We start from the raw sequence: 57,671 nt of genomic DNA, 5'->3' as shown, positions 1-57,671 counted from the left end.
GGCGCAACCGCGAGCTGGAGCAGACGGTGATCATTCGCATCAGGCACTCAATCAGCGTGGATAGTGCTCACCGTTGGAGGGCGTTCATCCACTCCTGGACCGCCGTGAGGTTCGGGCGATGCCGACTACCTGGTACGCGAAGTCGTCCTGATCCTCAAGGACTTGGCTCGTCGGCTGGAGGCCTTCGGCCTGCCGTGTGCTGGCTGGTGCTTGATCGCCCAGCCTCTGACTGCCAGTCGGTCCGTCGGCAGTTGGGAGGGCCTCATACAGAGCCCGTAGCTGTCTCCGGCCTCGATTCCGGCTGTGGATGGGAGTACGCGAGGGCGTCAGGCAACGGGACCCGTTGACGCCAGTGTGTGCACAGGGTGTCGTTGAGGGCCCGTTCTTCGTGCGGGGTCTTCGGGCGAGGCAGGCAGAGCTTGTCGTACAGGGCGAAGCGGTAGGTGTCGATAGCCGCGTCGATGGAGGCCCCGTAAGCCATGGCCGCTTGGACGGCGCCACGGTATGAGAGCCGGGACAGAGCTGCCGGGATCAAGGGCAGCAGGAGCCACCATCCTGATTGCCACAGCAGGCCGACGGCTGTCATGGCGGTGACAGCGGCCGTGACCGAGAAGCGGCACGCAGCGTCCAAGGCGTCGCGGTGCGTGTCCACGGCCTCCTTGGAAGCCCCCTCGATCAGTGGGTAGAGCCGCGGCCAGGTGACCACCACATCCAGCCCGTGGCTGAACCCGGCGTAGTACTCCATGGCGGCGAGGGAGTTGCCGAGGGCGGTGGGGGAAGCCGTGAGCTCTGCCGGCGGGTAAAGAGTGCTCCACCGGGCGTATGCGGCTCCCACGCGGTTCACCTCGGCTGGCGACGGCGGATCACCGATCGCGACCATGCGGTCCCCAAGCCTCCGACGCAGGGATTCCTGGTGGTGGACCGCGAGTCTGCGCAGCGGACTGAGTAGTGTTGGCCATTCGCCTTCCAGGAGGCGGACCAAGCGCAGTTGCAGCGGGTGGGTGACGACAGCGACCAAAGTGACCACCAGCCAGAGCCCCAGGATCTCGCCAACGCCGAGGGTCGCGGCCGTCTGCCAGGTCCGGTCGAAGTCCAGTGCTGCTCCAGGCACGCCGGCCCATAGGAGTACCAGGAGGAACAGGGCGCATCCCATCGTCGGCAGGTACGAAACGAGCAGGAATCGTTTGCCAAGTACACCGCCAGCGGCGCCCACCAGGGCCGAGAGCTTCATGAGTCCTCGCTCGTGGGGTTGCCGCAGCTCGGGCAGGCGGGCGGGGCGGGAGCTGGACTGTAGACCGTGCGGGGGCAGTGAGCACAGGAGTAGCGGAAAGCCCTGTAGTGACGTGAGGCTCCCGGCAAGATCGACCGGTCGCCGTCGCTGCGGGACCAAGAACCGTCATGTTCCTGGCCGACGTCCTGGGAGTCCTCCGGCGGATAGTCACCGCGGGTGGCTACGCCGATGCGGGAGTCCTGGACATACACAGTGAGCGAGGTGAGCGCGGGAAATGCGTCAAAGATGGCCTGAAGTTGCCCTGCGGCATGCTGGGCGCGCTCAGTTGCCGTACGCAAGCTGGGATCCTCGCTGAGGGCCGCTACGGGAGCACCGACAGGTTGAGAATCCATGGTGTCGACGAGATGGCGGTAAGTCTGCTGAGGCCTGCTCACGTCTGGCACGCTTGCTCCATCCAAGGGAGGAATGGATCGATGTCGGATGTGATGGTAGCCGCGCTTTCGGACCGGTTAGAGGTGTACGGGCAGAGCCAGGACCGTACGCTGATCGACACCCCCGAAGCGCTCGTTGAGTCTTTGGGCGTGATGCGCACGGTGGCCGCCTGCCTCAGGCAAGGATCGTTCGACGCCAGGGCGCTGCTGAACGTCTGCTGGCTCTACTACCACCGGGGCACGACGGGCCTGATCAACCTCTCAAGCAGTGACCTGCCCGTCGCAGGCCTTCTGTCCATCCTCCTGGAGGATCACCGGCCAGACCAAGCCGCAGAGCTTCCCCCAATGGGCAAGAACACGTTGTCCTTTACGGCGGAAAATTGGTGCGCACTTCTCTTGATCAACGCGCACCATTTGGCCCAGGACCCCATCTTTTCAGCAGTCGTCCACGAAGTACTGACGTTGATCAGCCGGACAACTGGCGATCATTCCCTACGGCGTCGCGTGCATGCGACGGCTGGACAGCTGCTCTTTGACCGGTACAAGTTCAGTGATGACATCAGCTATCTGATGGACGCCGTCGAGTGCCTTCGGGAAGCGGCCGATCCCGTTGTTGCGGACGATTCGGATCCTGGCCCAGATCCGACAAACGTTGACGGGCTTGGCACCACGACCTACTTCCTGTACGAGGCCACGCACGACGTGAACCTGCTGGTGGAGTCGGTGAACAACCATGCACGCGCCCTTGCTGCGGGGCCCGAGAGTGGATCTCGGCGCCTGACGTTCCTGGACAATCTGGGCGCCTCCCTGCATGACCTGGCGCTAGTTCGCCGCGACCCGGCGCTGCTCTGGCGTGCCGTGGACTGCTTCATGGAGGCAGCTGAGCTGCGCAGCACGGATGCCGCCCGGTGGCAAGCCACCGAGAAAGTATGGCGCACGCTGGCTATCACATGCCTCGTCTGCCGCACCGCTGCTGACCTCGACGTGGCAATCGCCAAGGGGTACGCCCTGCTCGAACGGCACGGCGACGACCCTGAATACGGGTACTACCTGGGGACTCAGGCTTTCCTGTTGTATGACCGCCTCGTGATCGAAGCGGTCCCTGAATTACTTGACCAGTATGTGGATATTTCCCGCCGTGCAAGGGAGGCGTTCCCGGAGGGGCACCCGGACCGGGCGCGCGCGAACGCCGGTTTAGGCGTCGCACTTGCCACACGGTTCGAGCACTGTGGAGATCCGTCAGACCGAGTTGAAGGACTCGAACTGCTGCGCGCCGCCGCAACAGATTTGCCCGATGACCTAGGCATCCAGGACAACCTTCAGAAACTCGAAGCAGCCGTCATCCGCCGGGCTAAGTTCCACGCCAAAGTCGGGTCCCAAGACCAGTTCAGGACGGCTGCAACGGATGCTGCCCATCTCGGAGACGCGTACGTCAGTTCCGGAAACCCAATGTTCTTAGCCGAGGGCATCCGCCTGGCAGAGGATGCGGTGAAGGAAATCACGCCGAAACATGACCTGTACTGCGAAATGAACGCGGTACTGGCTTACCTGTGGGAGCACGAAGCTCAGCGAACGGATGAGGCCGCGCTTTTGGATCGTGCCACAGCGTACGCCCGAGCCGGTGCCGCGGCGGCCCAAGCCGGCACGCCCGAACGTGTACACATTGATTCAAGGCTCTCGCAACTGCTGCGGTTGCGTTTCGAGCAGCGTGGTGTCTTGGCTGACATCCAGGAAGCTGTCCGACGTGGTGCCGCCGCCGCACGGGACGCACGGGAACGTCACGACCGAGCCATTGCACTTAATAGGCTCGGGCTGTCGCTCGGGCGTCGGTACGAGCACAACCGGGATCTAACGGATATACGGGCATCCTTGGACGCACATACCGAAGCGGCAGAACTGTCGACAAATTACCGCCAGCTACACGCGGCAGTGCTCAACAATCTGGGCGGCACCTACTGGAAGCTGTTCAGTCGCCACCGTGAGAGCGCCGATCTGGAACGGGCAGTCGAATGCCTGCGTGAGTGTGTCCGGTTGACCATTCCTGATGAGGTGGGTGCGGCAACGCGTTGGGACAACCTGGCGAGTTATCTGCATGACCTGTACGAACTGAGTGGTGAGCTGGCCCATTTGACGGAAGCGCTGACGCACACAGATAGGGCTGTCAAGGCGACTCCCTTCCGGCATGTCGAGCGGGCCCGCCGACTGGGCACCCTCAGCTCGTTGCTAATTGAGCGCCACCGTATTGCTGGCGATCCCGCGGATCTCACCCGCGCTGTCGCACAGGCCAGGGCGGCTGTCCGCACTTGCTCAGCGGATCAGCCTTATCGGGCCCAGTACCTCAACAGCCTGGGCAATGTACTGCTGGCCGCGCACGCGAAACGGCCGAGCGAGTACACCCTCGACGAGGTGCTTTCCGCGTTCGATGAGGCGCGACGTCACCAACCCTCCCTTGTCCACACACGCGGCCTAGCGGCCCAAAACTGGGCGACGGTCCATGCGGCGGCGGGCGATACACACAGTGCGATCGCCGGCGCCGAGTTCGCCTTCGATTTGCTGCAGCAGATCGACTGGCACGGCATGACTCTGGCCGACCGAGTGGACGTGGCACGCGACTGGGACGGATTCTCCTGCAGAGCTGCAGAGTGGACTCTCCGGCTGGACGACCCCGCTCGCGGAGTGGAGCTGTTGGAACGGGGGCGCGGACTTCTATGGGGACAGCTCACAAGCCACGTTAGTGATCTCGAACGACTGAAAGCTGTCGATCCCGGGCTTGCCGAAGAACTACTTACCGTTCGGAATAAGGCACATGAACTGATCGGTGCCATTCTTCCCGGCACGGCACGGGGCGAGCAACTCGCTCGCGTCAACGCGGAACACCGGCAGCTCATCTCGCGAATCCGCGCCCTGGACGGCTTCGACGCCTTCCTGGGCCCGCCGTCTCCTGACCGGCTCGCTGCAGTCATCGGAGAGGGCGCTGTCGTCGTGCTCAACGTGACCAGTGAAAAATGCCATGCCATCGTTCTCCGCGGATCCGCAATACAGGCTGTGCCCCTCGCCGTCCGAGGAGACGAAGTGACTGAGCAGGTTCGACGCTGGACCACGGTCGTAAGGGCTGCCCAGGCGGCCCGCAGCGAGCTGATCCGGACAGCCCGCTGCGGCCAGCAGGCACCCAGGAGGGTAGTCGTTGCGTTTCGCACGGCCATCGATGAGATGGGCGAGCTCCTCGCATGGGGCTGGGACGCCCTGACAGGACCAGTGCTCGATGTCGTGGGCCATGAGTGGCGGCGCGTGTGGTGGTACCCCACAGGCCCGCTCACCGCATTCCCGCTCGCGGCTACTGGGCATCACGACGGTTCAGGCCGGGCTGTCATCGATAGGGTCGCCTCCTCGGAGGCCCCGACCCTTCGCAGTCTTGCCGAGGCCCACGAGCGGGGAACAGCCCGTAGCGGACATCGGCTCCTAGCCGTTGCCGTGCCGACCCCGTACAACCGCAGCGACACTCTGCACGGTGTGCAGGGGGAGCATGCGGCTGTACTGGGGTCCACCCCCATCGAGGTCACCGACCTGTACGGTCCCTCTGCAACACGAGAGACGCTGCTGCAAGAACTCCCCACCCACTCCCGCTTCCACTTCGCAGGACATGGCGTCAACGGCGTCACGGACCCGACGGACGCGGCACTGAGCGCCTTCGACGCACCCTTGCACATGGCCGACCTAGTGGGGCTGCCGCTAGACGGAGCCGAACTGGCCTACCTCTCAACCTGCCACGGAGTCACGGGCAGTGCCACCCATCCAGATGAAAGCCTGCATCTCGCAGCAGCAATTCACGTGGTTGGGTTCCGGCATGTGATCGCAGCCCGACAGGAGATCGACGACCGCATTGCAGCAGACGCGGCAGCCGCCTTCTACCGACACCTGGCTAACACCCCCGATCCGGGCATCGCGCTGCACGAAACGCTACGGGAAATGCGGGAACGACTGGCGGCCAGGACAGACACGGACTGCGGCGACCCGGTCAACCCATGGGCTTGGGCAGGCTTCGTCCACCTTGGGCCGGCAGGTGCAGGCATCGTAGGAGATGGAGCTGGGGCAGACGGCCGCTAAGAAGCCGTTGTCGTACCGATCATGGAACGTGCAGGTCGAACAAGGTTCCTGGTCGGGTGATCGTGTGGTGGTGCGGGCATGAAGGCGGGGCCTCTTGGTAGCTCGGGGGTGCGAACCTAACCGAGCGGCCCAAGGAGGCCCCGTTGTCACATGTGTACGCGCCTGCGCCCGTGGACTTCAACTCGCCCGGCGTGTCGTGCGATTGCCTCGCGCACGTGTACGGCAATGCGGCCGATCACCCGGACCGGGTGCGCCGGTATCCCTCGGACATGAGCGACGAGGAATGGACGGCGGTACGGCCGTTGTTGCCCACCCCTGCCTGGCTGGAGGGCCGCGGCGGGCAGCCCGAAGGGTACTGCCACCGTCAGATGCTGGATGCGATCCGCTACCTGGTCGCGGGCGGGATCTCCTGGCGGTCGATGCCCGCGGACTTCCCCGACTGGGACCGCGTCTACGCCTTCTTCCGCCGCTGGCGGCAGCACGGACTGATCACCGAGTTCCACGACCGGCTACGCGGGCGGATTCGCGAGCGCGAGGGCCGCGCGGTGGAACCGACGGCCGGGATCATCGACGCGCAGTCGGTGAAGGCCGCCGCGACGGTGCCCGCCGACTCACGCGGCTACGACGGCGGCAAGCAGATCAACGGCCGCAAGCGGCACATCATCACAGACTGCCTCGGCCTGCTCCTGGTCGTCGCGGTCACCGCCGCGAACGTGGGCGACCGCGAAGCGGCCGTGCCCCTGCTGCAGCGGCTACGCCGGCTGCACCGGGACATGTGCCTGGTCTGGGCCGATGGCGGCTACACCGGCGGTCTCGTCGACTGGTGCCGGCAGAAACTCGCCTTCGCCCTTGAAGTCGTCAAGCGCACCGACGACATGGAGGGGTTCGTGGTACTGCCGAGACGGTGGGTGGTGGAGCGCACTCTGAGCTGGCTGATGCAGTCGCGGCGTCTGTGCCGGGACTACGAGACACTGACCGCGACCAGCGAGGCGATGATCCTGTTCTCGATGATCACGCGGATGAGCCGCCGACTGGCCCGGCCACGAGCCGACGGCCGGCACTGAACGCCCCCGACGCCTCCTGGAGCAACCACCCGCGCTCGGCCAGGCGCTTGGCCTTCGACCGCACCCCTTCGACCTTCGCCGCGACCGTGTTGTCGATACCCAGTGCCGCCGCGATGTCCTTGGCCCGCACCGGCTCGTGACCCGGCCGGTCCTGAAGCACGTTCAGGATCCGCTGGTTGTCCAGCGAAAGCACCGACACCGACAACCCCTCCCGCCAGGGCGGCACGACCGCTCTCGGCACTGACGCGGACCCCGGCACAGGAGCGGACACTTCCTCGCCCTCGACCTCCGTCACGACGGTGGCCTCTTCGGCAGATGCGGCCAGAGCGTCGACGAGCTCCTCGCGCGCGATCACCCGCCGGTCCAACTCGATCTCGGCGGCCTCCAGCGCCGCGGCCGCACGGGCCGCCTCCTCCCGCAGGTCCTCCACCCGCTCGCGGGCAGCCGTTTCCCGCGCCTCCAACAACCCCAGCATCGACGCCACTGCGCACCCCTCGACGATCAAGCGGAAACAGAACGTCGAGACCATCCCTCACCCCGACCAAAACCATGCCTGCCCAGCAGGAACTCAACGCTCACATCCGGTTCAACAACGGCTTCTAACGGTGGGGTTGGGGCCAGCCGATGACTGTCATGGTTGCGCGGGCGGCTTCGACCCGGTGGCACACGGCTACGTTCTCACCCTCAGGGACGGGGCTCAAGTCCTAACTGATCAGCTGAACGCGCGCTGTTCTATGCAGGGGGCGAGAGCCTGCTGGCACTGCGTCTGCCTCGCGGGCTCAAGGCAACTCGCGGCGTCAGGGTACCGGCTGGTGACCCGGCACCGACGTCCACACTCCCCTGCGCCGTTATTCGCCCGATCCAGCGATAGCACCACACGTGTTGCACGCGATATCCTCCTCTGCACGGCCGCTGAGCTGCACCGTTCCTCCGCGGACCGCGTCGCACCACAGTCTTCCCCCAGAGAAGGCTGATAGCTGGCATTGTGGGGCATGAGCCAGACCCGGCCATTCTCACGCCGCAGGCGCTTTACGGTGGCCTCCCTGTCCAGGAGTGCGGCCACGATGTCGCCGTGGTCGGCGGAGTCTTGGCGGCGCACGGTGACGACGTCGCCTTAGCAGATGGCCGCCTCGATCATGCTGTCACCCACCACCTGAAACCGACAGGTCCCCACAATCCTGGCGCACTGCAGCGACAAACCCGAGGGGCTTTGTGCCGATTCGCGGTGAGGATACAGCGGGTTCACTCATACGTCTAAGGGTTCTGGCCCCGGCTGGTGAGGCCGCATGCCATCCCGCCAGGGAGGTCGTGGAGCACTACGTCGCGTAGGTAGACGTGCTGCCACACCAGCGCGGTGCTCCACATGCGGACAGGAGACCTGCGCGCCGCCCGCAGGGACCGCCCTTGTACAGCACTGCGCCGTCGCCAACGCCGATTGCCCATGGGGCGACCGTACCGGGACCGCCAGCGGTAGTACGCCCCGCGGCGGCGTCACAGGGCAGCGGCGAGCTTGTCGGCGGTGCGCAGCGTCAGGGCGGCCAGGGTGAGGGTCGGGTTGGCGGTACCGCTGGTGGGGAAGACGGGGAAGCCGACGACCCACACGCCTGGTTGCGCGTGCGCGGTGCAACATGGGCGCGACGCTCGCCGGGCGTGCTGGCCACCGGCAACACTGAGGCGGGGACCAGCACCGCAGGAGGAGACTGCCTCACGAGGTAGCGACCGAAGCCATAAAGAGCCGCCCCGTACCACCGGGGGTTTTGCCCATACGCATGAGCATCACACGGGTACCGCCTGCGGTGAGAAGACATACCTCGGACCCATCAGCAGCCTTCGCGGTGACCGCATAGTCACTGCGGCCCGTGGGACACCGCTTCGCGTCCAGATCCTCCGTCGCGTTAGGCAGCATGCGAAGGCCGGCGTAGTTGAGGGCTTTCAGCCCGTAGGAGAACGGAGCCTCTTTCGGGTTCGCGATCAGATCCACATCGTCCGCAGCACCGATACCCCATCGGTCGGCGTCGAAGGCGGCTGCCTGGTTCAGGCTAAACAAATGACATGATCCGTCACAGCCGACGCCGAACTCCTTCTTTGCCCACGCCAGCGCCTTCTTCTCTCCATCGCTGACAGGCATGTTGTCTGGCATGAAAGTGCTGGCATTCGGGTCGTTCGGTGTGCGTCCACCCGAGTAGTCCGGCGCGAGCAAGAAGGTCATCAAACCCAGCAACGACACCGCCAGGGCCACCCCTGAAGCGGTGAGGAGCACAGTCCTCTTCTTTCCGGCCTCCGCGGGCGTCGGTGAAGGTGCTGAGGCTGTCGTCGTTAGGGATTCCAGTGACGAGGGCTCGGGGAAGCGGACGCGTTCCGTCTCCGCGAGCTGGTGTAGTTCCAGAGCCCGGTCGAGTTCCGCGTCGTCGCTCGGTGGTGTTCCGGTCGCCTGCGTACGGATCCGCCAGAGCGCCTGGATCGTCTCGACGGCGGGGAGTATCGCCCCCGATTCCCATCGTGAGACCGTCGGTTGCCCGGCCCCCAGCTTCCTGGCGACGAAGGCCTGGCTCCCGTTGCTCTCCTCGCGCCAGCGTCTGAGCGTCTGCCGCAGCTCGATTCCTGCGGAAGTCGGCGGCTCCCGGGTTCCCCGTGAGAGGCGGGGCGCTGAGGACGTGGCCCCTGCACTGACCTGCGTTGCTGCTTCGGGAACGGACTGCTTACTGGAAGTGGCGCTCTCCTTCTGGAGTCGTCGTACCTGTCTGCGGAGAACGTCAACCTCGCGTTGCAGGTCCTTGGCCTTGGCCTCGCTACCGGCCAGCTCGCTGTCCGCCTGACGAATGTAGGCGCGTGCGTGGCCGAGCTGGCGTTTCTGTTCAATTACGCGTTCACTCAGCTCATCGCGCTGCCGCTCAGCAGCCTTGGCCTGGGTCAGAGCGCGGGAGAGTTCTTCGTCGAGTGTCTGCAACCGGGCCTCGAAGCCAGCCAGCCTAGCCTCCGTGGCTTGGTGCAGGCGGGAGCTTTCGGTGAGCTCGCTCTTGAGAAGGTGGACCTCCTCTTCCCACGCCCGCAGTCGAGTATCCGGCTTCGGGCTGTTCTTCTCCGCGTCTTGGCGCAGGGCGTTCAGCTCCGATACGTCCTGCGGGGAGAGGGCATGGCCCAGGGTGTTCAAGTGCTCAGCGAGGAACGCCAGAAAGCTGGCTGGCGCGACGTTCTCGCCCTGCAGGTAGCGGGTGATGGACGACTTGGAGAGGTGAGATGCCTGGGCAAGATCAGTCCGAGTGAGCCCCTTCTGGACGGCCGACTGCAGCACCTTCTCCATTTTCGCCGCGTAAGCCGCTGCCTGAGGCGTTTGAGCCCTCGGGAACGGCGTGTCGTCGTCCATCCTGCTCCTCTCGGACGGCTGCCACCGATGAGACCGAGCAGCACGGGAAGGGCATTTTCCCGCATGGAACGTCGGTGAAGTGCCCTGACTGGGCCACCTGTTCCCGATTCAACAGGAACCTTGTTCCCCATTCCGCAACCTCCGCCGCCCCATGACTCTCGGGTTCAGGACCGCATTGGGCGGCCGACTGACGAGAAGGAGGGGAGCGTACGTGGCGGTCACACAGAACGTGGTGCCGGCCGCAGTCTTCAGTGTGGGCGGTCTGGGCGCAGCCATGGCGGGAGCGCCGTGGTGGGCCGTGGCCGTCTGCCTTGGACTCATTCTGGCGGTCACGGCACTGCAACTGATCTTCCCCCAGGAGTCGGAGCACCGGCTCCTGTGGTGGAGAGACCGGAGGGCCTACCGGCACCGTCGGCGTCAACTGCAGCACACCCGCCGAGAGCGCGGTGTCCCAGAAGGCCGCAGTCCGGCTAGGCCCCCGAACGACCGTGAAGCCAGATGAGGGGCAGAGCCGATGTAAGGAGCGGAGAAGGAGGCCGCCCGTACGAACCTCCGACAACGCGCAGCCGCTCGCCGGTCGTGCGACACCAACCTCGCGTCGTACTGCTCTCCCCCGTCTGCCATCACACCCCCCCCCAAAGCCAGACCGGTCCCGCGATCATTCCAGGGGGCAGCGTGGGAACCGGAGTCCGACCGGGAGCCCTTCGCACGGTCGGCGACGCCGAAGGCGCTTCCACGCGGTCGAGCCCGAACCCCGACGGACGCCGGATCGCCTTCGCGTTCCTCCTTCGCCTGACCACCACCGGCCAGCGCATCGCCTGGTCATGACCCGTCACCCCAGCTTGGGAGCAACCCCGAGCCACCCCTCACCCACGAGGCCATCAAGACCGCCGAACCGCGCCCGGGTGAAGGTGGCCCGGTTGCGCGGCTACGGCGCCGAGGTCCGCCTGGCGGGCGAGGAGTACGCCGAGGCCTTGAGCGCCTGCGAGGAGTTCGCCACCCTCGTCGTTGACCACATGCCCGAAGGTTGACGACGGATCGGGGTCACCACTGGGTGGTGGCCGGCACCTACGTGGGTGCCGACCACCGTCACGTTAGGCGACGAAGGAAAGCCAGTTCGTCGCCGGGGGCCAGCGGCGCGGCTTCATGCTCTGCCGGATGCCGAGCAGGTCCGCGCACCGCCCCTCGATGGCATCCAGGGCCTCGGTGGGCGTCAGGTCGTCCAGGTGCAGGACTCGTACACAGGCGAAGACGGCCCTTTTGGCCGGATCGCGGTCGTGCCCGTCGAGGCGCCCGGTCAGACCGTCGAGGCGGCTTGCCTGACCGAGCCAGCGCAGCCGTCCGGCGATGTCGGTGACCAGGTAGATGCCGGTGAGGACACCCAGGTCGTTGAAGTGCCCGCGGCCCGCCCAAGGCAGCGGCCGCAGGTAGGTCGCGTGCAGGTAGCGGCCGCCGACGAGCGCCAGGCCGGCCAGGAGCGGTGCGGTCAGCACCGGCCCAGCCGGCAGCACGGAGCGGCTCACCGCTCGCCCTCGGCGTTGGCGAACTGCTCGGTGACCGAGTCGATGGTGACTTCAGTCTCGCCCTTCATGTCGGCCAAGCAGGCCTGCATCGAACCCAGGTCCCGCTTGAGCCGGGTCAGGGCCTGCTCCATCACCTCCACGCTGTAGGAGGGCGGATCGGCCAGCGCGGGCCTGTCGGCCGCCGCGCCGGCGGCGATAGCCTCGCGAGCCACGGCCAGCGCGGCAAGGAAGGCCTGCGGCAACTCATTGGACAGGCTCGTCACCAGGCGCAGCTGGGCATCGAGGAGGACCTGCTCCGGGCTCTTTTCCGGCTGCTGGGGCGGGGCGTTGTCCGACGCGCCGGGGCGGTCGTCCACCTTCTTCTTGGCACGCCCGGTCTTCGGGAAGGTCACGCTGAACCAGATTCGGTCGGCGACGGTGCCGTCAACCGGAGCGCCGGTCTCATCGATCTGCCGGGGCCGGGTGCCGGCGTCGTTGGCGCGGGCGATCTCGCGCATCAGGGCGATGGTCTGCACGGGCTTCAGCAGCATGGCGTTGCGGGCGCTGACGCCGCCGCGCCGGCCCGGTCCCCGCTGGCCGTCGGCCGATCCGCGGTCGGCCTCGACCATGCCGTGTTCGGCGAGCCAGTGCAGGCCCCGCGTCACGAGGAAGTCGGACAGCTGCATCTTGTCGGCCTCGGCTTGGTCCAGCGCGGTCCGCCAGTCCGGCCGGTCCGCGAGGGTGCCGCGCTTGGCGATGAAGCTGGAGTAGAGCGTGCCGTCCAGCAGGCGCGGGTTCCACCGGGTCCGGTAACCCTCGGCGATGGCGGCGGAGAGCATGCGCAGCCGGAGGGTGACGTTCTCCTCCCGGCTGTCGTAGTACCGCTCGGGCTCACCGAGGACCCGGGCCACCTCGCGGTCGTGCCCCGGCTCCTTGGGGAAGGCCATGCCGAGCAGCGCCCGGTCGCGGCGGTCGCGGGCGTCGGTGACCGAGCCGGGGAGGGCGTCCGGCTCGCTGTCCTCGCCGGCGAGCCAGGCCCGGACGGGCTCGGTGATGCGGCCCGAGGCCTTCGCCTCGCGCAGGACCGCGCGCATGTCGGAGGTCGATTTCTCCGCGAGCGGATAGTCGAGCTGCGGGCGGCGGTGGTCGGCACGGTTGGGGTCGAAGACCGTGTTGTGGAACTCGGCGGGGTTGTCCGTCCCGACGATGATCTGCATCTGGACGGTAGCGACCTCAGCGGCGGCCTGGGCGGTGTCGTGCAGGCGGTGCCTGGTGGAGGCGAACGCGTCGCGCAGCGTGTCCGCGAAGGCGGGGACCCAGATGACGGGGTCGGCGATGTACTCCGGCGGCGTGGGCTGACCGGGCTTTGGATCCGGCAGGTCGAGCATGCCGGTCGGGACGCCGAAGGCGATGTTGCGGGCGGTCAGACCGTGGAGCTTGAGCCGGGCCCGGGAACGGTTGCTGCCCTTGATCGCCACCAGGTCGACGACCCTGCGGATGACGGGGGCGCCCTGGTGGTTCTCGGTGATCGTCCGCACGAAGGGCACGTGCATGGTGCGGTTGGTCTGGCCGAAGACCGTCATGTCCTCGGCGAGGTCGTAGCCGCGCTTGCTGTCGGCATCGGTGAGGGCACCGTTCATGATGCCCAGCAGGTTGTTAAGGACGGTGGGCTCCACCGGCTCGGCGGTCGTCACGAACGGCAGCGTGGTGCCGTTCGGGCCGGACCCGGCGGTCAGCCTCGGGAGCACCCGGGCAGGGGCGGCGTCGAGCCAGGCCGGGCTGTGGAAGGCGCTGCGCACACGTTCGTTGTATTCGGTCGGGGTGCCGGCGAAGCCGTGCGTGGTCACCGACAGGACGTGCAGGCCCGTCCGCTCGTCCTTCACGATCACCCCGGGGCGAAGGCGGTGGATCGTCTCGGTCCGCGCCTTGGTGAGGTAGCGCTTCGGGCGGATCACGTAGGCCGCGATGACGTCGGTCACCAGCGGGGGCAGGCTAGTGGCGAGGGCCAGCGCCTCGGAGAAGGCCCGGGTCCAGCTGTACGTGTCGGCACCCGGGAACGGGTTGGTCCGGGTGGAAGGCTCCGCCTCGGAGACGGTCGCCAGGTTGATGGTCGTCATGATCAGACTTCCAGGAGTGGGCGAGTCGGCCCGGGCCGGTCGGTCCGGGCAGAGCAAGGGCCCGGACCCCGGTGGAGAATCTCCGGAGTCGCTGTATCAGTCACCGCACGCCGAAAACGATCTGAGTGGCTGTCACACGCGTCCGCCTCCCCGACCGCGTGGTGCGCGACCTACCGAGACCGCTCGACGAAGAGAACCGGGGAGCTGAGCTGGGTGACCATTGCGCTTCCTCTGCCCGTACGGGCCATGAGGGGTGGTGGAGAGCCGGCACAAGCCGAATGCTGGCGCGATCCTATGGCACCAAATGGGCTTCTGGGGCGAGAATCTGACGGATCGTCGAAGCTTCTCGACCACCCCACCTCCCACACCGCTCAAGCCCTCCGAGACGACCTCGCCAACGCCACCCCTAGCGCGTAAGGGGTCGCGCCCCGGGTACCGCCGTTCCGGTGGGGCCGCCGCCGAGCTCGCCGATGGCGGTGTCCGTCAAGCTCATGGAGGCCGTGAGTTCGGCTTGGGAGAGCATCACGACGGACAAGATCGGCTCCCTGAACAACGAGCTGACTGCCACGTACTCCGAGTTCGTGACGGCTCTGTCGGCGTTCTACGACGAGTTGTGCGGCATGTTTTCTGTGGATGGGTCTGGCGGAGCGCTGGCCTATTTCGAGGTACCCCCGGAGTGGCGACACGACGCTCCTGACCGCTATTCGGTGATGCTGCGAGCTCTCTCGAAGGCCCGGAACGACTTCCTGGAGAAGGACACGGAGCCACTCAATGCCATGAACCGGCAAGGGCTCCTCGTCTTAAGAGCCCCGGCGGGGTCTGGTCATCCGACCGGATGACCAGACCCCGCCGGGCATACTGCCAGGTCACGGGAGACGAACCGGAGAAGTTGTGCGTCTGATAGCCCTTGCCGCCGTTCCCGGACTCAATCCGGAGCGGCTTCGCTGAACGGGCTGCCCGCTATGGAACGAGGCGAGGTTGCCCGGGGCGCCTCAACGTGTCACGGAGGCGTCGGGCAGGACGCCAGAACCCCAATTGCACGCAGCTCGTCACGCCTTCCGGAGTGGCAGCACGTGATGATCACGCGGTCTGAATGCGGCTCCTGATGACGGCGGGTGGCATGTGGGCGGGCAGCCGCTTCCGTCGTTTTGGCGCCCCTCACCTGGCCCGGGTGACGGTGCGAGGGAGCAGGTTGCGGAGGAGTTCAGCGGTCTGCGCTTCCATGTCGACACCGCCACCCAGCTGCTCGTTGATGCGTGCGAGCCGGGCGGCGGCTGCGCGCAGGGCGTCGATGTCGCCGGCAGCGTGGTGGGCGAGGAAGACCTGCCGGTGCAGCATTTCGCTCTCCTCGGCTGCAAGCAGGCCCTGGCGGGCTGACCACAGTGCGCCGGTGTAGTCGCCGGCCTCGCAGCGGCGGCTGGAAAGTTCGTGCGCGACATCCACGATCGCCGAGACCATCTCCTGGATCGCCGGTTCCGCCCACGCGTAGCGCTGGGGGTCGATGCCGGTGAACGGGCGGCCGCGGACGAGAGCGAGCGCCCGGCGCAGGGCAAGGTCGCCGTCTTCGTCGTGGCGGATCAGGCCGGTGCGGGCGAAGCGCTGGAATCGGGTCCAGTCGCACGTGACGGCAGCCCCGAGGCGGTACCGGTTGTCACCTGTGTCCTGGACACGCGGGAAGTAGGCGTTGGCATCGGGGTCCTTGCCGAGCCAGGAGCGGGCGCGGCTGATGACGGCGTTACGCATGGTCTTGTTGACGATCTGTCCGGGCCAGAGGGCGTCGTCGATGGCGTGGTGGTCGACGCCGGGGTTGAGTGCGAGGTAGGTGATGAGCTCGGTGGCGGTGCGTACGCGGTTGGAGTCGATGCGCCCGGTGGCGCCTTCAATGCTGATGGGGCCGAGAACGAGGACGGCCGGGCCGTCTGTCGCGGCCGGTTCGCTGACTGGGGTTGCGGGCGGCTCAGGCTCAGTGGTTGGTGCGGGGATTGTGACGTGGACGGCCGGCGGAGCGGGAGCTGCGCAGGGAGTGGCCGGGGCGAGCACGATGTCGGCTAGGCCACTTGCCGGAGAGGGAACGGTCGGGATGTGTGGTTCGGGGCCGTCGTCTTCGGCGGCGAGCACTTCGGCGAGCGAGGGCCCGGTGACGGGCGCTGCGTCGTCGGTCTGAGTGTTCTCGTCCGTGTCCGTCTTGATCAGGTCGATCGTCGGAGCCGGAGCGGGTGCCTCGTTCCGGTGCTGCGGATCTCCGGTTTCTGCGGATTCGCCGGGGGCGTCGCCGTCTTCGCTCCGGGCTTCCGCTTCGAGCTCGGCATACTCCGCAGGTAGGCCGTCCTCTTCCTCGCGGGGAGCGTCTTCTTCGGCGTTGTCGTCGTCCGGGTCTGTGCGGGTCCAGTCGGGGGCGGGGACGTCGCTGTCGCTGGCGGCGAGGGTCAGCATTTCGATGGCGTCGGCGAAGTGGGGGTCGCTCAGGCCCTGCAGTTTGATGGGCAGGTTGGAGCCGGGCAGCAGGATCGTGGCGTCGGGGTTCTGGCACTCCAGCGTCCACGCCTCGGCCGGTGCCTCGGTGTGGGTGCTGGACGTGATGACGGCGCCGGCGGCCTGGGGCTTCTCGGTGAGCGCGTCAAAGAGCGCCCTGACGTGGTCGTCGTCGGGCAGTGCCTCGGCCAGGAGGATGTGCGGGGTCCAGGCGCCGCCGGCGTCGTCGCTGAGCCGCGCGGCCCGCAGACTGCTCGCTCCGACGGAGGCCAGGGCGCGGCGCTGATCGGCGGTGTGGCTGGCGATGTCGGTGGTGGCCGCGGCAATGCCGGCGATGCGGGCGACTCGTTCGGGTGCCGCGTCGTCCAGGCCAGGTGTTGTGTCGCCGAGGGCGGTGACTTCCAGGTGTCCCGGCAGTGGGGTGCTGGCTAGCTCCACGGCGATGGCCTGCAGGACGTGGCGGGCGAAGTCGGCGTCGCCGGCCAGGTGAAGGACGCCGACGTGCTCGAGGTCGACCAGGACGAGTCGGCCGGCCGCGTCCCAGCCGATCGAGACCAGCGCCGGGTAGGGGGCGTCCGCTTCCTTCAGCGCTTCCGCGTCGGCCAGGCCCGGGCTGCTCGCCGTGCAGGTCCACAGATCCTTACGGCCGGCCGCGGCGGTGAATGGCTTCATCGGCGCGGTGTCCTCGGCCAGGTGCAGCTCGACCTTCGACTCGTGCAGGACGACCGCCTCGATGACCGGCAGCTCCCGTTCAGTGGAGGCGAGGTTCAGGGCGAGGGAGCGTAGCGCGGTGCCGAGCAGGTCGAATCCGGTGGGGTGTTGTGCGGCGCGCAAGCCCTGCTCGGTGGCAGCGGCGCGGCCCTGGGGCATGGGGATGCGTCGGCCTGGTCGGCGGCGGCGCTGCTGCAGGATCCGGCGGGTGGCCAGGGTGCCGACCAGTGCAGCCGCGAGCGCGCCGGCCCCCATCCACAGGGCGGCCGGTGCGAGTGTCTGTTCGCTGGTCTCTTGCTGCTGCGCGGCAGGCGCCTGCTCACGGCCGGCATCGCTCCGCGTCGGCGTGGGGGCGGGGGTGCTGGTGCCGTCGGCGGACGGCTCGGCCGCACGCGAGGGCGCCGGCGTCGCGGCAGGCGGCGCCTGCTGCTCGTCTGGATGCTGATCCGTCTGATCCGGAGTCTGGCCTGTGTGGTCAGGGGCCTTCTGGTCGTCGTTCTCCTTGTCGGAGGGGGCGTGTTTGTCCGGGGCCTCGCCGACTTGCGGCAGGTTCAGTTCCTGGCCCGGGTAGATGAGGCTCGGGTTGTCGAAGCGGCCGCCGCCCGGCGTTTCTTCGCCCTTGTTGGCCTCGTAGATGTCTGGCCACTGGGTGGGGTCGCCGTAGGTGTCGGCGATCGACCAAAGGCTGTCGCCCACCTTGACCGTGACGCTCTTGGGCCGAGCCTCGCCGGCGTCACTCGTTGCGGAGTCGTCGTCCTGGTCGGCCTCCTCCTTCGCGTCGGCCTGGTTCTGCTTGGGGGCCGGGGTGGTAGCCGGGTCAGCGTCCGCGACCGGGGTCTTTGCGCCTTGCGGGGTGGGACTGCTGGCGGCGACGGGTCGAGCATCGGCGGGCAGCTTGATGACCGCACCCTTGGGCAGGTACTGGTCGCCGGCGGCGAGCTGGGGGATCTCCGGGTTGAGGGCGGCGATGTCTTTCCACCGCTTCCCGTCACCGAGGTACTCCTCGGCCAGGTCCCACGGCAACTCTGAGGCGGATGAGACGGTGTGGCGCGGCCAGTCGGCTTCTTCAGCGGCCGCGGAGGCCTGCCCACTCGGCGTCGCACTCGTACCGGTCTCGCCCACGGTGTGTACGGCTGTCGCCGCGACCGCGGGCGTCATGGTGGCTGCCGATGCCGCGGTGGGGGCGAGCAGCACGATCGCGCCGACGAGGAAGCCGGCGAAGGACTGCAGACCGCCCAGGCCCTTGATGCGAGGTGCGGAGCGGCGGCGCAGCACGGCCACGATCTCGACCAGGACGGAGAAGGTGAACGCGGCCCAGGCCGCCCAGCCGATGCAGGTGAGGACGATCAGGAACAGGGATCCGTCGTCCTGTTGCATCAGGTCGAAGCCGCCGGCGAGTTCGGTCGGCTGGTGGCCCACCTTGAGCAGCAGGTACGGGACGCCGCCGACCAGAGCCACCAGGAGGGCCAGGCCGAGCAGGGCCCGCAGCAGGACGCCGATGGCGCGCAGCGGGGCGGGGGTGCGGTGGGCCATGGTGCGGCTCAGCCTCCAGCTTGGGTCTGCAGATGTGCTTGTGCGGTGCCGGTCACGTTGATCGTTGACATGCCGACGAAGGTGGCGAAGTGGGTGGTGTAGGTGTCGTGCACGGTGACGGTCAGGGTCTGTCCGCCGTTGGTGATCTGCACGTCTCCTTGGACGTTCGCGGCTGCGAGGTAGTCCTGGGCGGCGCCGACGGCGGCGTCCGGGTCGATGGTGATAGCAGTGCCCTCGATGGCCTGCGCGGGGTCGAGCTGCTGGCCTGCCGTGCGGGCTGCTTCCTGGGCGAGTGAGGTGGCCCGGTTGCCGGCGTTGAGAGCTCCTCCCCCGTCGACGAGCAGTCCCATCACCATGAGGATGGCGAGGGCGGAGAGGGCGAAGAAGATGGACATCGAGCCCCGGTCTCGCTCTTGGTCTGGGGTGCGTCGAAGGATGAGCCGCCTGCACAGTTCGGGGATCACTGGCGCCCCCTGAAGGTGTCGATGGGGCTGGTCCACGAAGCCCGGAGCGTCTTGCTGCCGGGTAGCCCCGGCAGCCCGATGTCGGACAGGTCCGCCGTGCAGGCGATGCTTGCCGTCACGCTGGCGTCGACCCCGATATCGAGCGAGTAGCCCGCGGTGTCCACCGTCACGCTGGAGGTACGGCACGTGATGCCCTCGCCCTCCAGACTGCGCGCGGCCGCGGCCTGCGCCTTGTTCTGCGCGCTGCCGGCGTCGCGTTCCAGGGACGCGGCCCGGGCGGCGGCGCGGGCCGCGGAGTCCACGGCACCGTCGGCGTCGATCACCCGGCCGAACGCCACCATCAGGAGCAGCAGCGCGATCATCGCTGGGGCGAGGACCGCGGTCTCCACGGCGTAGCTGCCCCGGTCTCGTCGCAGAACGCGCGCCGCTCGCTGGCGTCGGGTGGGGGCGGTCAAGGGTTCGTCCAACGTTCGATGGGGGCGTCCGCGTACTGGGTGACGTGCAAGTTCAGGCCGGGAACGAGGGTGGCGACGCTGCCGCGCACGGTGATCCGGATCTCCTCGGGGGTGCTGCCTGCTGAGGACACGCTCGCTCCGCGGACACTGCCGCCGAAACGGGAGAGGAAGGCCTGCGCCTGGGCGACGCCGTCACCCTCGCTGGAGCCGAAGGCCCGCCCCGCCTCGGCTCCTTGGCGTGCGGCTGACTGGGCGACCTTGCGGGCATGGAAGTACAAGCCGACCTGGATGCAGGTGAAGACCAGGCCCAGCACCACCAACGCCAGGACCGCGAACTCGACGCTGGCGAAGCCACGGTCCTCTCGCCCCCTGGCGAATACTCGCCAACGGCTGCTCCGTCCCCGGGTTCTCACACCACTGCCCTCCCCTCCCTCGTTCTGGTCCTGTTTCAGCCGCCGCTGATGATGCCGACCTTCTCGGCAACCTTCGTCTTGATGGCCAGAGCAACGCCGGCGGCCACCACGATGACGACGGCGGTGATCACAGCGACTTCGGTGGTGCCCTGGCCTTCGTCTCTGGCCGTCTTCAGGCGTCCCCAGTGGGCCTTGAGCAGCAGGGTGAGCGCTTCGATGTTCATCGGTCTGTTCCTCCGGGTCAGCTGACGAGAATGGTGAAAGTGAGGGGGATCATGACGAAGACGAGCATGAGGACGACGCCGAACGTGACGGGCAGCACCATCGCCGCTGACGCCTCGTTCGCCTGCGCCTTGGCGTCCGACAGCATCGCGATCCGCAGCTGGCGGGCCTGCGCCTGCAACGTGGCGTAGACGGCGGCGCCGTCCCCGGCCAGGGCCAGGGTGTCCGCGGGGCGGGTCAGTTCAGGAATGTCGAGCTCGTCGCCGAGCTGCTTGAGGGCGTCCCACACGGTGACGCCGGCAAGGTCAGCCTGATGGAAGACCTGCCGCATCCTGACGAAGATCCAGCCGTCGCCGACTTCCGCGGTCTGAGTCAGGGACTGGGCCGCACCGGAATTCGCGATCCTCGCCAGAGCGACGCGCTCCAAATAGGACGCTGCGGCATGGCGGACGATCAGCCGGGCGGCGGCCGCGGACCGGGCGACTTCCCGGCCAGGCAGGAACCAGAACAATGCCGCCAGCGCGAGCGAAATCAGCGCGGGCACCGTGTAGGGGAACCCTGCGCCGGCCAGGGCGAGCAGGGCCTGCATCAGCTGCGGAAGCAGCAGCCCGTACAGCGCGAACAGCACCCGCTTGCCCAGGTGCGCGGCCGGGCTGATGCGCAGCAGCTCGAGGTCTTTGACCGGCAGTGTCAGATGTCCGCCGAACTCGGCGAGCAGCCGGTTGCCGACCCGCTCGGGGAGCGCTCCGGTGGCCGTGGGTGCAGCGGACGGCAGGAAGGTGCTGGCCTTGGAGATGTCGAGGCGGTCCAGGGCGGAGGCGAGGTCGCGCCTAGCGGGCAGCGCTGCGCGTACGGCCAGGCCGATCAGGGCGCCGGCGGCGGCCGCGGGAAGGACGGCTTGCATGGGGATCATGCGGCCCCTCCGGTGATGAGGTGGGTCGGGGGCAGCGGGTCCAGGAGTCGCGGGTCGGGCTTGGTGCGGGCGATGCGGCGCAGCCAGGAAAGGGTCCAGGCGAACATGATGCCGAGCACGGCCAGGACGATCTGTCCGGCCGGTGACTGGTACCAGCCGGACCAGCCTTCGTTGAGCATGCAGCCGACCACGACGATGGAGATGACCACCGACACCATGCGGGAGCTTTTGCGGACCTTGGCGCGGTCGGCTTCGATGTCGCGGGCGTCGGCGGCCTGCTGGTGGATCGTGACCGCGAGCGCTTCCAGGGCGTCGGAGAGGCCGGGTCCCTTGTAGACGGCGTGGCTCTGGAAGAGCAGCACAACGTGGTCGGAGACCCCGTCGGCGAGCTCGTCCGCGAACAGGGCGAATGCGTCGTGGGACTCCATCCCGGAGCGCAGCCGCTCGGACAGGGCCTGCACGTTCGCGGCGATCGGGCCTGGGGCGTTCTTCGCCGAGGCCCGGATGGTCTGGGGCAGGCTGATCCCGGCCGTGTGGACACCGGCGAGGTGGTTGAGCCACTGGCCCAGTGCCTCGAGGCGTTCGATGCGGTGTACCGCGGCGGTGCCGGGGTTGAGGATGAACGGCAACCCGAGCACAGCGGCGCCGGCGAGCAGGCCGTGAACGGGCCACCCGGTCCAGGCCCACACCACCAAGGTGACGACGACGGCCGTGATGACCAGGTGCCGCCAGCGGTTCTGCCACTTCTCCGGCAGATCGGACCTGGCGCGCTGAATCCGGTCGGCCATGCGGGAGTTGGGTTTGACGGGGTCGGGTACGCGGCCGCGGAGTTCGCGGACGGCAGCGACGACTGCCAGCAGGGTAAGGACGGCGCAGCAGGCCGCGACCAGGGCCAGCTGGGATGTGGTCATGCTGGCCTCCCGATAGCAGTGGCGGTAGTGGCCCGGATGGCGGTGATCAGCGAGTGCTGGGTCAGCGTTCGCAGTGCGGGCGTCGTCATTGCGCGCCCACTGTCTGCAGGGACGGTCCCCACCAGCCGTACGGGTTCTCAGTGAGCCACTGCCGGGCGAACTTGCCGGTGCGCTCGAGCTCGTCGATGAAGGTCGGCATGTTCTTGTACACCGCGCGGACTTCGCCGCCGTGCGGGGCGAACAGCTCGGTCGTGGTGGGACGGCCGCCCTCGCCGACGACGTCGTGGATCTCGTAGATGTTCGAGACGAAGCGGTGCTTCTTGCCGCCGATCGCTGTCTCGTCCAGGTAGGTGAGGTAGACGACGACGTCGATGGATGAGGCGATGAGGTGGTGGGCGGCTTCGGTCGCCATGCCGGCCTCGGTGCACAGCTGGACCAGGCGCGAGACGATCGCGTGCGGCCGGCGGACGTGGAGGGTGCACATGGATCCGGAACCGCCGGCGGACATCGCTTGCAGCATCGGCACGATCTCCGTGGACCGGACTTCGCCGACGATGACGCGGGTCGCGTTGTACCGCAGCGCGGTGGCGAACATGTCGGAGATGGTGACCTCGCCGGCCAGCTTGTCGCCGTGGCGTTCGCCGTTGGACTGCCGTGCTTCGAAGGCGTAGGTGATGGGGCCGGGCTTGGGACCTGGTTCGTCCAGGTAGAGCTCGCGGTCCGTTTCCAGCGTGACCAGTCGTTCGGCGGGCGGGATCTCCCGGCCCAGCGCACGCAGCAGGGACGTCTTCCCTGCGCCCATGTCGCCGACGACCAGGATGTTCATCTTGGCGTGGACGCAGGCGGTGAGGAACGCTTCCAGGAGGGGGTTGAGGGAGCCCCACTGGACGAGCTCGGCGATGCCGTGCTGGCGGATGCGGTGCTTTCGGATGACGACCGACGGGCGGGTGGTGAGCAGGGAGGCGGTGACGCGGGAGCCGTCGGGCATGCGGAAGCCGACCATGGGGGTGGCCTGGGTCAGGGCCCGCTCGCCGTGGCCGGACAGCCTTGCCATCCGGTTGACCCAGGTGATCAGCTCTTCGTGGCTGTCGGAGACGCGATCGATCGTCTGCCGTGGCTTGTCGTGGTACTCGACATGGGCGCGCAGACCGTCGACCATGACATCTTCCACACCGTCCTGGTCCAGGAGACTTTGCAGCCGGCCTCCGCGGTACATGGAGTCGAAGACCGCGGTGCCGATCGCCGTCTCCTGCTGAGCGGTCAGCGGGGTGTTGCCCTGGGCGTACTTGGTCGACCAGTCGGCCACAGCGTTGCGAACCAAGGCCTTGGCCAGGGCCCGGCGGTCGGGTTCCTCCAGCAGTTTGTCGGGGTCCTCCACGCTGAGCTGCTTGGACACCAGGGCCTGCAGGTCCTCGATGACGTCCCACCCGACCGGGATTTCCCCGGGCAGGCCGGCCAGCCGCGGCACGGCTGCCGGGCTGGCTGTCACGGGCGCCGTGGCCGGCACGGGAGCTGCCGGTGCCGGCTCGTCGGGGCGGCGGTGGCCGATTTTCCCGGCGAGCAGGCCGGCGATGTCTTCGCGGCCCATTGGCGGCGGGGTGCCGTTGACTCCGGGGCGCTGCTGGGTGTCAGCCACGCGGTCCGCCCCTTTCCGTCAGCCGTTGCAGGACACCGGCGAGTTGGGGGTTGGCGGGGCGCGGTGGGTACTGCTGCTGGATCCGGCGCCGGGTTGCGGTCGCTTCGAGGTGCTCGGTGGCCGTGCGGGCATGGCGCAGGAGCGTGCTGCGCCCATAGCCGCGGGGCGGGCGCCCCCCGTGGGCGAAGTATTGGGCGGTGTCCGGATCCCAGGGCAGTGCGGCCAGCACGGGAGTCTTGAGCGCTTCGGTGACCTGGTGGGCGCGGTACGGGCCGTCCTCGATGAGGAGGAGACCCAGTGCGTCGGGGCCGGAGCCGCGCTCGGCCAGCTCGGTGCGCAGCGGGTCGATCAGGTGTCGGGCCAGGGTGAGGGAGTGCTCTGCGCCGCGTACGACCATGAGGACCAGGTCGGCCTGGTGGAGGAGCGGGGCCGGGGTCAGGGAGGTGTGCAGGCGCCCGGATTCCAGGGCCAGGCGGCCTGCGTCGACGAAGACGTCGTACCCGGCGTCGTCGGCCAGAACGTGCATGACTTCGGATAGCGCCGGCCAGGTCCGGCCGAGCGCAGCGGCCTGGCCCGGGTCGGTCAAGCCGGGAAGGAGCTTGCGATGGCCTGCCTCGTCCAGGCCCCACAGGTGACTGGCGAAGGCGTTGGCGAGCGCGACGGAGCCGGTGCGCTCGGCGGCAGCGAGGTGGTACAGCCCGAAACCGGCGCCGACGTGGCCTTGCAGGAAGCCGGCCCGGATCGTGCCGCCGGCGGGGTCGCATTCGGCGAGCAGTGAGGGGCGCTTCGAGGCGAGAGTGAGGGCGAGGGCGGTGGTGGTCACGCCGGACGACTTGGCGGAGACCAGGGCGGTGACGGGCATGGTCACTTACCTCGCGGTTCACGGACCAGGGCGATGCGGCCCTGGGCGGCACGGGTGGCGAGCAGGGGTCCGTCCATGGGAGCGACAGCAAGGTTGACGACGACGGTCCCCGAGGCGTCCGGCCGGGAGACTCCGACAACGACGGCGTCGATACTCGACGGCGGGGCATCCTCGTCGCTTTGCTGCTCGCCCTGGGAGGGAGTGGTGACGGCGAGCACCTTGTCGCCCGGGGTAAGGGTGCCGGCCGGGGCCTGACCGCGCTTGACCTGCACGCCGACCTGCTGCTTGTCGTCACCTAGGCCGGTACCTGCGGCAAGCTGCGACGTGGTGAGCAGACCGCCCTTGCGGAGGTCAACTGCAGGGCGCTTTCCCACCACGGACGACTTGTCAGCTGCGAGCACCGGGGAGAGAGCGGAGTCGGCGGAGACTTCGGCCACGGTGAGGTCAGCGTCCGTGAGGGCCTGGCCGGCGGGTACATCGCGGGCGATGGCCAGGACCGGAGTCCGGTTACTCGCAGAGGTCACTGCCGCGGCCGCGCCCAGCCCAGCGAGGACGGCAAGAACGGTGCACAGCGCAGCAACCGACCAGCGGCGTTCCCGTTTGACGGGGGCGGTGGTGGTGATGGGAACCTCGGGGCGGGCCGGGGCGGCAGGGCGCGGCAACGTCGGGGCGGCAGGGGGCTTCATGATGGGGTGAAGTGCCTCTCGGGGATTCTCGGGCGATGGTGCCTAGTTGAGGACCTGGACCTCGGCCACGGTGATATCAACGGTGCTGTTGCGGATCTCCGTGAGCTGGCCAGTCTGACCGCCGCCCTGCCAGTCGATCGTCCAGGTCGATGTGGCGGTGACGTGCCACTTCCCGGACGGCTGGGTGGAGGAGGGCTGGGCGTAGCGGTGGCCGCAGTCCGGTGACGGCTTCTTTCCGAACTCTGCCTTGTACGGGGTGCCGGCGGTGGTGCAGGTGACGATGGTGCCGTCGCCCATCGTCCACACAATCTTGCTGACCTTCGCCGTGGCGGTCACGGTCACCGCCCCGGCCGTGGCCGAGGCGCTGTTCGGTCCGTACGTCTCAGCACCCTTCGCCGTCCACATGTAGACCGGCATGCCAACCACGCCCTTACCGCCAGGCTTGGGCGTGATCCCGATCTGCGGCCCGCGCAGCAGCATCTTGTCGACGGCCTCCTGGGCCAGCACAGCCGGGTCGACGGCCGGGGCCGCTGGTCCGCCCGGGCCGCCGTAGACGGTCTCGGTGATCAGCGTGGATGCGCCGTCGGCCATGAAGTACCGGCACGTACGTACGTAGATGGCGCCCTCTCCTTTGGCATCGTGCCCCTTCCACAGCTCGCTGTTTGGCGGCGGCTGGGGATCCAGCTTCTGGGCTGGTGTGCACTCGGGCTTCCGGACCTTCGTCTTCCCGCCCTTGCCGCCGGCCCCTTGGTGGCCGGCCTGGTGCGTCCCACCGCCGCTCCCGGTTTTGCCTGGGTCCTTGGCGCCGACGCAAACCAATCGATTCGTGCAGCCGTGGACATCGGTGCTCGGCCCGTCAGCAGCGTGTGCCGTTCCTGCGGCAATGAGCGGTAGCAGGGCCAAAGCCAACGGCGCGTGGCGTCGGGTCAGCATGGCTTGCCCTCCTGAGGCTCATCCTTGATGACCTTCCAGCCGTCGGGCCACCTCTCGATCGTGCCAACGATGACGTACTTGGTCAGGCGGCCGCTGGGCATGACCGCCTTCTTCTTCGTCTTCCGGTCGACGACGTCCCATCGCGAGATATCTAGGCAGCTAGAGATTTTGGCGTTCGGAACTTCGCGGTCTGCGTCAAGACGGGTGACAGTCGGGCTGCCCACCCTCACGCTTCCGGTCATGACCTGGCCGACCTTCTGCATCTCCTTGGCGTCCTGTTCGGCCTGCACGAGAGCTACGCCGGCCGCGTACTTCTTGATATCAGTTCCCTCTGTGCTGGCCTTGGCGTAGGAGAGTTGCAGCTCGTCCCAGTAGCGCGCATAGGCGTCGAGGGCTTCGCGTTTGGCTGTCTCCGCCGGGTTCACTGGCTTGCTTGGCTGACTCACCGAAGGGGTGGGAGAGGCTTTCGGAGCACTGCTCGTCGATTCATCCGAGCTGCACGCGGTCAGAACCGTGAGCGTGCCGGTGACGACAAGGAGAGCCGCCGCACCCAGGCGATTTCGCTTGCGAAGTTCTGGGACGCTCGCTCCTGCTGACCGTGCCACTACGCCCTCCCGATGCATATGCCACAACGCCTTCTGGTCTGCGCAAGTCTGCTGGGCGGGCAGCCGATGGGCCGGCCTCACACCGAAACAAACTTGGCGGTCTGGTGCATAGAGTACGCAAAGAGCCGACAACAACCCACCCCGATACGGGGGTTCAGAGCCACTACCTCCGGCGTAAATCAGCGCAATTCGGAAACCCCTTGTTCGTGAGCCGACTTAGAGAACAGTGGCAGTACTTGCGCACAGGTGATGAGGAATTCAGGATGTCGACTCATCGGCATGATGGTGCGCATGCCCACAGCTCCGTCGGCTCTGAGAGCAGAATGCCCTCTCCAGTGAACGTACCGAGCGACCGGTCTTTGGTGAGCCGTGCACCGCACAGAGCGCAATTGAACCCCTGGATCTGATCCATCGTGAGTTTCTCCAGGTTCGGCTGGGCCGTGCCTCGTTGCTCGAGAACGGTCTGCAGCGCGTTGCGCAGCGCACCAGTGTCGGTGTGCAGCCGGCCGCGGCGCGGTGGGACGAGCCAGAACGGCCCTGGTGGGATCTCCTTGTCGTCTGCGGGCAGCACGACGTAGTTGGTCTCGCCCAGGGCGGTGGACTGCGAGAGGTTCCAGCCGGCGGTTGTGCCGGGTGGGACGAGGAAGTACATCGCGCGGTCTCTTGGGTCCATGACGATCGCGCCCTCTTGACCCTGGATGACGTTGAGGGCTTGCAGGCCGATGAAGCGTGGGACGCGCACGGCGTCCCACGTCTTGCCGGCTGCAGCGATGCGTGTGTGGTTGAAGCCGGGGATCTCGTCAGCGGCACTGGTGGTAGTCATGGGGTGCTTCCCGTAGCCGAATCCTTGGTGTGCAGGGACCGTACGTACGGGCGGCCGGTTCAACCCGAGCTGAGAGTCCGGGTTGTCCCCCGGCTCGGGCAGGTCAGAGCAGGTTGAGACGGGCAGCGAGAGCTGTGGCCTGCCGGCGGTAGGTGGGGCGGGCGCGCTGGACGAGCGAGATGACGAGCTCGCGGGCGAGCGGGCTGCGTTCCAGGTCCTCAGGGGCCACGTCCTCGAGCTCCAGGAGGTGGACCAGGACGGCGGCGTCCTCTCGGCGCAGGTCGTAGCACCGGGCTACTTCCAGGCCGAAGGTGAACTGGCGCTCTCGGGACGGCAGCCGGGCGGTGTCGACCTGGTCGGCGAGGCGTAGGCCTTCGACGGCGTCGCCGTCCAGCATCTCCACAGACACTGCGTGCAGCTCGGTGTTGGTGGGGCCGAACACGGTCCACATGGTGTTGCCCTCCCCCGCCTGGCCGGCGAGGGGCAGGACGCGCTGGGTCAGGCGGTCACGAGCGGCCCAGGCACGTCGGTTGCGGGCCTCGGCGACCACCGCGACCAGCTCCAGGGCGCCGCGGACCGCGACGGCCTCGGGTGTAGTGAGCGCGCGGTGGAGGTCATCGGCGGCGCTCAGTGCGACGTCGGCGGCGTCCTGCTCGTCGCCGGCCTGGGAAAGCAGGACGTGTCCGAGGTTCCACTGGGCGGCTGCGATGCGGAGCGGATCGTCGGCGTCCTCGGCTGCACGCAGGCCCCGGTCGGCAACCATGAGGGACAAGTCGAGGCGGCCGGCACGTCGGCAGTACGAACGCAGCAGTCCGTACAGGTCCGCGGCTACCCGCAGCGCTTCACGCCTCTCGGTCGGGTCGGTGCCGTACCGGCGGGCGCGGACGGTCGCCTCGACATCGCCGATCAGCCTGGGCAAAACGGCCTCGGCCTCAGTGAAGCGTGTGGGCGAGGTCTGCCAGATCCGCCAGAGATCTTCCACCCGCTCCCGGAGACCGCAGGCGGTGAGCAGTTGCCCTGGCGGGGCGGGGCGCTGGCCGAGCAGCGCGCGGACGACGTCGGATCCAGCGGTAGACGGAACGTCCGTGGTGTCTGTTTCAGTGTCGCCGAGCAGGGCGGTAATGGGGACCTGAAGGTGGTCGGCGAGCTTGGTGAGCACATCGTGCGAGGGCTTCTTCAGACCGCGTTCAATCTGGGAGAGGTAGTCCTCGGTGATGCCACATAAGCCCGCGACGACAGCCTGGGTACGGCCGCGCCGGGTCCGGTGGTGACGGACGCGTTCGCCGACCGGGAGCGTGGGCAGGTCCATCCCGACGCCTCCCTTCTTGAAAGGGTGTGAGGCCCAGCGTAGATGTGGAGTGCTCTCGGGCAGTTGGAAGTTCACGAACGCGTGACACGGTGATGCCCACTCGGGCCGCGGTATATCGGAGGCGACGACAGTGCAGCTGGTTCTGTGGGACATCGACCACACGCTCATCGCCACGCGCGGGGTCGGCCGGGAGATCTTCGGGGAGTGCTTCGAGCGGGTCACAGGGCAGGTAATGAAGGAGCAGGCTGCGGTCGACGGCATGACGGAGCCCGTCATCTTCAGGGAGACGGCGAACCTACACGGCATCGACAGCGACCGCTCGATGTTCGAGGCCTTCGCTCGCTGTTCCGCCGAGCAGCATCTGTTGCGTGCCAGCGAACTGCGTGAGCGCGGCCATGCGCTGCCCGGTGCAGCGACCGCGCTGGCGGCCATCGCTGAGCTGGGTGGTGTGGTGCAGACGGTGGTCACCGGGAACATCCGGCCTGTTGCCGAGATCAAGCTGGGTACATTCGGCCTTGATGGCCACATCCGCTTTCCGTGTGGCGGATACGGTGAGGACGACGATGAGCGTGCGAAGCTCGTGCGCATCGCGATCCGGCGAACGAGCCAGGCGCTGAACACCCCAATCGCTGCCGCCGATGTGCTGCTGATCGGCGACACTCCGGCCGACGTCGCCGCCGGGCTCGACAACGGCGTGCGGGTTTTGGCCGTGGGCTCCGGCCGCTCGAGTACCTCGGAGCTACGCGAGGCCGGCGCCGCCACAGTGGTTGCCGGACTCGAAGACCTTGACCCGTTGCTCCGGACGCTCTCTCGCCGGTGAGTAGTGGCCCCCCAATCGACCTGCTCGCCCGCTCCCCGTTCCAGATCAAGGACGGCTTGCCAGGTTCCTTGGCGTCTTGCGAGACCCCGTTTGGCTGAATGAGCGTGGCACAGTCCTCGGCGTACGCGGTCAGGGTCGAGGCCCCTGCGCTGAGGGGCAACGAGCGGGATGAACGCGTAACTGGGCCACGTCGCAACTGTCGGCACGAAGCCGCTCGCGGTGTCGTCGCAAATGCTGACGGGTATAGTGCGGGTGTACCTCTTACTCAGGCACAAGGGCCCCGCCAGATCTGGCGGGGCCCTTGTTTTTGCCTCATGCGACCTGGAGGTTCGGACGGCCCTCACTGGGTGGCGCTGTGACGTACGAGGGCAGCCTGAGGTTCGGGAGCTCACCCGCCTTGATGGCCTGCAGGGTGTGCCGGAACGCGGCTTCCATGTCGTCGTGGCTCTCGTACTTGGCCGCGAGGGGATGGAGCCGGTAGCTGTTGCCCTTCCGACCGTCGCTGGAGGGGCGTAGGACGATGTTCAGATCGCACAGTGGCGCCATCAGGAGGCTGACGGCCTGTGGTGTGATCTTGTATTCCTTCGCCATGTCCTTCTGCCGTACGGGCAGGTGTCCTCCGAACTCGGAGCGGAACACCAGGTAACTGAGGAACTTCACAGCTGCCCCAGAGACAGGTACAGCCCAGATGCGATCGGAGACGATCGGAGACAGGACCTCAGCCATCAGGCCACCCTCCTCATTGTCGGCTGCCAGGGTACGTACGCAGTATCACCCGGTTCTCTTCTCCCTGGTGTAGGTGTCCTGCCCAAAGTCGAACTCCTCCTGGTGCGGCTGCTCGGGGCCGATGTCGTGGGGGAAGGCGGTCGGGTCGTGATCGTGCTCCGAGGCGATCTCTGCGAGCACTTCGTGCTGGGCCGTGCTGTTGCCCTGGAACCAGAGCGTCACGTTCAGGCGGATCTTGCCGTTTCCTGCCTGCTCGACCCATTTGTATTCGCAGAGTGCTTTGATGGCTCGATTCACGGTGGACCGGGTGATCTGCTTCCCGTCCTTCTTCTTGGCGGCAAGTTTGTTCAGCCCGTCGGTGATCTCCTGCTGGGTGTACTGGGCGATGCCGGTTCCCGGAACCTGCCCCCCGGCAACGAAGAGGAAGACACACAGCTGCGACTTGGTGATGGAGTTGGCGACGGCCAGCTGCGCGAGGAGCTGGGTGAACCAGTTACTCGCCAGGCTGTAGCCGGCGTTGCCCGCCATGTTGTGGACGGCGCGCGCCTCGTTCTCGAACTCGAACGTCACGCCCTTCAGCTTGCGGTGGCTGCGTGGGTCGGCGGTCTGGGCCGCTTCGCCTAGCTGCCTCCCTAGGACGCTGAGGATGTCGTCGTATGCAGCGCCGTCAGACGTGTGGGATGGAACGGCTCGTGGCCCGCCCGGACGACGCCGGGCCGGCTGTTCAGATGGCACATGACCTCCTTAGTACTCAGGCGTGGCAGACACTATCGGAAAAATCAACAGGAGCTTGTCTTTTGACGCACCGGCGCGCCATCCGACGGCAAGCCCACGGCCTTCGCGATCCCGCTGCACAGAAAGTCAACTCAGGCTTGATTTGCATGTCGCACTGGACCATGAAATCAAGTGATGCTTGATTTCATGTGTCGCATGGAGCGCACATTCGCCGCCCCGACACGGCGGGGAACGGCATACGTTCCCCCCTCACCCCAGGCCGCTGACCAGGCGTAACGCGGCCCGTTTCTCGCGGCTCGCCTGATCAAGCTGTACTTGTTTTTTCGGCACGAATGTGACGGCCAGGTTGACATCTCGGCATGCCAAATGTGCTCTCCAGAACAACACGCATTCAGCAAACATGCAGGTCAGGCAGGGTTTATGTGGCCGCGCCTCTTATACAAGAGCCACCGGCCCGAGCCTGAAATCCTGCCCGGGCCGGGCTGGGCGGAACGTTCTGTGCCTGTCGCGGCCCAAGTCGAACCCCGCCTGAAACCTGCGCCCCCGAACGTCAGCTGTGACCAAGCCTCGCCATTACGCCGACGATCAGTGGCCACCTGCACCACGGATGTGCCCAGCCAAGGAGCTTGGTCTCTCGCACCCCCAGTGACCTGCTGGCGCAAGGACGGCTGGAGCTGCCCCTGCGGGGCACCGCAAGCCCGCCAGGGCTGAGGAGCTACCGCACCTTGCGGCCCCATGGTCAGTTGCAAGAGCGGCAACGCCCTGCACAGTGATGCCACTTGGCCAGGTCAGGACGCACGACGGTATTGCTCCCCACCAGACGTCGCGTGACCGGCAGCCTTTTCAGGGTGTGGGAGACGGCTGGTCCTTGGTTGAAGGAGCAGGTCATCTATGGTGCCGCGGCCGGCGGTCTGGTTCTGCCAGCCTTCCAGGATGTGGTGGATGATCGAGCGAGCCGTCATCTGGTATTCGTCGCGGCAGTCTTCGGTCTGGGAGAGCGCGCCGATGGGGCGGGTGTGGCAGTACAGAGCCAGCATCTCCCCGATGAGCGGCGAGAACGGTCGGGCGATGGCGCCCAGCTCGTCACAGGCCCTGTATTCACCCGGCAACCCTTCTGCCGACTGCGCGTCCGACGGTTCCTGGCTGAAGCGGCTGAAGAAGAGCATGGGTCTTCCTTCCTGAAGGGGGCGTTCAGGCAGCGATGCTGAGAGGGCGCAGCCAAGCGTCGTTCGGTTCGTCTGCTCCGAGGACTGGGGTGAAGATCGGGGCGAACGGGCCGCGATGCTGGAGCTGGTCCAGGGTCGTGACGCCGGCCCGCAGCCCTGTGTTGGTGAAGGCGGGGTCGCTGGCGGCGAGGCTGCGGAGGTCGGCAATGCGCCGGGCGAGCCGCGTGTCGGAGGCGCCGGTGAGGACCAGGAGCAGGCGGGGGAAGGCGGGGTAGCGGTAGCGCCAGGCTGGTGTCGTCGTGAGACGGCGGCCTGCTTTGGTTCCGCGGCCGGAGGGTGTCTGCGGGGCGAAGTCGTGGTAGGCCGCGTATGCGTGGAGCTTCTGTGCGAGGCGGGCGATGGTCATCTGGGTGCGGTCGAGCTCGACGAAGAAGGTGAGCAGGGTGCGCTGTCTCGCCTTCTTGTCGGTGTGGACGTAGTTGAGGACGGCGTCCGGGATGAGGCTGAGCTCTTCACCGGGGCGGGCGTCGTCGCGGTAGTAGTGCGCGATCTCGGGTGACCAGTCGAGTGGTCCGCATTCGTGGCCGAGGCGGCGGGCCCAGTCGACGAAGGCCAGGCCCGTGTCCACGGTGGCGAGGGTGTGTTCCTGCAGTGGGCCGAGAGCGGCTTCCGGGCTCATCCGGTACGGGCGCTGAGGCAGCAGGCCAACCGATTCGACGGCGTTCGCGCCCTTTTCGGTGAGCCACCACAGCAGTTCGGTCTGGCCCGAGACGCGGCGGCCGACGGTCTCGGCCAGGCCTGCGTCGCGCAGGGTGTGGAGCTGCCGGCGCAGGTACTCGGTGCGGGTGTGGTGCGGGGTGATCAGCTGGTGCAGCTGCCTGGTGGAGACCAGTCGGTGCAGGTAGAGGACCTGAGTTGCTTGCTGTGCGATCTGGCCCAGGCCCGTGGGGCCGGTGTGCGGATACGGCATCACGGTGCTCCGTTTCAGTCGATGAAGGTGGTGGGGTCGCCGGCGCCGTTCGGGCCGCAGCGGCCGCCGGTGTGGTGGGCGAGGACGACCGCATCCAGTTCTTCAAGGTCGGCGAGGATCTCGCCGACAGGCCGGCGTCGGAGGTTGGTGTCGATCGCCTTGTCCAGATCAGGCACACCGGCGGGGTTGTCGTAGTGCTCGAACAGCTCCTCGACCGGCAGGCCACGGACCCGGAAGGGCTTCGTCGGGGTGCCATTGAGGTTGATGGACATGACGTAGTGGTATTTCGGCAGCTCGGTGATGGTCTCCGGGGTCACGTTCCCGTTCCAGCGCCGGGCGACGAACGCGGCCTCGTCGAAGTCGGCTGCGCACGTCGACAGCAGGCTCTGGTTCTGCAGCAGGGACTGGCGGGTGATGGCACTGAGCCGCAGCGCCATCTGCGTCATTCCGATGAACCGCACCTCGTACTTGCGTAGCTGCTCGGCGATTGCGGCGAGGAACCCCTTCGACGAGGAGTCCAGTGCCGTGAGTTCGTCGCCCCAGGCCCAGAAGGTCTTCCGCTGGTCGCGCGGGGTGTCCTGGCGGGACAGGCCAGCGCGGTGCAGATCGTGGATGAGCAGGCAGGAGACGAGTGCGTCGCTCTCGCTGCCGGACGGGCAGACGAACACGACGCGGCTGGTGTCCATCGCCTTACGGATGTCGTACGCGGAGCGCGGACTGCCGAGGAATGCTTGCAGCGCCGGGGAGGTGTCGAGCCGGTCGATGGCGTAGGTGACGGTCGGCACGGCGTCCCCAGAGAGCTTCGGGAACGTCTTCTCCCAGTAGTCACGCACCCGTGGCGGCAGCTTCGGCAGCAGCTGCTCGCGCCACTCCTCATCCGTCAGCCAGCTCCGCAGTTGGAACAGCGTGCACTGGGCGTCGGGATTGCCGGCCTGGACGGCCTGGTGGTTGAGCAGCGCCAAGGACTGGGTGGCGCGGGCCAGGATGGTCCGGGCGCGCGGGGCGCTGTCGCCCCAGTCCTGGGCTGAGGCGATGCCCTCGGTGACCGAGCGGACGACGTCCTTGACCGCGCTCAGGGGCCGGCCTTGCATGCACAGTGGATTCCAGGACGCGACGAGCTGGTCCGGTTCGGAGTAGGCCAGGTTGATCTCCCACACGCGGGACGCGATCTCGACGTGGGCCAGGTACGGCTTTGCTCGCACCCATCCCTCGCCGTGCGGGTCCAGGAACCACGTGCCGTACCCGGAGTGGGCCATCGCGATGCACTGCACCAGCGCGGCTTCGGTCTTGCCGTGGCCGGACTTGCCCAGCTGCAGACCGAAGAGAAGGTCCTTCACCCGGGCGGCGCCGATGCGCTCGCGTCCGTCGGAGTAGATGACGGCGCCGAGCGGCACCAGGTCCCGCTGCCCGGTGTAGACCGGCAGGTCGGACGGTGCTGGCGGGACCAGACCGCCTGAGCGCACCACGCTGGAGGCGCGGCATTTCACGGTGGGCGGCTTGAGGAAACCCGCCAGCTCGGGCACCGTCAGCCACTGCCGCTTGCGGGGCGCGAACTCACCGGTGGCGAACCGCCTCTCGAACGAGGCGATCCGCCAGCGGACACGGGGACGGCGGGGCTTGAGGTAGTTCTCACCGGTGGTCGCTGAGAACGCGGCGATCAGCTGATTCATGCGGGCCAGCGCGATCTGCGGGTGGCCGGCCTCGGTCCGCAGCAGCAGCTGCACCGCGAACACAGCGCCGGCCGCCGGATCGAATTTGCCGACGCCGTCGCGCAGGTCCGTCATGCGGGGCAGCCGCTCGCTGCGGCCGCCTCCGGCCGTCTTGCCGCCGGACCAGCCTGCCAGGACCGACTCCCACACCCCTGCCCCACCGAGGCCCCCGGTCAACCGCTCGCCGTACGCGGAGGGTCCGCGACGCTTGGACTGTGCCAACAGCCGACGCCGACGCCGGGTGAGTCGGCGTTCACGGACGGGGACCAGGTCGAGAACGACGTCAGCCCGCTCGTCGTCCTCAGTACGTACCGACGCCATAGCGGCCGCCAGCTGCTGGAGCGGGTCAGGGTTCAGGCCGAGAGAGGCGAGCGGCTTCTGGTCAGGCAGTGCCAGGGTCAGCTCGACGCGCTGCACGTAACGAGGGGACAGACGTCGGCGGCCGTCACCGGTGGCGGGCTTCGTGAACTCGACGGTGCCGGTCACTTGGCCCCCTCCGGCTGCTGGGGGAATCGGACCGGCTGGATGTCCTTCTGGGCGCGGTGGGCTCGCACGTCGACCTCGGCGAAACCGGGCATGGCCAGCACTGCGGCCGCGGTGGCCGGTCCCTCGAGGAAGCACCGCATGTTGCCGTCCTCGGCGCTGTAACGCAGCCGAGCAGCCGAGCCGCGTGCCGGGACACCGTCAGCGGCGTGGTGGACCCGGCTGAGCTGGCGCGCCCACCGGCCGACCTCGCCCTCGCTCGGGTCGAACGTGCTGGTGGGAACGACTTCCACGGTGACACGGTCGGCGAGGGCGTCCCGTACGAGACGGGCGCGCCACAGAGCCACACAGATCCAGATAGCCAGGGCGACCGCAGATGCCGCTGCTAGGTACGGGGCGGCGGCGGTGACCCAGTCGACGGCGTCGTTGAAGACCTGGGCGCTTGGCAGGTCGAACCTCATACCGCCCGCCGAGCGGTCTCGCGGAGCGCAGTGCACATGGTGGCCTCCTGGTCAGTGCGGGAAGAACCCCTTCACCCGGACCAAGTCAGGCCGGAAGGTCGATTCAGACACCAACTACAGGACTTTGCTTGTCCTTTACTTCCGGCTGCCTGATTCTCAAGGCCGCTGTCCCGTCTCACTCAACCGAGTCGTTTCTTAACGAAAGAGTCGTTCGGGCTTCTGTGTCAGCGAACCTAGGTCCTGCCTCCTTGGTCATCTGCGGGCCGGAGGACTTGTAGATGGTCCGCGGTGGTTCCGTCGGGCTTCCGTCCGACGGTGGCCGCAAGAACGGCGGAAAGGTCGGCCTCGGGGACCGCGGCGCGCACTTCCTCCAGGACATGAGGAAAATCGTCGGGACGTGCCGTTACGACACCCTCGCCCGCGCGCTGCCCTCCCGTATCGCCCTTTGCCCGGCACGCAGCTCGGTGGTCAACTACTACGCCTCGATCACAGCCGACTACCAACGCGAACGCGCCCGGCTCGACGAAAGCAGGGACATCGCCCGCTGCGGACCGTGGATACGGATGATCCCGGAGCGGGGAGGGCGGCGCCGGGAGCACCTATGTCGCTTTCGCCACCTGCCCGTCCCGCAGCAGTTGGTACATCGGCTGTGGCTGGATGCCCACAACTCCGCTGAGCATGGCGGCTATTGACTTCGCTACAGTTCTTCCTCCCGAGTGCTGGAGGTTGCGGTGAGCGAACGCCCTGTCCACACGGTCGAGGTGCCGTTGAGGGACGGCAGTGACGAAGCGATCCGTGTTCAGATCCGTGAGGTGGACGAAACCCTCGTCCGAGTGGGGCGCGGAGGGCGCTCCGTAGCCCGGGCGGAGCGGTCGTTCGGGCAGATGCTGGACACCGTACGGCCGGTGGCGGAGAGTTTCGTGGGCAGGTTCCGGGGGCTGGCCAACGCGCCGGACGAGATCACGCTGGAGTTCGGGGTGTCGCTGTCGGCCGAGGCGGACGTGGTAATTGCCAGCACCGCGACGGCGGCTAACTTCTCCGTGAGTCTGACGTGGCACAGAAATGACGCCGCAGACCCAAGTGGGCCTGGCACTCCCGTAAGTTGACCTGACTGGCTCGCGGGGGACGTGGAGGTCAATGGTGTCGGGGAATGAGTCACGGAGTGCCGACGAGGCGCTGAACGCGGCGGTCGTCCGCATCAGTGGACAGAAAGGCACGATCGCCGGGGCGGGCTTCCTCATCACCCCGGATCGCGCGTTGACCTGCGCTCATGTCGTGTCGGACGCACTGGACAGGAAACGGGACCTCGAAGTCGCCGCCGGAATCACCGTGCTGGTCGACTTTCCGCTGGCCGACGGGGCCGGGAGGGGACACTTCACCGCCGAGGTCGAATGGTGGATCCCAGAAGCGCCTGAGCACTGCGGGGATGTGGCGGTCCTGCGGTTAGTCGATGCTGTTCCCGGCACGTGTCCGCTGCCCATGGCCGAATCGGACGAGCTTTCGGATCGTCGTGTGCGCGTTGTGGGATTTCCCGACGGTGAACTGGGCGTGATCCGGCACCGAGGGGAACTCAGCGGGAAGGTGGAGGGAGACTGGATCCAGCTCTCCCGCGCCGACACACGGACGGTTCACATCACCAGGGGCTTCAGCGGCAGCCCGGTCTGGGACGAGCAGCGGGGCGCGGCGGTCGGCATCGTTGTCGCTGCCGAGGGCAAGCGGGACGACACCCAGCAAGCCTTCGCCATCAGTGTGGAAGCCGTGCTACGGACGTTGCCCGACCTCGCCCGCGCCCTGGCTCCGGACCCCTTTCGTGGTCTGGACACCTTCCAGGAGAACCACAACGACATCTTCTTCGGACGCGGTGACGACATCGAGAGGGCGGTCAGGGACCTGAAGGGGGACCACCCGGCCGTCGTTGTCTGCGGGCCGTCGGGCTGCGGGAAGTCCTCACTCGCGCTCGCGGGGGTGGTGCCCGAGATTCGGCGGGAGCACCGGGAACAGGGGGAGAACTTCGACGCCGTGGTGGTGAACGCGGGGGCCGACGGGTCATTACTGGCCAACTTGGCCACCGACCTCTACAAAGCCGATCGCAGCGGCCGGTTCGGGGATCCACGGGCGGAGAGCGTTGACCAGGTGGAGGGATGGCTCACGAACCGTGGCCTCGTGGACACACTGAACCGCTTGCGGGGCAGCACAGGCGGCAAGTACCTCGTCGTACTCGACCAGGCCGAGGCCCTCCTGGACCGCACCGAAGCCGAGATCGAAGAAGTCGCCGGACTGCTCGTCCCCCGAAGGCGGCCCGGCGCCGGGTCACGCCTGCTGCTCACCCTCCGGTCCGACTTCATGGACGCGGCACTCAAGCACCCCTGGCTCGGCCCCCTGCTCACAGACGGCAGGTTGCTCCCGCTGGCCCCGATGTCCCGGGACCAGCTCCGGGAAGTGATCACCAAGCCGCTGGAGAAGGCCCCGGCGGTGACCTACGACCCAGGACTACCTCAGCGCATCCTGGACGACGCGTGCCGCGAACCGGAGAACCTGCCGCTCCTCGGCTTCGTACTGAAGAAGCTGTGGGACGAGCAGTTCGCCGGCCGGCTGCGTACGACGACGTATGAGGCGATGCACGGCGTGCAGGGCGCGCTCGAAGAGCACTGCAACAAGGCCTGGAAGCAGTGCGTCGGGGAGAACAACAAGGCCGCCGCGTCACGCCTGTTCAGAGGTCTCGTCAGAGTGCTGCCCGGGAGCAAGACCCCGCTGCGCCGGAGGCTGACACGGGAGGAGGCGGGCGAGGCCGGGTGGGAGCTCGCCCAGTCGTTCGCCGCGCGGCGGCTGCTTGTACTGCGTGGCGAAAAGGGGAAATCGGAGACCGCCGAGCTGGCTCATGAAACACTGATCAACATCTGGCCCGCGCTGAGAGAGCAGGTGCAGGAGGACGCCAAGTTCCTGGCGGGCCGCGCGGAACTGAACCACGACCTCGACCGCTGGACGAAGGAAGGCCGATCGCCGGCTCTGCTGCCCGGAGCGATCCAACTGGCCTCCATTCAGGGCTGGGTGAAAGACAGAGAGAAAGAACTGACCGAGGAGGAGCGGGACTTCCTGATCCGTGCACGGCAGCGCCGACGCGTACACCGAGCCCGCATCCGCATCGCCTGGACCGCCGTGGCCGTGGTACTCGCACTGATCGCGGGCCTCGGCACCTTCCTCGTCTACCAGCAGCAGGTCAGCACCCAACGCGAGGCGGAGTCACGCTCCCGCCTTCTGGCGAATCTCTCTGGCGAAGTCGCGAAGCAGGATCCGGGACAGGCCGCGCTGATCGCCATGGGGGCGTATGAGATCGAGCCGACAGATGAGGCCCGCAATGCCATGCTCCGCAGGTACGACCAGTTCAAGGGCGCCGCATGGGTGCTGACCGGGGCTGAGGGGAAGATCCGGGACGCGGCGACGAGCGTGGACGGCACAGTGACACTCGTGACGACAGACAACGGGCGCGCCACACTGTTCGTACGCAAGGCCGGGGGAAGAACTCAGCGACTCCAGCTCAGCCTCGACGAGATGGCATTCCAACCGCTGGTCAGCCGCGACGGACGGCGGATCGCCTACGTGTCGGCGCCCGGTACGTTCGTCTGGCACGACGTCGACCCCACCACGGACAAACCCGAGAACCTGCTCGGGGCGGCACACACCCTGCGAGCCGCGGAGTTCAAGGAAATAGTCGACCAGGTGAATTGGCTGAGCGATGTCGAGAGCCTCATAGCCTTCTCGCCCGACGCCGGGCACCTGGCCACAATCGCGGACGGACGGCTGCGGCTGTGGGATCTGGCCACGGAACGCCACCAGGACGTGCCCGGCCGCGTGCCCACGAGCCACGTGTCCGTGTGGTTCGGGCCGGACGAGAACACGCTGGTAGTCAGGCACGCCGACTCCAGCAGTGGCGCCTCCACACTGGAGGCGGTGGGAGTCGGCACGGGAAAGGCCCGTCAACTGGCGGATAATGTCGACGCGAGAACGTTTGACGGCTCGCCCACCGCGCTGTCGGGGGACGGCAGTGTGCTGGTCGTCTGCAACCAGGTGAAGAAGGGGGACGAGATCGTCGGCGTCTACCGGGCCCTGCGCGTGACGGACGGGAAGGTGCTGAACAGCTACACCTATACGGGACCCAATAGTCCCTGCGGGGGCATCGCCGTCGACGACAAGGGCGAGCGATTCGCGGCGTATATCTCCGGGAAGTGGATGATCGTCGGCCCCCGACACGACCGCCAAGTGCGGCAGGCCATGGCGCCTTCACCCGCGATGGTCCTCGGCCGCCTCCTCGGAGACCCGCGTCACTTGCTCGTGCTCACGGTCGCTGACGGCGATATCGCCCTGACCGCCCAGTCACTGACCCCGAACGACGTCGACGGCTCCGACATCGTCATCGGCGCACCACGGCTGATCGAAGATGGGAAGACCCTAGTCGCCCGCGTCAGGCAATTGGACCAACCGGACAGCGGCGAGACCCTGGCCCTCATCGACGCGGCCACCGGACAGATCACATCCGCGGTGAAGCGACCCACGACCGCAGCATACGAGCCGGCCGTAGAGAGCTCACTGACGGTCAACGACGCCGGAACCCTCGTAGCGGACGTGGTAGCCCCTGACAAGATCCTGATCAGGCAGATCCCGTCCTTGCGGAAGGTAGCGGAGATCACCACAGTCACACCTTCCGTCAACAAGAGCGGAAAAACGGAGCGGCTGACGCTCACCTTCCTCCGGGGCGGTGACCAACTCCTGGCGCTCTCCGGCAGCCGCATTGAACACTGGAACGCCCGGACCGGCCGCCGCCTGTCCAAGACCATCGACGCCCGCTCGCTCCTTCTCGGCGAGAAGGATCCGCCCCGCTCCGGCTCACAAGCAGTCTTCGGTTCGCCCTTCGCGCTGAACAGCCGCCCCGAAGCGGGCTACGCACAGATCATGATCTACGGCGACCCAGTACTGCACGCAATCAATCTGAGCACGGGCAAAGAGAACAAGGCCCTGCGCATTCGCCTCGGCCCGGACGTCGAGCGGGCCTTTCTCGACAGCAGCGGACGGTACGCGGCCGCGAAGACCCCGGGCGGCATGCTGGAGCTGTGGGCGACGAAGACCGGACAACAGCCGACAAAGGTGGTCGGCCCACTCGGGCCACTGGGCGCGAGCAGCTCCGGTAAGGGGTTCACCTTCAACTTCACTGGGAACGAAGGCGAGTTCTACGTGGCCAACGGAAGCTCCGTGCGCTTCCAGCAGCTATCGGACCCCAGCAACTTCAAGACGTACGACTTTGCGGCGAACCAGTACATCTGGGCGGCCACCAAGGACGGCAAGACCTTGTTGCGGACCCTGTCTGGAGGCGGTTTCGGAGGAGGAAACGGTGACGGAGGCCGCCTGGACCTGATCCATCTCGACCCCGAGCTCTGGAAGCGCCACCTGTGCGACGCTCTCGGCCGTGACCTCGCGCAGGACGAGCGCCGTGGCATGCCCGCCGGACTGCCGGACCGGATCTGCCCGGCCTAAGCTCAGCGCGACCGTCCCTGCGGGGCGGGGGAATCTGTCCTCAAGCGCACCGTGGCCGCCTGAGGGGCATGAGCGATCACAAGCAGCAGCAGGCTGGCCCCGACCGCGCGAACGAATTCCGTGATCTCGGTGACTAGGGGGATCAGGCCGGGCTCGGTTGTTGAAGTCTGTCTTGCAAGACGACGGGACCCTCCGGCAATCTGACAGAATTGCTCGATCGCGGGCATGTGTCCGCCGGGACCACCAGCCTCGCCCGAATCAGACAAATGCCTGTGCCGGCCCGAGTTCTTAGCCTGTGCAACTCCCTCTCGGGCCAGGTCATCGGTACAGGTCAGCGAGTTGTGTCAACAACCCAAGGGCGCAAAGTCGGCACCAGCCCCTACCGTGTTGCCGCAGAAGCTGACCAAGCCGGAGATGGAGCCGCAGCCCTCGCCAGCCGACGATGCTCCGTTCGATGAGAATCTGGCGTACGGGCTGCGTGGCAAGACCCTCATGATGGCTCAGGCCACAGGCAAGACCACCGCCGAGTGTCCCAAGGGTCAGAGCGGTACGCGGCGGCCTGCACAACCACCTTCGACGGGCTGAAGGTGGTGTGGAAGGTGACCATCGGCAAGAAGTTCGGCTGGTCGGACAACGTTGTGGAATTCGATGAGGTCCCGGACAAGGGCATCCTCACCAGCGACGGCGTCGCACGCCTGCTGTACGGCAACTACCGCGACAGCATCGACCACGCGCGCTGCGATGACATCCCCAAGGCCGTACTGGTGCCCTTGAACGTGAAGACCAAGTACTCCTGCGAGGTCGTCTTCAAGGGCAGGACCCCGGGCGGCCTGGCCGAACCGGTGCGCGTCACCGACGCGGGACCGCGGGTCTAGTGACCACGAAACGCCACGGCCACTGACGCCCCCCGAGAGCAGTCGGACACGGCACTCCGGGTGGGCGGGGCCCCTTCTACTCCCGTTCCGCTGGCTGCTCAGCTTGATACCGACGGGCAGTCAGTGCTGGTTGCCCGTACGGTTGGTATGGGTGCCCTGACAGGACGGCACCCATGGGCCCCGCGGGTCCGTCGCACGTACCGCGGGGCCCCTTCGCATGGTTCCAGGGTGCATCAAGCACACAGCCCTCCTGCCCAGGCTGCCTGACTAGCCCGAAACAAGGTGATCCCCCGCCCGCAGACCGTGGCCGCTTGCGGTTCAGGGTGCGATGCGACGGGCCACCAGGATCGTTCCGTGGGTCGCGAGCTCGGCGACTTCCACGACCCGGCCTGGCCGGGGGGCATGCACAACCAACCCGTCGCCGAGGAACATAGCGACGTGTTCGGGCCGGGACGCGCTCCCGTTGGTGAAGACCAAGTCGCCCGGCTGGAGCGCCTTGGCCGACACCGCCCGCCCGTCATGGATCTGCGTGTAGGTGGTGCGGGTGATCTCAACGCCAGCCACTCCATAGGCGCGTTGCATCAGCGAGGAGCAGTCGCACCGGTCGCGGGCGTTGCTGCCGTGGGGATTGGTGCAGGTGCCGCCCCATTGGTAGGGGGTGCCGAGCTGGCCGAGGGCCCAACGGATCGCGTTGCGGGCCTGGATGGGGGCGGTGATAGGGATCTGGTATCCCTCGGGCAGTGTGCCCGCGGGGATGTCGCCGTAGTCGGTGCCGGCCTGGGTGACACAGCCGGCCCCGAAGTCGGCCACTGCCGGGGTGATGCCAGGGATGGCGGCCGCGGTGCCGAGCGTCGGGGCAACGGCCTGCTGCAGGGCAGTGGCAAGAGCTTCGTGTTTTGCGTAGGCGTCGGGCACGCCGGACTTCTGGACTTTCTGGGCGGCGACGGTGACCGGCATGCTCTCCCAGTCCTTGAGGGACTTCAGTGCCTTGTAGAACTTCGTGGCCGCGTACACCGGGTCGAGGATCTGTGCCCGAGAGCCCCAGCCCTGGGAGGGGCGCTGCTGGAACAGGCCGACGCTGTCGCGGTCGCCGTGGTCCAGGTTGCGCAGGCCTGACTCCTGCAGGGCCGTGGCGAGCGCGATGACCTGGCCCCGTGCCGGGATCCTCATCTGGGCGCCGGTCGCCACGATCGCTTTCGCGTTGGGGATCTGCTCCTTCGGCGAGGGCAGGCTGGCGACTGTGACGTCGCTGCTGCTGCCGGCGAGCACCGCTTTGACCTGCTGGGCGACCTGGGCCGTGTCGACGTCGCCGCCCGTCCCGTTGGCGGCACACTGGGCCTGGGCGGCCGCGGCTTCGGCTTCGCTCTGCCCGATGTCGGCGACGTGCGCGGCGATCGCCGCCAGGAGAACGATCGCCAGCAAGATCAGGCCGGTGCCGCCAGCCAGCCACTTCTTGTTCTTCTGTGTCACGACGGTCCTTGCGAAGGCCTGCGCCGACGGGCCAGTTCCCGCTCCTCCCGGTCGGCGAGCCAGGCGTCGAATCCGCCCGCTCCGCTCACGGATCGGCTCGGTGGGGTGGCCGCTTGCTGGGTACGGCGCGAGACGGCCCGGTGGGCCTGGATGTGCCGGCGGGGACGGGTCGTCGGGTCCGCGACGGGCGCGCCGGTCGTGGACGTGGTCGACGAGGCCGCTGCGGCTGCGGTCCGCGGGCGGGGAGTACGGGCAGCGGGTCCTGTCCGGCGGGGTGAGCCGGCCGGACGCGTGGGACCTGCAGGGCGTGACGGGTTCGTCGGCCTGGGTGGGCCGCCCTGGGGGCCGTTCGGCGGCGGTCCTTGTGGTGGGGTGCCCGGGCCACCGAATATGCCCGGCGGGTTGCCCCGACGCGGGACGGGTCGGCCGGCGGAGCGGGCCCGGTGTGACCGGCCCCGGTAGCGACCGCTCTGCATGCGGGTCACGAGGGCGGTGGCTCCGACGGTTCGGGGCATGGCGTAGGCGATGGCGGCGAGCGGGTTGCCGTGGGCGAGGGAGACACCGGCCAGTGCGCCGCGGACCAGGCCGCGGGTGGTCTTCAGGGCGATGTGGCGGTTTTTGCGGACGGCCGAGGTGGCGGGGCCGCTGAAGATGGAGCCGTGGGTGCCGCCGATGCGGGCGGCGGACATCTTGGCGCGGAAGTTCGCGGCGGTCTGCTTGGAGCGGGCAGCCAGCTGCTTGCGCTTCTTGACCGCGCCGATGCACACGACGTCAACGACCAGGAAGTGCACAGTCAGTTCTCTGCCCCAGTCTGCTTGTACGGGGTCGAGGACGGCTTGGACGATGAGGATGAACACCGCCAGCGCGATGACGGATGTGAGCATCTGGCCCAGCGAGTGGAGCACCGAGGCAGACCAGTCCCACAGGAAGGCGCGGCCGGCGCCGGGAATAGTGCCGGCGATGAGGGCGGGCTCACCGCGGATAGCGTCCCAGGCGATGCGGCACTGGGCGACCAGGAAGCTGCCGGCGAGGCCGGAGATGAGGACGGAAACGATGAGGGCGGCGATGAGAAGGAAGAGTCCGCCGCCGAGCTTGTCGAGGCTGGCCTTCTTCGCAGCGTCGGCGTCGCCGGGCACGCAGTGTTCTTCGAACCGCTCCATGGGCGGGTTACCGAAGTGGTCGACGGCCCACCGGGTGCTCATGTCGAGCTGCATGTCGTACCAGGAGGAGACAGGCAGGCCGACGGGGCTGAGGTAGTCGGTGAGGCCGGTGAGCTTCTTGAGCTTGTTGGTCTGGGCGTGGATTTGCCGGTCGAAGGCCAGCTGCGCGAGCCGGGTGTCTGCGTACTCGGAGGCGCATTTACCTTCGAAGACACGGCCGTACTGCAGCAGCATGGCGGGCTTGACGATGAAGGCGTCCGTGAGCGCGTTGGTCAACGGCCGCGACAGGGTGGTGCTGGTGGCCGGGGTGGTGACGCCGTCGTTGGCGTTCGGGGTGGCCGGGTTGGCGTCCAGGATGACGTCGGCGACCTCCAGGGCCAGGCCGCGGGTCACCGCGATCGCCCCGTCCTGTTCCCCGAGGAGTGTGTTCGGGGCGGAGGACAGCAGCGTGGTGGTCAGCGCCGCCAGCAGCAGGGACAGGGCGGCGTCGCCCCAGCCCCGGGCCTTGTCTCCGAAGAAGATCCGGGCGACACAGATGACCGCGCACACTGACAGGAACAGTGCGGGCAGGCCCATTTCGAGGATGACGCGGGTGTGCAGGGAGTCGGCGACCGAGAGCACCGGAACGAGCAGCAGCTTGGCCAGTCCGAAGGACAGGGACCAGGCGATGAGCCAGCAGCAGAACGCGATCAGCCACTTGGTGACCATGAAGCACAGCTCGGTGAGCAGGTTCTGGATCCCCAGGTCCCAGTCCGTCAGGCCGCCTGTGTCGGACTTGACGGTGTAGACGCTGATCGGCAGGCCGTTGGCGTCGGTGACGTCGAAGACGCCGAGGACGCCACCCTCGTCGGGAAGGAGCTTGCGCAGCCGGTCCTTCTCCGTGTCGAGCATCGCTTCCTGCGCGGCCTTGGAGAACTTCTCCCCTTGCTCGCGCATGACCTCCTCGATCGCCTCGACCTCTTCCGGCGTCGGGGTCCGTTGAGCGCCTGCCGCCGGCACGGTCGGCGACGGGGTCGGGCTGGGGTCGGCGTGTGCGGGCAGCGACGTGAGCAGGGTGAAAGTGGTGGCGGCGAGCGCGGCAAACAGCAGCGCCATACGGAGTCGGGCGGCGCCGAGAACTCGCAGCCGCATTCGCCAGGTCAGGATCGTGGTCATGCTGCGGTCCGGTAGTCGCTGGGTGTGGTGTGGATGACGCGCATCACGGCCGGGTCCATCGGGATGAGGACCTTCATCAGTCCGATGCGGCCGGCCAGGTCCCGGTACAGGCACTCCCCCGCCCGGGCGAGCTTCTCCTCCTCCGGCAGGTCCAGCGGCGACAGGCCGGCGGTGACCAAGTCCAGCAGCTCGGGATCGGTGGCATCGACGCCGAGGAACTCCAGGCCGCGCTCGGCGAGTGACCGCGTCGTCTGGCGGAAGAGGAGCCGGTTCGGGATCAGGCCGCGGATGATGGCGCCCTTCTCGCTGTCGGCCGGCCCGATGTCATCCGGGTCATGGGAGCCGACATAGGCGGCCGCGTTGTGCTTACGGCCGTCACGCATGAGCTCGAGCAGCAGCTCCAGACCCTCGTCCGAACTCGTGAGCCACCAGCATTCGTCGAAGACGGCGACGCCGAACTCGTCCTTGTGCCGCATGACGGTCTCGCGCGCCACAGCGGCGATCAGGTACATCAGCGAGCGGCCCAGGACCTTCTCGAACTCCAGGCGTTCGATGCGGTGGTCGGAGGCGAGCTCGCTCTTCTTCGGTAGCGCCAGGGAGTTGACGAGGAAGACAACGGAGTCGGCCCGCGCGGTATCCACGACGGGGAGGGTGTCGTCGAAGACGACGGCGGCGAGGTCCTTGCGCGCTACGGCCTTCAGCTTGCGGGCCAGGTTCCGGGCGGCGGTGTCCTCTCCCCCGCGCATGACGAGCTCGTCCATCAGGGCGCGCATGGAGGGCTCGGGCCGCTCGAGTACCGCCTGCACTGATTCGGACAGGGCGACGCCTTCCAGGTCCATCGGCTTCACACCGAGCAACAGGGTCAGGAAGGACTCGCAGAAGCGGGCCGCGACCTTGGGGCTGTCCTGCACATACAGGCGCAGCGGGTCGAGGGAGACTTCGGCGCTCTGGTCGATTCGGATGACCTGGGTGGTGCCGGGGCACGCCGTGGCGAACCTCGCCCATTCCTCTTCCTTGGTGCGGTCGACGATGACGGCGCGCCCGCGGCTGTTCGGCTTGCCGGGTTGATGGCCGCGGGCCAGGACGTTGTAGACCGCCGACTTGAGGCCGACGGACTTGCCGGCGCCGAGCTCGCCGATGAACGCCATCGACGCCGAGGCGTTCTCCCGGGGCCCGCGGGCCGGGTCGACCATGACCGGGCGGGCGCCGCCGGAGGCGAGCTGCAGGCCGAACAGCCCGCCCCTTGCGTCGCCGAGCTGGGAGCCGCACCAGGGCATGGCCATAGCGAAGTCCCGGGCGAGCAGGTACTGGGCGTACCCGGTCATCACCCGCGGGGTGCGGCAGCCGGGCAGCATCGCGTGCCACAGGCTGGTCTGCTCCCCCACCGGGCGGGAGAACGTGTAATCGGTGGCGCCGAAGTCACTGGCCAGGGCGGCCGCACGGTCCTGGGCCTCGTCCGCGGTGGCACCCCAGACCGCAAGGGTGACCATGGCGCGGATCTCGACCTCGCGGGCCGAGGCGGTGAGCCGGTCACGGAACTCGTCGTTGTCCGCCTCGTTCTTCGCGAGCGCTGCCGGCGGGCCGGCCGGGTCGCCCTGGTACTCCGCGGCCTGCGCCTTCAGATGACGGGCGCGCTTTCGTGTCTTCGCCTCCGCCTTGGTGCCCGGGGTGATGACCAGCCGGGCGGTCCAGTCCACGGGGTAAGCCAGATCGTCCAGCTGCTGCAGGTACGCCGCCCCGGGCAGCGCGAAGGCCTCCGGCATCTCGGACAGGGCCAGCATCGCCTGGTAGGAGTCGCCCCATTCGGAGGAGACCTGAACGAAGCGCCGCTCGAACGGGTTGCCCGGCACAGCCCTGCGGTCGCTGAAGTCGGTGCCGCCCTCGGCGATCAGCATCTCCCCCAGAGCCGCGACCGTACGGCCACGGCCGCGCACGGGCTGCTCGGTGCCGTCGGGCAGGAACGGCTCCGGCAGCCCGCGGCGCGCACTGTGCCCGTAGATCCACAGGATCTCTGCCTCGGTGGCCGGCCGCATCGAGACGCCGGTAGGCCACTGGGCTTGCATTCGCTTGGCCTGCTCGGTGCGCCGCTCGACTTCGTCGGCGGTGACAGGTGCGGGCATGAGGCCGAGCTGCAGCGCGACTTCGGCCTTGGCCGCGGCGAACGCGGACAGGGCGGCGTCCTTGCGGGACAGCGGTGGCAGCGGGATCGCGAGCCAGTCGGTGCGGCCGGTCAGCTCCATTACCTCGAGCTGGTCCAGCACGGCGTGGCCGAGCCGTTCGTAGCGCGGTGACTTCTTCAGGTCGACGTCGGCGACCATGGCGCGGACCACGGCGATCGGGTCGACCTGCGGGCACAGCGACATCAGCATCGGCTCGCCCGTCAGCGACTTGAACAGCGACTCAAGCGACTTCAGCCGGCGCCTCTTCGCGGTCGCCGGCGCGTGGGAGTAGTTGGCCGCGGCCACCCGCCAGATCGCCCACGTGGTGCCGTGCGTGGTGAAGGCGAGGTTGTTGGCAACGTGCCGGATCGGCAGGCGCATCTCATTCCTCCGGATCGGTTCGTGCGGATGTGGCGCGGCGGGCGAGCAGGGCCTGCACACCGGACGCCACAGGGGCGCCGGCCGTCGTATTGGGGGTGTGTGCGGCCGGCGCCGGCCGCACAGGGTGAGTGACGGGGGTGGCCTGGCGTGCCACTGCGGGGGAACTACCGGCCGCAGGACCGTCGGCGGTGACGGTGATGAGCGTGTCGCCGCTCACCGGGCGCGCCGGGCGGAAGGGCCGGCCATGCAGCCGCCCCCACCGGGGGCCGGCCATCATCACGGCGACGCTGACCAGAGCGGCGGCAGGGTTGCGGCCGTCGATGTGCAGATGCCGCAGGAGGAACGCGGCCGCGAACGGCAGGCCGAGCAGCACCACCACATCCATCAGCCCGTACCCACCCCAGATCGCACGGGTCAGGATCAGCGCCACGAACGTGCCGACGATCGCCGCAAGCTGAGTGAGCGTGTACGGGCCGCCCGGCAGTCGGATTCCGCGGCCGCCGTTGACGTCACGGATGACACCGTGAACCAGCGGGGCGCGACGGGCCTTGGTGTAGCAGCGGCCGATCAGCTCGTCGCTGGTCTCGGATGCGTCGACGAGGTGGGTGGTCACTGGTCACCAGGCCCGGTGAGTTGCCGGCCGCCGCCGTCGTACTGGGTGATGTCCTCGGTGGTCTTGTCCTTGAGGGTGTCCATGTTCGCGGCGCCGCCCCAGACGATGGCCGCGAAGATCACGGCCATGATGGTCGGGCCGGGCGCCTTCGTCTTCCAGCCGACGATGACCACGAAGGCACCGCACAGCACCGGGATGGCGACGTTGAAGATGAGGGCCTTGATGTCATTGCCAAGGCCGGTACCGGTCTGGATCCAGCCCGCGGCGAGCGTGATGTCGTGCATGACGTCTTCTCCTTAGGAAGTGGAGGCGGGGGTGGGGGCCGTGCTGGGCGCCGCCGAGGGGGTCGTGCTGGCGTTGGAGGCGGTCGGCTCGGTGGGAGTGGCGGCGAGTGTGGGGGCGCCGTCGAGAGTGGCGATCTCCCAGCGGCCGGCCCGGGCCTTGAGGGTCAGCGCGTAGGTGAGCGGGACGCGGACCTCGTCGTGGCCCGTGGCGCGCAGCGCGACCAACAGCCGCAGCGTGGTGCCGTCGTCGGGCACGGCGGTCACCGGCTCGGTGCCCTTCTCGCCCTCGATGGCGAGCGTGTCGACCGCGATGCCCGTGTACGGCGCGGGAGCAACGGGGGCCAGGTGGGTTCCCGGTGCGAGGTAGCGGTCGAGCTCGCCGACACCAGTCAGGTAGGCGGTCAGGAACTCGGTGACGGCCTGGGTCCGCGGATCCGCTGGCAGCGCCGGCCGCATCGGCCCGTAGACAAGTCCGGGAGCCTTGATCCGCTCGGGGGCGGCAACTTCGGCCGGCATCGCCAGCGCCGTGTAGCCGCTCGCCCCGCCGGCCGTGGTCGCGGTGGCAACCGGGACCTGGAAGTACCGCACCGCCTGGGCGGCCGCGGCCTTCGCTTCGTCCTTGTCGTCAGGCTGTCCGTCGGCCGGCTTCGCAGCCGGTTTCGTGGAGGTGATGCGGGCGGCCACCGTGACGGACCAGATGCCGGAATCGGTCTGGCGCAGCCGTACGACGGTGAGCTGCTCGCCGTGCCGCCGGTCCGGATCCCCTTCCAGGCGAAGGCTGGTGGCGTCCGGGTAGTAGGCGGCGAGCTTGTCCTGGTCGTCCTCCCCCGCTGAGATGAAGGCGGCGACGAAGAGCTGGGCGAAGCCGGCCGCGCCCTGGGCGCCGGTTGCAGCCGGAGCGGTGGGCGCCGGCCTCTTCTGTGCGGGTCCGGCCTGTGCCGGTGCCGACAGATATGCGAACGCGCCGAGCAGCGGGCCGAGGACGAGTAGTCCCCAAGCCGTCCAGCGGAGGGCGGCGGCAGTGTTTGCCTGGGCTCCAGTCGACCAGCCGGCCACATCCTGCGGCCCCTCGTCGATGTCCCAGTCCTGCGGTTCGGCGTCCGGTACAGCTGCTGCTTCCTTGGCCGGGCGACGGTTCCACGACGACTTCATGCCGAGTCTCCGAAGGGCCGCAGGGTGTGGCCGCCCAACTCAGCGATCCGTCGGCGTAGCTCGGTCTCCGGTCGCTGCTGCAGCGTCTCCAGAGAGGCGAGGACGCCGTCGGCGTCCTTAGCGAGGAAGGCGCGCAGCCGATCGTGGGTGTGGATGTCGAAGGGTTGCGCGACGAGCGCGGCGCCGAGCTGGATGAGCAGACGCTGGGCGCGTGTGACGCGCTCTTCGTCTGCATCCAGGGGCGCCTTGGCGGTCTGGGTCATGTGGGTGTCCCTCTCTGGGTTCGGGCCGACGGTGGACGGAGGACGAAGCGCGGTCATGCCGCAGGCCTCAGCTGCAGCGAGGCCGACAGACGGGCCACGGCGCGGGAGCGGCGGCGCTGCCACGCCGCGGCGGTCGTACCGGTGCGAGTGGCGGCGACGATGTCGGTGACCGGGTCGGTGGTGTAGTGCCAGGCGATGGCTCGGGCGTCGGCCGACGAGAGGGTGCCGCTGCCCATCGCGTCCAGGACCAGCTCGAGCAGTTCCAGACGGGCACGGTCGGCTTCCCCTTCGCTGACGGCCCCGGTGGGCTGAAGGCCAGCCGCGGCCGCGGCCGCGCTGACGCTCTGGGCTTCGGCCAGCTCGGCCGGCCCGGGCGTGCTGTCGGCCAGGTCCTCAGCGGCACCCAGCTCTTCGCCGTGCTCTTCGCGGTCGGCGGTGAGCTCCCGGCAGACGTGACGCAGCGTGTCCAGAGCGAGGTTCGCGGCGGGCCGGCCAGGCCGGGTATGGATGCGACCGGAGCGGGCGACGACGTAGAGGGCGGCGATGGTCATGTGACCGATGTCGTCGAAGGTGCGGCCACCGAAGGGGCGGACCTGGCCGCGCGTCATGCGGACCGCGGCCGGGATCATCGCCTGGACGATGACGCGGGCGGCGAGCGTGGCCGATCGGTCACGGCCGGCCGCCCGGCGCAACAGAGCGCGGAGCACGGCATCGGTCAGCGCATCGGTCACGGCCCCGTTGGGCGGCCGAAGAGCGGCGAGCAGCTGGGCGGGTCCGAGACCGCGCACCCAGGAATCGGTCACGGCCGCGACGTCATCGGCCAGTCGATCGGCCACCAGCCAATCGGTCACGGCGGCCTGGACGGAGGTGTCCGCGCACAGGCCTTCCCACTCCACATCCAGGCGCTCAAAGATTCCGCGGGCGGTGTGGGCGGTCGGCGGCAGGTTCGGCACGGCACTTCTCCTTTCGGATGTCGTGCCGTGAACTCTCCTCAGACCGGCTTGCCCAACGGCTTGCCCAACTCCCTGAAACAGCAGATGGGAGGCTTGCCCATGTGGCGGGCAAGCCCCCGGTGACCGATTGGGCAAGCCTCCTCAAGGGGTGGGCAAGCCTCGGTGACCGGTCCATGCAACCCCGGGCAACCCCCCAATGGCGTGGGCAAGCCCTGCCCCGAGAGGCGGAGCAGTGCCCCGCGGAGAGGTCCGTCGGTCACACCGGCGAGGTGACCGATGAGCACTCTGCTGGTCATGACCGATGACCGATCCGGGCCGCATCGGTCATCGGTCACGAGCGTCGGAGTCGGTCACGGCGCCATCGGTCACCGGCCATCGGTCACCGGTCACGCCCCCGGAATCGGTCACGCGGCAGGGCCCGGACATGACGGTGGCCGATGACCGGGATCGGTCATCGGCCACTCGTCAGGGCGGTTCGCTCAGCGGCTGACCGACCGGAGATGCGCGCGGCCCTGTTGCCGCCGTTGCTCCGTGAGGTACTCGACCGCTGCGTTGACCCGCCGCTGACCGGTCTTCGGGGACAGCTCCAGACGCCGGGCAACCTCCGCTCCGGAGAGCTTCTGGCCGGCCTCCTCGGCCTCGGCAAGCCACTCCGCGACCGTCACAATCTGCTGCTGCACCGGGTCCAGATCAGGCTCCTGGCTCTGCTGCTCGGGCAGTCGCGCAGTGGCCTCCCCCGTGTCGGAGACCGTGGCCTCCCAGACGGTCGCGTCCTCTCCAGCCACGCCCGCCGTCGGGCTTTCCCGGGGAGATTGCTGCGGTACTCCCCCACCGGCCGCACGGCCGTCTTCCACCAAGGCGGTCGGGACCAGGACCGGCTCGGCCACATACGGCTGCGAGGCAACAGCCGGATCAGTCATGTCGGTCCCGGCAAAGGAGCGGCTGTCCGCCGTTGCGTCAGTCCATACGCCCCGGTCATCCGCTCCCTCAGCCACGCCAGATGCCGGCACCGCGACATCATCGGCCGGTCGCTCCTGGTCGTCTGCCGACACGGGCGACTGCGGAGCCTGCATCTTGAAGTCCTGCAGGATGGGCCTGAGCTGTCCCTCCGTGAGAACGCTGCCGGACACGGGATCGACGACGCCGTACTGGGCAAGGAAGAGTCCGAACTGGCGGGCGTTCGGCAGCTCGCCGTACTGAGAGATGAACCCCTGGAGGGCCTCGTAGTAGCCGACGTCAGGCAGAACCGGTTCGTCCAGCACGAAGGACTCGGCACCCTCGGGCTCAGGCGAGGACGCCAGCTCCTCATGACCGGCCGTAGCTGCCCCCGTCGCGCTGGCTTCCAGAGCACGCTGATGCTCGCCCATCAGCTCGGCGTGGGGGTGGGCCGTCTCGACGGCGGCCGGGGCCGGCGCCGGGGGCAGCAGGACCGGTTCGATGCCCGCTGCGGCCAGCCCGGCCGGGCCGGTGTCGGCCAGCGGAACGCCGAACTTCGCCAGCCGCAGCGGCATCAGCGACTCGACGGGGGCCTTGCGGCGCCAGTTCCGGCCGAAACGCGCCTGGAGCCGGGCCTGGTAGATCAGCCGGTCCTGTTCGAGCTTGATGACCTGCTCGTACGAACGCAGCTCCCACAGCTTCATCCGGCGCCACAGCTTGAACGTGGGGACGGGGGAGAGCAGCCAGCGGGTGAGCCGGACGCCCTCCATGTGCTTGTCGGCCGTCAGGTCGGCTATCCGGCCGACCGCGTGCCGGGCGGCCTCGACCGCGACCACGAACAGCACCGGGATCACCGCGTGCATGCCGACGCCGAGCGGGTCGGGCCAGGCCGCGGCGCCGTTGAAGGCGATCGTCGCGGCGGTCAGCAGCCAGGCGGTCTGGCGCAGCAGCGGGAACGGTATCCGCATCCAGGTCAGGAGCAGGTCCAGCGCCAGCAGTACGCAGATGCCCGCGTCGATGCCGATCGGGAAGACCAGGGAGAAGTTCCCGAAGCCCTTCTGTTCTGCGAGCGCGCGCACGGCGGCGTACGAGCCCGCGAAGCCGATCGCGGCGATGATTGCCGCGCCGGCGACGACGACCCCGATGAGTACCCGGTGCGTGCGTGTCAGCTGCATCGCGGCCACCCGCGATCCCCTCCCTGAAGCGTGTTCCGTAGATCTTCTGTTTGGAGATCCACCTTGGCATCAAGAACGTCCCTGCCTTGCCGGTGTGGGAAAACAGGGACGTTCAAATCCGCGATCACTCCTGAGCGAGGAGCTTTGCGAGGGTATGGCGGTCCTCAGCGGTCATGTGCTCGCGGGCCAGCCGATCGAGGGCCTGCGGGTTGTGCCACGGAACGTGGAGGCTTACCGAAGGCTCTTCCGTGCCCGGACTGATTACGCCGTTATCAGTGAGCTGGTTGCTGCTGGGCTGCGGGCGTCCCTCGCTGATAACGCCGTTATCAGCTGCCGACTCCTCGTCAGGCTCCACCGCTGGCGCGTCCTTGGTGATAACGCCGTTATCAGTGGGTGGCTGCGCGACGGGCGTCTTACGCTTCTGCTTCTTCTGTTGGGCCTGCTGCGCTCGGGCGTCTGCCAGAGTGCGCTGCTCTTCCGGGGAGTGCTTGGCGAGCCCTCGTACGTGCTCGACCTTTCGACGCCCAGCCTCCAGGTCCGCCTGAAGTTCGGGTACCAGCTCCAGCAGCGACAGGCGCTGCGAGATGTAGGGCTGAGTCACTCCGAGCCGTCGCGCGGCCTTGTGCTGCGACCCGTAGAACGCGACCAGGGTCTTGAGTGCCTGCGCTTCTTCCAGATCGGACAGGTTCTCCCGCTGGGCGTTGGCGACGAACGCCGCCTCGAGCAGCGACTCGTCTGTGGTGACGCGCGCGTCGTCGACGGTGACCTTTATCGTCGCGAGACCGGCCATGCGAGCGCCAGCGAGACGGCGATGACCGTCCACTACGACGTACTGGGCGCCAGGTGCCAGTTCAGATGCGCGCTCCGGCCGGTCCCGGAGGTAGGCATCGACTGAAGCCACGGTGATTGCCTGGATCTGACCGATCTCGCTCAGACTCGCGGCCATCCCGGAGACATCGCCAAGGCTCTCCCGCGGGTTATCAGGATTGGCACTGATCTCGCTGAGAGCTAGCTCGTTGGGGTCGCCCAGTCCGAAGGCTGCATCCGTCAGCTGGCGACGGACACTGCGGGCCGTGCCGGCTCGAGCGAAAGAGGACGAGGCGCCGAGCTGGTCTTCCTTGGAGCTCACGAGATCTCCCTCGCAATCTGCCGCATGATCTCCGACTGATCACTGTGCGGGGCGTACGCCAGCAGCGGCATACGCTTCCGCACAGCTTCGCGCTGTTCCTTGAGGTCTCCGACGACGGCGAGGACTCTGGGGTCCCCGAGGTTGCGCCACTCCTTCAGGGAGGACGTCGCTACGTAGCCGCGGCGGCTGTCGTAGAGATTGACGACCAGTCCGAGGTACTCAATCTCGAGGCGAAGGTCGTCGCGCAGCGACTCGATCTGCTCGGCAAGCATCGTGTAGGCCGTGGCCGAAGAGTCTTCCGCGAGAACCGGAATGACCATGCCTGAGAGGCCTTCGCCTTCCCCTTGCCGGCGCCGCCCGAAATAGATGGCTGCATCAGTCGCCATGCCCAGGCTCGGTGGGCAGTCGATCACGATGGCGTCGAAGTCCTTCTCCAAGGGCTTCAGGGCACGCTCCAGGGCAGCTTCCTTGTTTCGCATGCGCGACACGGCGATCTTGGCGTCGAGGAGGAATCCGTCGGGGCACGCAGGCAGGACGTGCAGTCGCTTCTCGAAGCGCGGCGATTCGAGGGTGACGATCAAGTCCCGCAGTTCCCCCTTGGCTTCGCCGCACATGTGCAGCACCAGGCTGTCGGTCCCGGGCGGCAGCTGCTCGACACCAAGCTGATCGCTCAGATGCCCTTGAGGGTCGTAGTCGACGAGCAGCACGCGCATGCCGTCCTCGGCCAAAGCCTGGGCTACACCAGCCGCGATGGCCGTCTTCCCGACACCGCCCTTCTGGTTTATGACGACCTTGCGCTGGCAGATGCCGGTCACAGGGCGATGCCTGGGGGAGGGGTGAGAGCTCATCCACGTCTGCACGGACTGGGCGAGTCCTTGAACGAAGGGAATCCCTCGCTCAGTGCAGGTGTCCTTCAGTTCGTCCCATTGCCCTGGGGGGAGCCAAGTCGAGAACGACGCAGATCCTGACGTCTCGATGGGGGAGTGGCCATCCGACACTGCTCGCCAGGCAGAGATGCCAGCTGACACAGCGTCTTGGATGTCGATACCGAGTTCGGCGGCGCGAACCTTGAGGTCCTGACGTAGCCAGGACGGCAGCTTGGAGACGACCTTCTCTCTGTCTCCACTGGGACTTGGGGTAACCATGAGGTCAGCTTACTAACTTCGGGGCCCGAGGTGTGTGACCCCCGCTCAGGACGCGTGTTGCGGACTGACCCGTCGCACTGAAGTGAGCCAAAAATCTCGTCGGCCGATCGCAGGTCGCCGTGGACGTGCACCTGCGCGCCTTCGCTGCGGACGCCGGTGTCTCCGGCCTCAGATGCGGGCAGCTGCGAACTGTGTACGAGGCGACCGCCAGCCCTCTCGGCCACGAACGAAGCGCATTTGGAGCACGCCGTCTGGGGTTCAAGTCGCAGGCCCTGTAGTCCAGCAAGCCATAGAGCGTGTGTCTCAAGCGGGTTGGCCAGGACGCGTAGGTCGGGGTGAACAGAGCTAGGTGTTCTGACCACGGAGGTTGGTGACGGATCCCACGGCTTGGGGATCTTGAACGAGTGAGGGCCTTCCGGGTTCGGTGTGGATTGCGACATCTCCACCGAACGATCAGAAGGCCCTCATGCCCCACCGTAATGCACCCTTGACCGAGACCGGACGTCTGCGTCTGGCCCGCTGCGTCGTCGAGGACGGCTGGCCGCTGCGGCGGGCCGCCGAACGCTTCCAGGTCTCGCCCACGACGGCCCAGCGGTGGGCCGCCCGTTACCGCGAGCTCGGCGAGGCCGGTATGGCCGACCTCTCCTCACGGCCGCACCACAGCCCGCGTCGGACCCCGACCCGCACCGAGCGGCGGATCATCAAAGTCCGGCTTCTGCGCCGCTGGGGACCGGCCCGTATCGCCTACCTGCTACGGCTGAATCCCGCGACCGTGCACCGTGTTCTCACCCGGTACGGCCTCGCCCGCCTGGCCCACCTGGACCGCGCCACCGGCCGGGTGATCCGCCGCTACGAACACGTCGCTCCCGGCGACCTCGTGCACGTCGACATCAAGAAACTCGGCAACATCCCCGACGGCGGCGGCCACAAGGTCCTCGGCCGGGCCGAGGGCCGAAAGAACCGGGCGAACGCCGGCATGAGCTTCCTGCACAACGCCGTCGACGACCACTCCCGACTCGCCTACAGCGAGATCCTCACCGACGAGAAGAAGGAAACCGCCGTCGGATTCTGGCAGCGAGCCCAGACCTTCTTCACCGCTGCCGGCATCACCGTCCAGCGGGTTCTCACTGACAACGGGTCCTGCTACAGGTCACACCTTTGGCGCAACTCCCTTGCCGAACAAGGCATTTCACACAAGCGCACTCGGCCCTACAGGCCCCAGACCAACGGGAAGGTGGAGCGGTTCAACCGCACTCTCCTCGACGAATGGGCCTACGCAAAGCTCTACCGCACCGAGAGCGAACGACGCGAGGCCTACCCCGCCTGGCTGCACACCTACAATCACCACCGCGGACACACCGCCGGGGGGGGGGGGGGGGGGGGGGGGGGGGGGGGGGGGGGGGGGGGGGGGGGGGGCGCGGGCCAACCACCCGCCAGCTGCGCGTCCCCAACCTCACGGGTCAG

45 protein-coding genes and 2 pseudogenes (1 of these 47 running past the window's edge) are annotated in these 57,671 nt (G+C 68.0%); 10 read left to right on the top strand and 37 right to left on the bottom strand.

The window, feature by feature from the left end; genetic code table 11:
- Window positions 1-347: the end of a transposase family protein gene (locus OHA03_RS48215; RefSeq protein WP_354006178.1), read on the top strand. It extends 523 nt beyond the left edge of the window; the window shows 347 of its 870 coding nt (coding positions 524-870); its start codon lies beyond the left edge, outside the window; it ends in the stop codon at window positions 345-347.
- On the opposite strand, the gene OHA03_RS46600 is transcribed toward OHA03_RS48215, so the two are convergent.
- The gene (locus OHA03_RS46600; protein ID WP_267010010.1) at window positions 263-1,231 is read right to left on the bottom strand and encodes a hypothetical protein; all 969 of its coding nucleotides are present in this window, start codon (window positions 1,229-1,231) and stop codon (window positions 263-265) included. The two genes, OHA03_RS48215 and OHA03_RS46600, sit on opposite strands and share 85 nt — an antisense overlap.
- A gap of 473 nt (window positions 1,232-1,704) precedes the next feature.
- Between OHA03_RS46600 and OHA03_RS46595 the strand changes: the two genes are divergently transcribed.
- Together OHA03_RS46595 and OHA03_RS46590 are read left to right on the top strand one after the other, a co-directional pair.
- A complete protein-coding gene (locus OHA03_RS46595) occupies window positions 1,705-5,766 on the top strand; it encodes a CHAT domain-containing protein (protein ID WP_267010009.1) in 4,062 nt (1,353 codons plus the stop codon).
- 152 nt (window positions 5,767-5,918) lie between these two features.
- Window positions 5,919-6,830, top strand: coding sequence for an IS5 family transposase (locus OHA03_RS46590; RefSeq protein ID WP_267010077.1), 912 nt, complete (start codon window positions 5,919-5,921; stop codon window positions 6,828-6,830).
- On the opposite strand, the gene OHA03_RS46585 is transcribed toward OHA03_RS46590, so the two are convergent.
- The 5 genes and pseudogenes from OHA03_RS46585 to OHA03_RS46565 all read right to left on the bottom strand — a co-directional run bounded on the left by OHA03_RS46585 (window position 6,778) and on the right by OHA03_RS46565 (window position 13,813).
- Window positions 6,778-7,305 (bottom strand): hypothetical protein, encoded by a 528-nt coding sequence (locus OHA03_RS46585; protein ID WP_267010076.1) that lies wholly within the window; start codon window positions 7,303-7,305, stop codon window positions 6,778-6,780. The genes OHA03_RS46590 and OHA03_RS46585 overlap by 53 nt on opposite strands.
- A gap of 477 nt (window positions 7,306-7,782) precedes the next feature.
- Window positions 7,783-7,986, bottom strand: a pseudogene (locus OHA03_RS46580) (LexA family protein); the annotation flags it as partial.
- A 549-nt stretch (window positions 7,987-8,535) separates the two neighbouring features.
- Entirely contained in the window at window positions 8,536-10,194 is a 1,659-nt protein-coding gene (locus OHA03_RS46575; protein ID WP_267010008.1) for a helix-turn-helix transcriptional regulator, read from the bottom strand.
- A 1,094-nt stretch (window positions 10,195-11,288) separates the two neighbouring features.
- On the bottom strand, window positions 11,289-11,717 hold the full coding sequence (locus tag OHA03_RS46570; protein WP_267010007.1) for a hypothetical protein: 429 nt from the start codon (window positions 11,715-11,717) through the stop codon (window positions 11,289-11,291).
- The gene (locus OHA03_RS46565) at window positions 11,714-13,813 is read right to left on the bottom strand and encodes a hypothetical protein (protein ID WP_267010006.1); all 2,100 of its coding nucleotides are present in this window, start codon (window positions 13,811-13,813) and stop codon (window positions 11,714-11,716) included. The genes OHA03_RS46570 and OHA03_RS46565 overlap by 4 nt, the downstream gene beginning before the upstream one ends.
- 476 nt (window positions 13,814-14,289) lie before the next feature.
- On the opposite strand from OHA03_RS46565, the gene OHA03_RS46560 reads away from it, so the two are divergent.
- Window positions 14,290-14,652 (top strand): hypothetical protein, encoded by a 363-nt coding sequence (locus OHA03_RS46560; protein ID WP_267010005.1) that lies wholly within the window; start codon window positions 14,290-14,292, stop codon window positions 14,650-14,652.
- 319 nt (window positions 14,653-14,971) lie between these two features.
- Here OHA03_RS46560 and OHA03_RS46555 read toward each other — a convergent pair whose 3' ends face one another.
- The 14 genes from OHA03_RS46555 to OHA03_RS46490 form a co-directional block, all read right to left on the bottom strand.
- Window positions 14,972-18,529, bottom strand: coding sequence for a LysM peptidoglycan-binding domain-containing protein (locus OHA03_RS46555; protein WP_267010004.1), 3,558 nt, complete (start codon window positions 18,527-18,529; stop codon window positions 14,972-14,974).
- A gap of 8 nt (window positions 18,530-18,537) precedes the next feature.
- Window positions 18,538-18,924, bottom strand: coding sequence for a pilus assembly protein TadG-related protein (locus OHA03_RS46550; protein ID WP_267010003.1), 387 nt, complete (start codon window positions 18,922-18,924; stop codon window positions 18,538-18,540).
- A 65-nt stretch (window positions 18,925-18,989) separates the two neighbouring features.
- Window positions 18,990-19,448 carry a TadE/TadG family type IV pilus assembly protein gene (locus OHA03_RS46545; RefSeq protein WP_267010002.1) on the bottom strand — a complete coding sequence of 153 codons (459 nt, stop codon included), beginning with the start codon at window positions 19,446-19,448 and terminating at the stop codon, window positions 18,990-18,992.
- Window positions 19,445-19,861, bottom strand: coding sequence for a TadE/TadG family type IV pilus assembly protein (locus OHA03_RS46540; RefSeq protein WP_267010001.1), 417 nt, complete (start codon window positions 19,859-19,861; stop codon window positions 19,445-19,447). Before OHA03_RS46540 ends, OHA03_RS46545 begins: the two co-directional genes overlap by 4 nt.
- A gap of 35 nt (window positions 19,862-19,896) precedes the next feature.
- On the bottom strand, window positions 19,897-20,085 hold the full coding sequence (locus OHA03_RS46535) for a hypothetical protein (protein ID WP_267010000.1): 189 nt from the start codon (window positions 20,083-20,085) through the stop codon (window positions 19,897-19,899).
- A gap of 17 nt (window positions 20,086-20,102) precedes the next feature.
- Window positions 20,103-20,996, bottom strand: coding sequence for a type II secretion system F family protein (locus OHA03_RS46530; RefSeq protein ID WP_267009999.1), 894 nt, complete (start codon window positions 20,994-20,996; stop codon window positions 20,103-20,105).
- Window positions 20,993-21,907 (bottom strand): type II secretion system F family protein, encoded by a 915-nt coding sequence (locus OHA03_RS46525; protein ID WP_267009998.1) that lies wholly within the window; start codon window positions 21,905-21,907, stop codon window positions 20,993-20,995. Before OHA03_RS46525 ends, OHA03_RS46530 begins: the two co-directional genes overlap by 4 nt.
- An 85-nt stretch (window positions 21,908-21,992) precedes the next feature.
- Complete coding sequence (locus tag OHA03_RS46520) at window positions 21,993-23,543, bottom strand: CpaF family protein (RefSeq protein WP_267009997.1); 1,551 nt, start codon at window positions 23,541-23,543, stop codon at window positions 21,993-21,995.
- Window positions 23,536-24,405 carry a hypothetical protein gene (locus tag OHA03_RS46515; protein ID WP_267009996.1) on the bottom strand — a complete coding sequence of 290 codons (870 nt, stop codon included), beginning with the start codon at window positions 24,403-24,405 and terminating at the stop codon, window positions 23,536-23,538. Before OHA03_RS46515 ends, OHA03_RS46520 begins: the two co-directional genes overlap by 8 nt.
- Before the next feature lie 2 nt (window positions 24,406-24,407).
- Window positions 24,408-25,091 (bottom strand): SAF domain-containing protein, encoded by a 684-nt coding sequence (locus OHA03_RS46510; protein ID WP_267009995.1) that lies wholly within the window; start codon window positions 25,089-25,091, stop codon window positions 24,408-24,410.
- 42 nt (window positions 25,092-25,133) lie between these two features.
- A complete protein-coding gene (locus OHA03_RS46505) occupies window positions 25,134-26,024 on the bottom strand; it encodes an ATP/GTP-binding protein (protein WP_267009994.1) in 891 nt (296 codons plus the stop codon).
- Window positions 26,018-26,470: a secreted protein/lipoprotein gene (locus OHA03_RS46500; RefSeq protein WP_267009993.1), complete on the bottom strand. Its 453-nt coding sequence runs from the start codon at window positions 26,468-26,470 to the stop codon at window positions 26,018-26,020. The genes OHA03_RS46505 and OHA03_RS46500 overlap by 7 nt, the downstream gene beginning before the upstream one ends.
- A 430-nt stretch (window positions 26,471-26,900) precedes the next feature.
- Window positions 26,901-27,452, bottom strand: coding sequence for a hypothetical protein (locus OHA03_RS46495; protein WP_267009992.1), 552 nt, complete (start codon window positions 27,450-27,452; stop codon window positions 26,901-26,903).
- Window positions 27,453-27,555: 103 nt separating this feature from the next.
- A complete protein-coding gene (locus OHA03_RS46490) occupies window positions 27,556-28,761 on the bottom strand; it encodes a helix-turn-helix domain-containing protein (protein WP_267009991.1) in 1,206 nt (401 codons plus the stop codon).
- Between the two features lie 130 nt (window positions 28,762-28,891).
- On the opposite strand from OHA03_RS46490, the gene OHA03_RS46485 reads away from it, so the two are divergent.
- Window positions 28,892-29,581, top strand: coding sequence for an HAD family hydrolase (locus OHA03_RS46485; protein ID WP_267009990.1), 690 nt, complete (start codon window positions 28,892-28,894; stop codon window positions 29,579-29,581).
- Between the two features lie 312 nt (window positions 29,582-29,893).
- Here OHA03_RS46485 and OHA03_RS46480 read toward each other — a convergent pair whose 3' ends face one another.
- The 6 genes from OHA03_RS46480 to OHA03_RS46455 all read right to left on the bottom strand — a co-directional run bounded on the left by OHA03_RS46480 (window position 29,894) and on the right by OHA03_RS46455 (window position 35,831).
- Entirely contained in the window at window positions 29,894-30,241 is a 348-nt protein-coding gene (locus OHA03_RS46480) for a hypothetical protein (RefSeq protein ID WP_267009989.1), read from the bottom strand.
- A gap of 111 nt (window positions 30,242-30,352) precedes the next feature.
- On the bottom strand, window positions 30,353-30,877 hold the full coding sequence (locus OHA03_RS46475) for a hypothetical protein (protein WP_267009988.1): 525 nt from the start codon (window positions 30,875-30,877) through the stop codon (window positions 30,353-30,355).
- Window positions 30,878-31,830: 953 nt separating this feature from the next.
- On the bottom strand, window positions 31,831-32,208 hold the full coding sequence (locus tag OHA03_RS46470) for a hypothetical protein (RefSeq protein WP_267009987.1): 378 nt from the start codon (window positions 32,206-32,208) through the stop codon (window positions 31,831-31,833).
- Window positions 32,209-32,233: 25 nt separating this feature from the next.
- Window positions 32,234-33,178 (bottom strand): replication-relaxation family protein, encoded by a 945-nt coding sequence (locus tag OHA03_RS46465; protein ID WP_267009986.1) that lies wholly within the window; start codon window positions 33,176-33,178, stop codon window positions 32,234-32,236.
- A gap of 14 nt (window positions 33,179-33,192) precedes the next feature.
- Window positions 33,193-35,373, bottom strand: coding sequence for an ATP/GTP-binding protein (locus OHA03_RS46460; protein ID WP_267009985.1), 2,181 nt, complete (start codon window positions 35,371-35,373; stop codon window positions 33,193-33,195).
- Window positions 35,370-35,831 carry a hypothetical protein gene (locus tag OHA03_RS46455; protein ID WP_267009984.1) on the bottom strand — a complete coding sequence of 154 codons (462 nt, stop codon included), beginning with the start codon at window positions 35,829-35,831 and terminating at the stop codon, window positions 35,370-35,372. Before OHA03_RS46455 ends, OHA03_RS46460 begins: the two co-directional genes overlap by 4 nt.
- A gap of 278 nt (window positions 35,832-36,109) precedes the next feature.
- On the opposite strand from OHA03_RS46455, the gene OHA03_RS46450 reads away from it, so the two are divergent.
- The 4 genes from OHA03_RS46450 (at window position 36,110) to OHA03_RS46435 (ending at window position 42,232) form a co-directional block, all read left to right on the top strand.
- The gene (locus tag OHA03_RS46450) at window positions 36,110-36,523 is read left to right on the top strand and encodes a hypothetical protein (protein ID WP_267009983.1); all 414 of its coding nucleotides are present in this window, start codon (window positions 36,110-36,112) and stop codon (window positions 36,521-36,523) included.
- Between the two features lie 39 nt (window positions 36,524-36,562).
- Entirely contained in the window at window positions 36,563-36,937 is a 375-nt protein-coding gene (locus OHA03_RS46445) for a CU044_2847 family protein (protein ID WP_267009982.1), read from the top strand.
- Window positions 36,938-36,968: 31 nt separating this feature from the next.
- On the top strand, window positions 36,969-41,357 hold the full coding sequence (locus OHA03_RS46440) for a trypsin-like peptidase domain-containing protein (RefSeq protein WP_267009981.1): 4,389 nt from the start codon (window positions 36,969-36,971) through the stop codon (window positions 41,355-41,357).
- Window positions 41,358-41,884: 527 nt separating this feature from the next.
- Window positions 41,885-42,232 (top strand): hypothetical protein, encoded by a 348-nt coding sequence (locus OHA03_RS46435; RefSeq protein ID WP_267009980.1) that lies wholly within the window; start codon window positions 41,885-41,887, stop codon window positions 42,230-42,232.
- 318 nt (window positions 42,233-42,550) lie between these two features.
- Here the strand turns inward: OHA03_RS46435 and OHA03_RS46430 are convergent, their stop codons facing one another.
- The 11 genes from OHA03_RS46430 to OHA03_RS46380 form a co-directional block, all read right to left on the bottom strand.
- Window positions 42,551-43,702, bottom strand: coding sequence for a C40 family peptidase (locus OHA03_RS46430; protein ID WP_267009979.1), 1,152 nt, complete (start codon window positions 43,700-43,702; stop codon window positions 42,551-42,553).
- A complete protein-coding gene (locus tag OHA03_RS46425; RefSeq protein WP_267009978.1) occupies window positions 43,699-46,017 on the bottom strand; it encodes a hypothetical protein in 2,319 nt (772 codons plus the stop codon). Before OHA03_RS46425 ends, OHA03_RS46430 begins: the two co-directional genes overlap by 4 nt.
- Complete coding sequence (locus OHA03_RS46420) at window positions 46,014-48,557, bottom strand: ATP-binding protein (protein WP_267009977.1); 2,544 nt, start codon at window positions 48,555-48,557, stop codon at window positions 46,014-46,016. The genes OHA03_RS46425 and OHA03_RS46420 overlap by 4 nt, the downstream gene beginning before the upstream one ends.
- A 1-nt stretch (window position 48,558) precedes the next feature.
- Window positions 48,559-49,170 (bottom strand): hypothetical protein, encoded by a 612-nt coding sequence (locus tag OHA03_RS46415; RefSeq protein ID WP_267009976.1) that lies wholly within the window; start codon window positions 49,168-49,170, stop codon window positions 48,559-48,561.
- The gene (locus OHA03_RS46410; RefSeq protein ID WP_267009975.1) at window positions 49,167-49,454 is read right to left on the bottom strand and encodes a hypothetical protein; all 288 of its coding nucleotides are present in this window, start codon (window positions 49,452-49,454) and stop codon (window positions 49,167-49,169) included. Before OHA03_RS46410 ends, OHA03_RS46415 begins: the two co-directional genes overlap by 4 nt.
- 12 nt (window positions 49,455-49,466) lie before the next feature.
- Window positions 49,467-50,606, bottom strand: coding sequence for a conjugal transfer protein (locus OHA03_RS46405; RefSeq protein ID WP_267009974.1), 1,140 nt, complete (start codon window positions 50,604-50,606; stop codon window positions 49,467-49,469).
- Window positions 50,603-50,869 carry a hypothetical protein gene (locus OHA03_RS46400; protein WP_267009973.1) on the bottom strand — a complete coding sequence of 89 codons (267 nt, stop codon included), beginning with the start codon at window positions 50,867-50,869 and terminating at the stop codon, window positions 50,603-50,605. The genes OHA03_RS46405 and OHA03_RS46400 overlap by 4 nt, the downstream gene beginning before the upstream one ends.
- A 53-nt stretch (window positions 50,870-50,922) precedes the next feature.
- Window positions 50,923-51,822, bottom strand: a complete 900-nt coding sequence (locus OHA03_RS46395; RefSeq protein WP_267009972.1) for a hypothetical protein — start codon at window positions 51,820-51,822, stop codon at window positions 50,923-50,925.
- A gap of 479 nt (window positions 51,823-52,301) precedes the next feature.
- A complete protein-coding gene (locus OHA03_RS46390) occupies window positions 52,302-53,942 on the bottom strand; it encodes a DUF2637 domain-containing protein (RefSeq protein WP_267009971.1) in 1,641 nt (546 codons plus the stop codon).
- A 115-nt stretch (window positions 53,943-54,057) separates the two neighbouring features.
- Window positions 54,058-55,062 (bottom strand): ParB/RepB/Spo0J family partition protein, encoded by a 1,005-nt coding sequence (locus OHA03_RS46385; RefSeq protein ID WP_267009970.1) that lies wholly within the window; start codon window positions 55,060-55,062, stop codon window positions 54,058-54,060.
- On the bottom strand, window positions 55,059-56,207 hold the full coding sequence (locus OHA03_RS46380; RefSeq protein WP_267009969.1) for a ParA family protein: 1,149 nt from the start codon (window positions 56,205-56,207) through the stop codon (window positions 55,059-55,061). The genes OHA03_RS46385 and OHA03_RS46380 overlap by 4 nt, the downstream gene beginning before the upstream one ends.
- A 466-nt stretch (window positions 56,208-56,673) precedes the next feature.
- Here OHA03_RS46380 and OHA03_RS46375 point away from each other — a divergent pair.
- Window positions 56,674-57,671: pseudogene (locus OHA03_RS46375) on the top strand (IS481 family transposase); the annotation flags it as partial.

The sequence above is a fragment of the Streptomyces sp. NBC_00154 genome (assembly GCF_026342835.1).
GTDB lineage: Bacteria > Actinomycetota > Actinomycetes > Streptomycetales > Streptomycetaceae > Streptomyces.
Note: the sequence above shows the minus strand (reverse complement) of the source record. Positions and strands in the feature narration are given on the sequence as shown.

Excerpts from the sequence above, each read along its gene's own strand:
- OHA03_RS46600 (WP_267010010.1), bottom strand. The coding sequence starts at position 1,231 with ATGAAGCTCTCGGCCCTGGTGGGCGCCGCTGGCGGTGTACTTGGCAAA.
- OHA03_RS46595 (WP_267010009.1), top strand. The coding sequence starts at position 1,705 with ATGTCGGATGTGATGGTAGCCGCGCTTTCGGACCGGTTAGAGGTGTAC.
- OHA03_RS46585 (WP_267010076.1), bottom strand. The coding sequence starts at position 7,305 with ATGCTGGGGTTGTTGGAGGCGCGGGAAACGGCTGCCCGCGAGCGGGTG.
- OHA03_RS46575 (WP_267010008.1), bottom strand. The coding sequence starts at position 10,194 with ATGGACGACGACACGCCGTTCCCGAGGGCTCAAACGCCTCAGGCAGCG.
- OHA03_RS46565 (WP_267010006.1), bottom strand. The coding sequence starts at position 13,813 with ATGACGACCATCAACCTGGCGACCGTCTCCGAGGCGGAGCCTTCCACC.
- OHA03_RS46555 (WP_267010004.1), bottom strand. The coding sequence starts at position 18,529 with ATGGCCCACCGCACCCCCGCCCCGCTGCGCGCCATCGGCGTCCTGCTG.
- OHA03_RS46550 (WP_267010003.1), bottom strand. The coding sequence starts at position 18,924 with ATGTCCATCTTCTTCGCCCTCTCCGCCCTCGCCATCCTCATGGTGATG.
- OHA03_RS46535 (WP_267010000.1), bottom strand. The coding sequence starts at position 20,085 with ATGAACATCGAAGCGCTCACCCTGCTGCTCAAGGCCCACTGGGGACGC.
- OHA03_RS46530 (WP_267009999.1), bottom strand. The coding sequence starts at position 20,996 with ATGATCCCCATGCAAGCCGTCCTTCCCGCGGCCGCCGCCGGCGCCCTG.
- OHA03_RS46525 (WP_267009998.1), bottom strand. The coding sequence starts at position 21,907 with ATGACCACATCCCAGCTGGCCCTGGTCGCGGCCTGCTGCGCCGTCCTT.
- OHA03_RS46515 (WP_267009996.1), bottom strand. The coding sequence starts at position 24,405 with ATGCCCGTCACCGCCCTGGTCTCCGCCAAGTCGTCCGGCGTGACCACC.
- OHA03_RS46510 (WP_267009995.1), bottom strand. The coding sequence starts at position 25,091 with ATGAAGCCCCCTGCCGCCCCGACGTTGCCGCGCCCTGCCGCCCCGGCC.
- OHA03_RS46505 (WP_267009994.1), bottom strand. The coding sequence starts at position 26,024 with ATGCTGACCCGACGCCACGCGCCGTTGGCTTTGGCCCTGCTACCGCTC.
- OHA03_RS46495 (WP_267009992.1), bottom strand. The coding sequence starts at position 27,452 with ATGACTACCACCAGTGCCGCTGACGAGATCCCCGGCTTCAACCACACA.
- OHA03_RS46490 (WP_267009991.1), bottom strand. The coding sequence starts at position 28,761 with ATGGACCTGCCCACGCTCCCGGTCGGCGAACGCGTCCGTCACCACCGG.
- OHA03_RS46470 (WP_267009987.1), bottom strand. The coding sequence starts at position 32,208 with ATGCTCTTCTTCAGCCGCTTCAGCCAGGAACCGTCGGACGCGCAGTCG.
- OHA03_RS46465 (WP_267009986.1), bottom strand. The coding sequence starts at position 33,178 with ATGCCGTATCCGCACACCGGCCCCACGGGCCTGGGCCAGATCGCACAG.
- OHA03_RS46455 (WP_267009984.1), bottom strand. The coding sequence starts at position 35,831 with ATGAGGTTCGACCTGCCAAGCGCCCAGGTCTTCAACGACGCCGTCGAC.
- OHA03_RS46450 (WP_267009983.1), top strand. The coding sequence starts at position 36,110 with ATGGTCCGCGGTGGTTCCGTCGGGCTTCCGTCCGACGGTGGCCGCAAG.
- OHA03_RS46440 (WP_267009981.1), top strand. The coding sequence starts at position 36,969 with ATGGTGTCGGGGAATGAGTCACGGAGTGCCGACGAGGCGCTGAACGCG.
- OHA03_RS46425 (WP_267009978.1), bottom strand. The coding sequence starts at position 46,017 with ATGACCACGATCCTGACCTGGCGAATGCGGCTGCGAGTTCTCGGCGCC.
- OHA03_RS46420 (WP_267009977.1), bottom strand. The coding sequence starts at position 48,557 with ATGCGCCTGCCGATCCGGCACGTTGCCAACAACCTCGCCTTCACCACG.
- OHA03_RS46410 (WP_267009975.1), bottom strand. The coding sequence starts at position 49,454 with ATGCACGACATCACGCTCGCCGCGGGCTGGATCCAGACCGGTACCGGC.
- OHA03_RS46405 (WP_267009974.1), bottom strand. The coding sequence starts at position 50,606 with ATGAAGTCGTCGTGGAACCGTCGCCCGGCCAAGGAAGCAGCAGCTGTA.
- OHA03_RS46400 (WP_267009973.1), bottom strand. The coding sequence starts at position 50,869 with ATGACCCAGACCGCCAAGGCGCCCCTGGATGCAGACGAAGAGCGCGTC.
- OHA03_RS46380 (WP_267009969.1), bottom strand. The coding sequence starts at position 56,207 with ATGGTTACCCCAAGTCCCAGTGGAGACAGAGAGAAGGTCGTCTCCAAG.